The organism is Gordonia sp. LMA167 (assembly GCF_058130025.1).
In genome coordinates, this window is the sequence record NZ_CM176708.1 from 688,481 (window position 1) to 745,255 (window position 56,775).

Consider the following 56,775-nt stretch of genomic DNA (forward strand, 5'->3'; position numbering starts at 1 on the left):
GCGTTGATGGCGGGCATGATCCCCGGACCGAGCAGGAAGGTCCACTCCTTGACGGCGACAAAGGCTCTGGCGGTCGTGGTGAGCGCCGTGGCGTCGCCTCCCGCGAGCTCCTGTCGCATGGTGTAGACGGTGAGGACGGCGAGGACGCCGGTGAAGATCATCGCCGCCTCGAGGGTGCGACTGGCGACGAACCCGATGGCCCGACCGGGGCCGTAGCGGCGGAGCACCGGATAGAGGGCCACGGCGGAGCCGATGCACGAGAGGGCGGTGAGGATCTCGATGAGCGCACCCCACCGCACGCCCTGGTCGCTGCCGGCGCCGAGCACGAAGTTCGGGTCGTTGACGACGCCGTCGTAAAGCGCGAGTGCGGGGATGGAGAACACGAAGGTGGCGATGTAGAACAGGCCGGCGGCGAACGTGGCTTTGCGCGCCGGCTCCATCGACGCCCACGGCGTCGCGGTCAGGGAGATGGTCATGGTTCATTCCTTTCGTAAACGGTGTCGGTCGGTGTGAGCGAGATCAGCGGGATGCCGAGGTCACGCAGCTTCTGCAACAAGCCGTGCAGAGCAGCCTGGTCGGCGACGTCACCCCGCAGGCAGGTGCTGCCGTCGGGTGCGCGGGTGATGCTCAGCTCGTCGAACCACGCTTCCCAGTGGCTGTCGAGGTGTCCGGCGACTCTGATCTCGTACTGCACGGATCGAACATAGAAACCGATGTGGTGAGTAGTCCTCACCACACCTGATGAATTCGGGTGGTGAATCTCGACGGTCGGCGGCTACAGGCCGAGTTCGTCGGCGCGGCGCACCGCGGCACGCCGGTTGGTCACACCGAGCTTGCTGAAGATGTTCTTGGTGTGGGTGCGGACGGTGTTGAGCGAGACCACCAGTTCGGCAGCGATCTCGGGTCCGGTGAGCTCACTACGCAACAGACGCAGCACGTCGCGTTCCCGACTCGTCAGCGGGTCCACCAGGGCGTGCCGCGTCGGCGTGGCCTGGGCATCGCCGGCGGCGAGGATGGCAACCGCCTGGTCGGGGGCTCGGCCGTGGCGTGCGGCGTTGTGCAGCAGCGTGTTCGCGGCCGGCCCGGCATCGAGGAAGACCCGCACGAACCGCTCCGGTGCCGCCCGGATGAGTGCCTTGTCGAATGCCTCCGATGCGCGCGGATCGTCGGTGGCCCGACGGGCCAACGCCAGCAGCACCAGCGCTTCGACGAGGCTGCCGATCCGGCCGCCCAGCTCGGCGGCGCCCCGGAGGCGTTCGATCAATCGGGTGGCCTCCACGGCTCGGTTCGAGGCGAGCAGGATGCGGACGAGGGTGAGGTGCTCGTACTCGCGGAGGTAGTCGGGATCGTCGTCGGCGGACAGGCCCGAGTCGACGTCCCACCGTCGGGCCGCGTCGAGATCACCGGCGGCCAGCTGCACCCGCGCGATGGTGGCGGACACCGACCGGACCTTGGGCGAGTAGTCGGTGTCGTAGTGACGCTCGGCGTCGCGCAGCAACGCGAGCGCGTCGTCGTACTGTCCGGCGGCAGCGCGGAGTCGGGCATCGACGACGCGCCACCGATACGCATGCTGACCGAGCGCCAGGCCGTCACCGAGCGCGAGGCTCGCTTGTAGGCGCCCGGTCGCCTCGTCGAGTTCATTGCGTTCTAGGTGAATTTCGGCGAGACCGATGTGCATGTCGGCGGCGCCGCGCAAAGGTCCTTGTGCGGCAACAAGATCCAGGGCGGTGTTCAGAGTGCGTTCGGCGGCACGGAGGTGGCCTTGCGCGACCTGGATGTCGGCGAGACCGAGCGAGCAGCCGAGGATGTCGGCAAAGTGTTCGGCGTCGTGAAACGCCGCGATCGCGGCCGTGTACTGGTGGGCGGCCGTGTCGAGATCACCGCGCGCCCATGCGGCGAGGCCGATGAGGGCGGCGGCGGCACCCTGGCCGAGGTGGTCGTCGGGAGCGCTGAGGTCGGCGGCGCGGTGGCCGTGGGTGATCGTGGCGGACAGGTCACCGCGCAGTAACGCGAGGGCGGCCCGGTACATGGCGGCCTGCGCGGGCAATCGACGGAACTCGTCGGCGTCGTGCACGATCATCCCGTCGCTGCGTTCCGGGTCCAGCCAGGCCTCGATGCGGTCGAGGGCGGACTCGACGCCCACGACGTCACCGGTCACCATGTGCGCACCCACCCAGCCGAGTTCGAGAACGGGCCGGTCGCCGAGGAGCTCCGGGGGCAGCGCGTCGAGCCAGTCCCGCAGGGTGACGTCCTGGCGGGCCCGGCGCAGTGACGGGACGGCGAGTTCGATGAGTTCGGCTGCCTTCGGGAAGTCTTGCGCGGCCAGGGCATGGCGGACGGCTTCGGGCCGGTCTCCCTGTGTCTCGAACCAGTCGGCCGCCCGTCGGTGCAGCACGGCTGCCCGCCCGGGATGCTCGACGTCGAGGCGAGCACGCAGGACGGCGGCGAACAGATGGTGATAGCGATACCAGCTGCGACGATCGTCGAGCGCGACGACGAAGAGATTCGACCGCTCCAGCACATCGAGTGTCGCCCCGGCGTCCGTGCGGCCCGTGACCGCAGCGCACAGCGAGGCCGTCATGCGACCCAGGATCGAGGTCTCGAGCAGGAAGGTGCGCACGTCGTCGGGTTGCCGGGTCAGCACCTCGTCGACGAGATAGTCGACGACGAATCGGTCGTCCCCGGCGAATCCCGCGATGAATCCGGACGGGTCGTCGCGGCCACGCAACGACAGCGAGGCGAGCTGCAGGGCGGCGATCCATCCCTCGGTGCGATCCGCCAATGCCTCGACGTCGAGCGGAGTCAACGCGAGACCGGCGGCGTCGTTGAGGTACGTCGCGGCCTCGCCGACGGTGAAGCGAAGGTCGGCGGCACGGATCTCGAGCAGGTCCCCGCGCGCACGCATCCCGCCCAGCGGCCACGGCGGGTCCGCCCGGCTCGACACCACCAGATGGACCTGTGCCGGCAGACGGTCCACCAGCAGGCGCATCGATTCCTGGATCTCGACGGACTCGATGACGTGGTAGTCGTCCAACACCAGGACGACGTCATCCGACAGCGCGGCGAGGTCGTTGACCATCGACCCGACGACGCTGTCCAACGCGGTCGGCGACGACCGCAGCGTCGACAGAGCCCCAGCACCGACCTCTGGGGCGATCGTGCGCAGCGCGGCGATGACGTAGGACCAGAACACCGTCGGGTCGCTGTCGCGATGTTCCAGTGACACCCATGCGGCTCGGGAAGTGTCCGTAGCGCTGAGCCATTCGGTCAGCAGGGTCGTCTTGCCGAATCCGGCCGGCGCGGACACGAGTACGAGGGGCGGAAGGTCGGCGTGCCCGAGGCGTTCGACGAGACGGGCGCGTTCGACGAGGTCCCGGCGTCGCCGCGGGGCATGCAGCTTGGTCTCGACGAGGAGGATGTCGTTGGTGTCCATGGGTCCGGTTCACCCGGTCACGGGTGACCGGCGCGTGCGCACCGGCAGACACGGGCGGCGCCCGGCCGGTGGACTCTGCGCAACGATCTCGACGACGGCACTCGCTCAGTGCAGCACCGAGGTGTCGACTCGGCAAGTGTTGCGCACTCGATCTGCCCTATCCCGCTGACCTGCCGTCGGCGTATCAGCCGCCCATTCTTGTCGGACCCTCCTCCTAGTCTGTGATCAGCACGTCAGAGATCGCAGTGATCATCACCATTGCCGCCGATCCCATGAACGTCGACGTCACGGTCCGCGTGGCGGCTGTCACCAAACTCTTGTTCTGCGGTGATAATCACGCGCACAACCATGTTCGGATCAGCGCCATCTCGACGCTGAGGACGAGCTGCTGAGCGGCAAGCGATCACCCGATCGCCCATCAGCACATCGAAAACTACGAAAGGTCAACGATGACAGAGCACAACAACGACCTGCCCACCGCGCAGTGGGAACCGCCGACGACGCCCGAGGGCAAGAAGGGGTGGAGTCGTCGCAGAAAGATCGTCGTCGGCGGTATCGCTGCCTTCGTCATCCTGGGCGGCATCGGCGCCGCCATGGGTGGCGGATCGGACACCGAAACGAAGGAGGTCAGCGCCTCCCCGACCAGCGCCTCCGCCACCAACCCGGCCGACGTGCCGGCCGTGCAGCAGGATGCCGTCGCCCAGGTTCCCGCCGCCGCGACCCCGGCCGTCGAAACGTCTGCCGCCGAGGCACCGGCGCCGGTGACCCAGCAGGCTCCGCCCGCCCCGAGTCTGACCAGCAGCCAGAAGAATGCCGTCCGCGCCGGTAAGGCGTACCTGGACATGACCGGCATGTCCAAGCAGGGACTGATCGGCCAGCTCAGCTCGGATGCCGGGGACGGATTTTCCATGGCGGACGCCACCGTCGCGGTCAACTACATCGAGCAGCAGGGCGATGTGGACTGGAATGAGGAAGCCGTGCAGGCGGGCAAGGCGTATCTGGATATGACCGGCATGTCACGCTCAGGCCTGATCGATCAGCTGACCTCGGATGCCGGTGACCAGTTCACCGTCGAGCAGGCGACCTACGCCGCCGACCAGCTCGGCCTGTAGTCGAGCAGGCCAGTTCGGCTCCGCGTCTGGATCGCCGATCTGTGTCATACCCCTCTCCTACGCTGGTCACCAGCACGTTCACAGATCGGAGCCCCATGACCGTCATCGCAGGCCCCAAGGCCATCGACTTCTCGTTCCCCGATGTGGATGATGACGCCGTTTTGCGCATCACCTTCCATCGGACCTTGCGGGTGCCCGACGACGCCACCACCTACGGGCTGCCGCCGAGCCTCGGTGCTCTCGACATCCGCTCCACCCGCGAGATCGACGCGGCAGGCACCTCGGGATCAGATGCGGTACTCCCCTTGTGGCAATCCGAGGCAACGTGGATCGACTTCACCGCACCCGAGGGGTATCCGTTTCTGGTCAAGGTCGGTGTCGGCGGGATCAACGCGGTCACCGGTGACAAGTACTCGCCGCAGCCGGACTTTCAGACAGAGGACTACTTCGAGGTGCCCACCCAGCCGTGGCTGGACGGGTTCCGGGTCAACGCGACCACCGTGCGCCAGTTCGTCGCGATGCCGCTAGGCGACGGCTACTCGGCCGCCGAACAACTCACCGGCGCCGACGACGGTCTCGTCCGGTTCTCGGTCGTCCCGCTGAAGGCCGACGTGTGGGCGGAGCGGCCGAAGTTGCACAATGTCATGGAGATCTGCGCTGCGGTGCCGACCGGCATGGGTCTCGGTGCGGGCGGAGCCATTGAGCAGTCGATCGCCACGCCGATCGAACCCCGGGAGAACTGGACTCTGGAAGCACGTTCCGAAGTTCGGCTGCAGCTCGTCAATTCGACTGTGTGGCAATCACTCACCGGTGAACTGCCGCACCGTGAACCGCTGACCATCGAGGAGTACAGCCGCCACGGATACCCGTGGTTCCAGTGGTACGACGACCCACTCGCACGCCAGGGCGACAGCGCGTTCAACGGTGTGAAGACCGTGCGCCAGATCGGCGAGGAGAAGGGCGCGAATCCGTTGCCCGACAACACAAGCTTCACCCCGCCCACACCGCACATCGTCGGCGGCGTCTGAGCACGCGGTCACGAGAGGAGAGGCCGATGCCGAGTCATGGATGGGAGTTCTGGCGTCTCGTGAACGTCCAGAACGGTGCGCTGGAGTGGCTGGCGGCGACCAAACCGTCCGCCCGAGCGACGATCGATCAACGCAAGGTGTGGACGCTGATCCCGAACCGGTCCATCTTCATCGCCAACTGGTTCGTCACCGAAGATCATCATCGCGATGCCGACTTCATCTGGACGCACGAGAACATCGACGTCGTCGAAGCACGCCAGGTCGCGCTGGAGGTTCCGGACATCGATGCCGACCAGTTGGCTCGCATCACCAGTCCCACAGCCGAATTGACGCTCGAGCAGATCGACCGATATCCGGTGGTGAAGCTGCTGGGCAAGCGGGTTGCGGAGGGGTTGAGTTCGCGGCGGGTGAAGGAGTAGTGGTCTCGTCCATGGCTTTATGGTACGAAGCAGCGTTCGTTCGGTCCGCGGCGTAGCATCTGCTGTGAGTCTTTGACCTATCTAATTGCTGCGCTACAAGCGATCAGGACCTTGGGCCCGGTTTGACGGGACCTTGGACTCAATTCTCCGCGAATTTGTAATGCCATCTTCCGGCTCATCGATAAGAGTTGTGAACGCTGTCATTCGATATCAAATGCTGGGACCTACCAGTGGCCGTCGAGGGCTCCGTTCGTGGCCGCGGTGTATCACGCGCTCGGTTCCCGACGAACTGAATCACACACAAGTACAACGTATTTCAGTCGCGTCGAGTCGACGAACACGTACCTGCACTTGTCGATCAGATCTTGCTGCACGCCAGGATGCCCCAGCCGTGTTCGGCAAAGCAGTGGGGACACGACACGTTCGGCGATCTGGTGCCGCGGCAGCCGCATCGAATGGGTCGGTGGGGCATCGATCGGGCTAGGTCGACCCAATCGTCCTTCAAGCGGACTACCGACCGGCCAACAGCAGAGAGATAGAGAGATGACAACCAACACCATGCCGGTCAAGCAGAAGAACCTCCTCTGGGGTCTGGGTGGCACGTTCATGATCCTGCTCGTCCTGGTGTTCATCGGGATCGGTATCGCCGTAGCTCACAGCAGTGACAGCAGCAGCGGTGACACCAGCGTTTCCACCAGCAGCAGCACGTTCACCTATCCGATTTCCGTGCGACAGCAGGGCGGCTACGCCATCGACTCGGTGCTCGGCAATGTCAGCCCGTACGCGATGACGCCGCAACAGTTCGCGCACGTCGTGCAGTCGACTCTCATGGGCATCCTCGCACGGAACGGTTATGCCAACACGGACTACAGCGCCGACCAGTTCGCCAAGGAGATCATCCGGGGTGCGCAGGTCACGCCGGAATGGGCCGACTATTACTACGAAGGTGCGCAGTGACCATCGCACAAGCCCTCATCATTCTGTTCACCAGCCGTAAGGCAATCCAACACCAGATCACGCCCTCGCCGTGCACGCCGACGAGTTCGTGCGATGACGAAGTTCCGAACCGGTCAAGCCGGCGACGTCCATTCTCTCGATGGGTGCCATCCCCGGGGTCGGCCGGGTCTGGCGTCGGAAGAAGGGCGACCACGCCCAGCCTGAGGGCACCGGCACTGCACCGAGGATGAGCCGTTCAACGCCGCACGGCGGATTCCACCCACCTCACATCGAGCAAAGTGGAGCCGCAGCCGATAATCCCAATGGGTGAGCGCGTCGCCTGGGCGCGTACATTTGTGCTCTTCAGCTGTGCTGCAAATCATCACCTGGAGGGCAACGCGACCAACCATGATTCGTCTCGGTCGCGGCGGATGCGCATTGTGTAAGCGCCACAGGCGGTTCGATCAGGCCGAGCCGCCTGATCGGGCAGGCCGGTATCGTCGGCTTCAACCCTCGCAGCGCACGTAATCCCTGGGCAGTGCGACGCCAGCTCGGTGTCAACTTCATCGTGTTCGGCTGTCTCTGAATTCGGGCAATCGCGTGAACGGTCGCCACAGTTCGTCGGATGCTCGGAAACTGACCCGACAAGACCACCATTTTGCGGCGCGCCGCGGCCAATTCGATAACCATGGTCACGGGCGAGCGGTGATCGGTATGACCAACTGAACGGTCTCGCCGACGTGCACATCGGGAGGCCGGACAGTCAGCATCGCCTCGATCTCGGCTGGGCTCGTATGCCGCCCCTGCGCATGCCACCGCTGCAGTTGCTGGATGGTGGATGCCAGCGTGTTGAAGTCAATGTTGTACGGGCGATGCATAAGTCGACGCGGCCGCCTCGACGACCCTGTCGTCGTGAACTCGATGGCAGGAACACCGTTTCTCAGCACGACGACATTCACAGTCGTGAGACCGAACTCGAACCCGTCACCGTTCCCGAACTCGACACCACCCTGCCAGAGGGTCAACGGCCCGCGGTCTCGGTAACTGACGACAAGAAGGACCGGGACGAGCGCCACACCCATCACCGCCGGAACGAACATTCGCCCGGCGCCTCCGTACCCGGCGAAAGGCGCGGCGATCATCCCGCCACACATCATCGCCATCATGACTGTGATCTGGAGCACCCCATTCCGGTGCAAAGGTTGCCGGTAGACGTCGACGTGGTCGTCCCGTCGTACGAGCTTCGTTCGCAACGGAATCCATGTGGCGATCGGCAGCCAGGCCATCGAGAGCGCTGAGAACGCCATGATCGGCATCGACATCGCCATGGACAACGCACACATGGCGACGGCAAAACCGAGCAGAACAATCGTCGCTTCACGGGACGGGCGATAAACGAAATCGCTGTGCTTCGTCCAGCGGAATGTGTACCTGCTCGTGGCAGGGCCTACCTCCACGATTGCTCCTGCGGCAAGGCATGCGCGGCACCGGAGACTGACAGGGCGAGAGCGGAACTCAAGTGGACTCTCGCCCTGACACCGAATGAGTCCACGCGGTACACGCCATGACACTTGCCCACATCCACCCCCGAACGGCGCTTACTCGCAGACATGGTGCCATAGCGGCTGCGCCCAGCGCCGAACTGGTCGTTCACTCGACGTACACGGGACACGCGGGCTCACCGTCCCCGCCGCATTTCCCGGCCCACGTTGAGCTCCGCGGCCGCCCCGATCGCAGCAAGCAGTAACGGTAGGAACCGTTGCACCTCGTGCCGTTGCGGTGGCGTTGGAGCAACGTCCGGACAGCCGTTGGCCACCTCGCCCTCGGGCCAGTACTCGAGCCACTCGTCGCAGGTGTGCGCATATCGGCGCAGCATCGGCGCGTTGGCCTTGGTGCGTCGCGCGATCGCATCGGGCGTGAGCGCGCACGGGTTGGCGGCGAATTCCTTGATCAGCTCGACCAGACCGTGGGGCATCTGCCCATATGGCGGCCCGAACTGGCCGGTTGTCTCCGGATGGAGTTGTTCGATGATGTCGACCGCACCCGCGCTGCAGAACTCGTGCCACGCCTTCATCGCCGCCAGCAGGTTCGTGGGAAAGAAGGTGGCGAACTCCAGCGCCCGCACGGCGAAGACGTGGTCTTTGGTGACCACGATCGAGATGTCCGGCCAGCGCGATGAGTGCTCGGCGATCACCGCGCCGATCAGTTCCATGTCGGGGGTGCGGTGTCCGACGATGGTGCAGAATTCGAGGCGCATCGCGTGCGGGGAGACCAGCAGCTTGGTCTCGAGTCGGTTGTCGTCGTCGAAGCGGATCTTCCGGTCGATGATCTCGATGTTCTGACCAGAGGTGGTCGCCAGGGTCTCGCGGACCATCTCCAGCAGGTGCTCGGCGTCGTCGGGCATGATCCCGGGAGTGGGACTGCCGCTGAGGGTGATCACCATTTCCTTCGGCTTTGCGGTTGTTCTGCGCGCCTTGGCTTCCGGGCCGAAGGGATCGTGCAGATGAAGGAACGACGGGTGCATGATCTCCCACACGTCTCGCAGCGCGTCGGCCGAGACGGCCGCGAGGTCGCCGACGCTGCGCTTGCCGGCCTCGCGAATGTACCTGCCCGAGCGTAACTGTCGCCAACCCAGCCGAGTCAGCGCGGTGCGCTGTGCTCGTGCGACCGCCATCTGTTCTCGTGGCCAGAAGTTGGTGAGGGCCAGGTCCCCGACGGTGCACCGAATCCGTCCCGAGCCGGTCACCGTGAAGATCAGCAACGCACGACCGGTGCGACCCGATTCGCTCACCTCCACGAACTCGCCGCGTGCCAGCGTCGCCAACTTCATTACGAGACGCTCATTGAACTCGCGCCATGCGGCGCGCACACTTTCATCGAATCCGGCGTCACCGGTCATTGCACCCTCCCCTGTGCTGGCGGTCATCGGCGATGACCCTGTGACAGGCACGGTAGGGATGGTGACCGACACGCTTCGCCGGCTGGACAGGGTTATCCACAGGGGTGCCGATCTCGTCAACGGTCAGGCCCAGAGTACAACGACTACTGGTTCTGCACCGTCACCCGATGATCGCGGTCATTGTTCCCGCCCAAGGGTTTTCGCCAGCGGGGCAAGCGCATCCAGGTAGATCGAGGCCAGCATGTCCGACTCGTCGGCGGTATTGCGCATGCGGTCGGCCTGGGAGCTGTCCCACTGCGCGTCGACCTCGTTCTCGAATTCGTCGATCGCGCTGACCCGGTCGAGCCATTCCCGCTTGTCCTGACGATGTTGGATGCTGGCCACGATCTGCTGGTACTCGGCCAGCGCGCCGAGCCGTTCGACGAGCCCATCGAGTCGCCGGGACAACAAGAGTGCCTTTCAGAGAAAGGCACTGATCACCGACCACACGAACAGCGCAATACCCGAAACGGCAATACCCGCCGCGATGGCGCGCCGCGCGGGCCCCGCCTTTACCAGCACGCATGCGCCGATAACGGCGACAACAACACCTATGGCGATACCGCCATCGCCGAATGCCAGCGCTGACGATAGCGGTGCGAGCATCACAACCCCAGCGATGATGAGCAGATAGGCCAACACCACTCCCAGAATGAACTGCAAGGACCTCTTGAGCCTTGCCGAGGTTTTTGCCAACCGTGATCGTGGCGTCGCCATCAGATGTATCCCGTACTCGAGGGGGGCGACGCGGGAAGGCGATTGGTGAGATTGTCCGCGAAGGACCGCCACACCGTTCCCGACGCCCCGGCGACACCTGGAACCGCCGTTACTCCCCGAACGGGTCCCCAAGCGTCGACTCGGAGATCCCATAGGTCACCGGACACCGGGAGGAACTGAAACGTGATAAAGCGGCCGTCACCCTTCGACATGACCAAGCCGCGACTCGATTGCGAACCCGTTGTCGTCCACGTCCGTGATGGTGACGGGTTGCGGAACATCAACACCTGGAACAGCATCGAGACTGCACTGTTTGCCGGCAAAGACGGCGGGACCACAGCCTGTGAACGGGAAGTACGTATCGAAATGTGACGTGACCTCTCTCGTGATCGCTGCAGGAGTCCAGTTCTGCGACGCACGAAAAGTGTAAGTCTTCTGATAACTTCCGTATCCGCCGGGCGACACCGGGAGGTCGGCCGGCACAGCATCGGCATCAAGAAGCTCCCGCAGCCTGTCCACGACCTTCGCTACGCGCTGCGCTGCAAGCTGATCCGCCTCTGACAGAGCGCCGACCCGAGAAGCGATGAACTCGGCAATGCCCACCTCGCCCGGGTGGGTGTCGACGTAGGCGCCGACAGCGGCGTGGCGCTCGGCAACCAGCGCCATCGCGGAAGTCGTTCCGTCCCGCGCCGACGACGCCCGACGGATGTGGGGAGTCGAGAACAACATCTACCAACTGGGTCACCGCGGGTACACGGCTGTCGCCGGCGGTGTCGGCGACAGCCGTGTACACCTTCATGCGTGACCTCGTGGCGGGCGACTATGCGGTGCCCTGGGAGGCCGAGGTCGAACATGTCGACGGTACCGGGGCGGGGTGGGGCGCGCCGGAGAGTGTGCGGGCGAGGTGCGGGGCGGCTCTCTGGTTGCGCGATGAGCGAACACCATCTTTCGGCGGGCGACTCCTCCTCTACGAGGACCGAACGCGCGCCTCGAATGGCTGTCATAGTCAGACAAGGTCAGAGCGAGAGCATTTAGCGCCGAGGTGGATTCACGCTGATCATGCTCTGGTTCTCGGCGTGGTGCGCACGGTGGGCATCGCGACCTACAAGGTCAGTTCGGCGCAATGACAGGCATGCCGTGCGCACGTGCTGCATCAGCCATCCGGTCGTCGTAGGTGACGACTCCTTCGAGATCATCACCGAGCTCGAGCGCGACCGTCAGGTGTAGAGCGTCGAGGGTGCGGAGGATGGACGGATCGAGGTGACCTGCGGCGTCGAAGATCCGGGTCGACACGGGAATCAGGGTGATCGAGTCAAGGGTCGCCCGTGCCTGTTGGACGCGGTCAGCTGCGGTGCGCCGAACAGCTCTGAGTAGCTCCGTACGAGCAAGATCGGCCGAAACCAGCTCGACCCTGTTGTCGGTGATCCAGCCAAACAATGCCGGTGACTCAAGCTCGCGGACGACCATCTTGACGAGCGCTGAAGTATCGATGTACCAGGCCAAGGCTCAATACCGTTCGGCGTCTCGCATGGCTGCGAGTTCGCGTGACAACGGAGGGCCGACCTCGGGGATTGGGAGCTGCGATATGTCCCGTCGAGGTGGACGGGCGGCGCCCGCAGCGATCAGACGTTGTAACGGCGACGTCGGGATCGGAGTCAACTGGGCTACGGGCCGTCCTCGATCGGTGATAACCACCGTCTCGCCAGCAGCAGCTTCAGCAACCACTGCCGACGCGTTTTGCTTGAGGGCACGGATGCCTACTTCCGACATGTGCTACACCGTAGTACATAGTGCTCTCTCGGCGCGAGACACTTCTAGTGCCCTTTCGCGAGATCGCGCCGGCCCTCACGAGGCATCTCCGGCCGAAGCCAGGCGTGCTCAAGCTTACGAATCTGATTCTTCGCAGATGTCGCAGTGATTGCGATGCCGAAGCTGGCGTGGAACAGCTTGGGTTCCATAGGCAGGGCGACCGCGATCGTCGCGGCCACGATTCCTGCGCGCCACCCCGGAGAACTAAACGAACCGGCGGCAGCGATCAGCATGAACGCGATGGTCAGATGCGCGGCAAACAGACTGACGGGTACTCGAGTTGCTCTTGGGACGCCATGTTGGTGTTGAAGGGCGAGATAGAGCGCGACAGCGGCTCCAGCAGTCAAATGAATAGCCAGAATGTCGATTCGCGCAAAGGCAATTGTCGTGGCAGGGCTGGCAGCCAGGTTGGCCGCGAGCAAGAATCTGCAGATTTGCAATCTCCGAGCAGACGGAGTCACCAGGTAATCCGAGTCGAGGGTGACCGCCCGCCTGAACTGTGCGTTTCGGCTGGTATCCCCGTCCAGTCGGTACAAAGTGTAAACCGACACGAGGACAGACACCGACACCAGCGGGAGCGAAGGCCACGGACTCGGCGAGAATTGGAGGCAAGCATATGTAAAGGCGGCGACCGTGATCCACGTCGGTGTAGTCACCAAGCAGAAGGAGACCACCGCGACAAGCCACGATGCCTGCGACCTGGATCTACCAAGGCACGCGGGTACGCCGCGCGCTTGGTGAATGGGGTACAGCTCTGTAGCGACCTGACCGATCATGCCGAGCTGCTCGCCTCTGTGGAGTACATCGTCGACATGTATCAGGTCTGTCGGACACGAGCGCGCGGTCGTGATGCGCATTCCGAAAGAATGGCAACCTCTAGCTAGTCGGATGACCAGACACGTCGGGTCGGCGGGCTGCTTCACAATCGAACTTTGCACAGACGACCTCCTGCGCAGGCGCAGCGATTTCTCTCGGAGGTGACAGACATTCACACGTCAGTGCCGGTCATTGTCCCCGCCCAAGGGTTTTCGCCAGCGGGGCAAGCGCATCCAGGTAGATCGAGGCCAGCATGTCCGACTCGTCGGCGGTATTGCGCATGCGGTCGGCCTCGGAGCTGTCCCACTGCGCGTCGACCTCGTTCTCGAATTCGTCGATGGCGCTGACCCGGTCGAGCCATTCCCGCTTGTCCTGACGATGTTGGATGCTGGCCACGATCTGCTGGTACTCGGCCAGCGCGCCGACCCGTTCGACGAGCCCATCGAGTCGCCGGGACAACAGCAGCGCCTTGGCGGTGTAGGTGTCGACCACCTCGTCGTCGGTGCTCAGATCCGCGGGAGCGTCACCCAGGATGTCGATCTGGTGGCGGACGTTGGCGGCCGACGTCGTGAGCGCGGTGACCTCGGCCCCGAGATCCACGCGCACGCCATGCCGATCGAAGAAGTCCAGCTGCCAGGCCGGGTAGTCGCTCACCCGGTCGGCAACCAGGCCCGCCGTGATGGCGATCTGCCCTACCGAGTCGTTGCGGAGCCGGTCGGGGTCTTCGGTGCCACCGTCGGAGTTCTGATGCCAGCAGTCGAGCGCGAGCTGCCGGTAGCGATGCGACTCGGCGGGTTCGGCGCGCTCCTGGATCGCGCGACACCGCGACCACCGGCGGGCCCGCGCCGCCCGCAGGTCGTCGGCCAGCTGCCCGAGTGGGTCGTCCGGCGAGGCATCGTCGTCCGGATCGGTGTCCGCAGGCGGCAGGGCTGGTTGCTGCGGAGTGGACGATCCGACCCGCCGGACCAGGTCACCGACACCCGTGGCCAGCGACTTCACACCGTTGACGATCATCGAGCCGATCACGACCAGCGCAACCGCGATCGCCGCCGCAACGACGACAATCACGAGGAGCTTGATCACTTCTCCAGTACAGCACGATCGACGAGCTCACCGATGCGTGGAAGGTGAGGCGACACCTGGTGATGCGGCGAGCCCGAGAGCGCGCCTCGGCCCGCGACACGTGATGGGACCACCGAGCCATACCCTCACTTACGCCCGACAATGACCTGCAGTCGAACGCCGGAAAGAGACCTCCGCCCCCTGATCGATGCCGGAATCCTTCACGAGTTCACCGGATTCCTCCGTTCGCGCCGCCGGCTCGGTCCGCGCCGACCGCTTGACCACCCACGTCGCGCCCAGCGCCATCGCCAATCCGAGAGCCGTTGTGACGGTGAAGGGTTCGCCGTACATGACCCCTCCCCACACCGCCGTGACCGGCGGCATCAGGAACAACAGCGAGTTCACCGAGGTGACACCCACCCGGGCGAGCATCACCCAGTACAGGCCGTAGCCGCCGACGGTCGACACGAACATCAGCCACGCGACCGCCATCCAGAAGCTCCCCGCCATCGGCGGTATCGCCTCGCCGGTCGCCACACACGCCACCGCGAAGAACACCGCCGACGTCCCGCAATGGATGGCCAGCGCCAGCATCTGTGGCGGTGTGGCGGGTGCGCGTCGGTCCAGGAAAGTCGCCGCCACCAGCGCGGCCATGCCGCCCAGCGGTACGAGGTAGGCCCACCACGGCGCGTGCGCGCCCGAGGCGGTCGCATCCGTGCCGGTCACCACCAGCACGCCCGCCGCGCCGACGAGCAGCCCCCACCACTGCCGCCCGAGGGTGACCGCACCCAGGATCGGCCCGGCGAGCGCGGCGACCACCAGTGGTTGTATCCCATCGACCAACGCGGTCGTCCCGGTGCTGACGCCCAGCGCGATCGCCCAGTACACGGTGCCTGTGTAGCCCGCCTGCGACAGCACGCCTATCGCCATCTGGATACCCCACTGGCGCAACGACATCGACGGTATCGCCGCGCGCCGTCGCTTCACCCCGAAGACCACTCCGAGCACCACGGCGATCAGCATGAACCGCCACATCAGCACAGTCTGTGGTGGGGCGTCGGCGGCGCCGAGCTTGGCGCCGATGAATCCCGACGACCAGCACACGACGAACAACGCGGACAGCACGGGTGTCACCCAGCCCGCAGGTATACCGATCGGTGAAGTTCGCATGTAAGCGACTTTACCGATCGGTGTAGTATTTGCAAGGTGAGTACCGAAGTCGAGTGGACCCCCAAGGCCCGGGTGATCCTGACCGCGGCATCCGACTTGTTCTACGAGCACGGCATCCACGCGGTGGGAGTCGAGTCGATCGCCGCGGAGGCCGGGGTCACCAAACGCACCCTGTATGACCGGTTCGGGTCGAAGGAACAGCTGGTGGTCGAGTACCTGCGGGCCCGCGACGCACAATGGCGTGAGTACCTGCAGGACCGCCTGGACGCGGCCGGCCCGTCGCCGGAGCGCCGGTTGGCCGCGGTGTTCGACGCCGGGCGGGACTGGATGGCCGAGCGCGGACACAAGGGCTGCAGCATGATCAACGCACACGCCGAGATCAGCGACCCCACCCATCCGGCCTATCCGGTCATCGTCGGACAGAAGCAGTGGATGTTAGGGCTGTTCGCCGGTATCGCGGCCGATGCCGGCCACCCGGACCCCCACGCACTGGCCGAGCGTCTGCTGCTGGTACACGAGGGAGCGTTGGTGACGTCGGGGATGGGGGTCACCGCGGACGCGTTCGACCTCGCGCGGGACATGGCGGTGGAGTTGCTCGGGCGGGCGTGAGTCGCCCTGTCCGCACTGACTCGACCAGCCCCGGCCAGGTGAGACGCCCATTGGTCACAATGGTGAACATGACCCAACTCGCCGACGACGCACTCCCTCTGATCCGGACGCGGGCCGACCTGCACACCTGGCGGGCATCCAACGCGCATGGCGCCCGGATGCAGGACGCAGTCGCCATCTTGCAGGAGGCGGCAGGGCACGGTGATCCCGCCGAGGTCTTCGACGTCACGCAGAAAGCGATCGCGTCGGCGCAGAAGGTGATCATGCGTGCCGACGACTCCAGCGGAATCATGGGCGACGCCATTCGCAGCCTATTGGCGCTACACGCCGATCTCTCCGGTCCGGCGCTCGTCTCGCCGGCCAAACTGGTCGACTGGATGATCAAGTTCCAGTTCCACAATGACTGCGACTTCTTCACCATCGACCCGGTGGGCTACGCGCAGGCGCTGGCCGACGTCGGGATGCAGCGCTATCGTCAGCGACTCGACGACATCCGGGCGAGTTTGCCACCGGAGCCGGAGGGTTGGCACGACCCCGACCGCCATACCCGATTCCTGTTGGCGTACAACGACGGTCGTCTCGCGATCTTCTACCGGGATATCGACGCGGTCATCCGCACGCACGCCCGCGACCAGCAGCGGGCCGTCTGGTTGGAGGACACCGCGCAGGCACTCGCCGAGATCGACGAATACGACCTGGCGATCGAGTGGGCACAACGCGCCACCGAGCACGACACGGGACATCAGGCGTTGGCGGCGTCGTCAACATGGTGTGACCTGGTGGCCGCGCATCGGCCGGACGATCTGCTCAACGTCAGCCTCGAGGTGTTCCGGCGGTGGCCGACGTCGGCCACCGCCGCGCGTCTCTATGCCGCCGCCGGCGACGAGTGGGCCGCCGTGTCCGACGAAGTGACCACGGCGCTCGACGACGACCCACGTCAGGCGGTCCTGTTCACCCTCACCACACTGCGCGATCCGCACCGCGCGTGGGAGCAGGCGCAAGCCCTGTCTCTGACCGACGGGGCGCTGTGGCTCGATCTCATCAAGGCATACGAGAAGATCGACCCGCTCGCCGTGCTGGGCCCCATCACCGAGCTGGCTTACGCCGAGCTCGAGCACACGGGGGTCAGCCACTACAAGGCCGCCGCCCGGCTCCTCAAACGAATGCGGAAGCTGGCCAAAGGTACCGACCGGGCCGACAACGTCGACACCTTCATCGCAGAATTGCGGGACGACCATCGTAACCGGCCGCGAATGCAAGCCGAGTTCGACAAGGCAGGCCTGCCCTGACACTGGCGGTGGTCGATCAGCCTGTCGATGGCTCCGAACAACTCTCGAATGTCTCTGCGCTGATCGCCGCCCCGGATCGGCGACATCGCACATCAGCAGAACATGTCGGACCCCGCTCGTATCTTCGTTGTCATCGGCAGCTGCCGGTCCGCCCACCGACCAAGGAGGACCATGACCACCGAGGCCTACGACGACTACGAGTTCGACGGAGTCGGCGGATACGAGGACCAGATCGCCGAATCCTGGCGCGAGTTCACCGAAGATCTCGCCGCGCGTCTCGGCGATCTGCGATTCGGGTCGTTCGAGTTCATCGATCTGGCCCATCCCGTCGGCAACCGCGACCAGCTCCTCGTCGCCTTCCGGGCCAACCGCGCCGGTCGCATCCGCGCCACGGTGCCCAAGAGTGCCCTGGTCGGCTCACACCAACCCGAGTGGGAACAAACGCAGCGAACGTTCGAGGCGCTCGACTGGCGACACTTGTCCCGCAAGGACGAATTCATCCGGGAGTTCGGCCGCAAACAGCTGTACCGGGCCGCGGTCCAGACCATCACCCTGCTGCGGGGGCAATGGGGTGTCACCCATCCGTCGTTCCTGACGCTCACCGACCCGATCAACAGCGTGCACCCGTTCTCGCTGACCGGGTAGGCGCAGAGCTCGGCAGCCGCGCCGCCGTCTACCCGGCCAGCACCGTCACCCCGACACACCCGATCCCCGCCGCGATCAGCATCAGCATCCCCGACGACGCCTCCTCGCCACACCGGGGATCGACCCGGTATCGCCGCGCCCGTTGCGCCATGCCACCGCACAACGCGTCCACGACAACAACACTCAGTACGACCGCCACCGCATGCGCAGCGGTGTGATGGCCCAACAATGCCCGACTGCACAGCAACAGAACCCCAGTTGCGGTCAATGTTGTTCGGCGCCAAGCCAAGAGCGTGCGCTCCGGCTGCAGGCCGGGATCGCGGTGGGTCGTCGTCACAGGATCACGACCACCACGCACACCAGCGCGATGGCGCACACTCCCCCGACGGTGACACGGACGATGGTGGCCGGCGGCAGCGGGTCACTGCGCCGCATCGCCGCCTGCAGCCGGCGCCACCGGTAGAACGCGCCCAACGACAGCACGGTGGCCACCACCACGCACGTCACCGCGAGGACCGAGTGATCGACATTGCCTGTGCCGCCGCCGATCAACTCCTCGGCGGCGACACCGGCGGCCAGCAACGCGAGGGCGGTGCGTATCCAGGCGAGGAAGGTGCGCTCGTTGGCCAGGGTGAACCGGTAGTCTGGCTCGGTATCCGGCACCGGGCCCTGGGTCGTGTCGTCGAACGTGATGCCTTCGCCTGCCCCCGACATCGCCCGCGACCTCACGGGGTGACGATGTTGAACGACCGGCTGAACGTGTCCAGCAGGGCGAACAGGTCGTACGCGAGCGCCTCGTCCCCCGACAGTTCCACCATCCCGGCCGAGACCGCGTCGGCGAGCTGCACGGCGCCGAGTGCCAAACCGGTCAGGGCCGGCTTGGTCAGTCGCATCGTAGCGTCGGCGTCGGAGTCGGGCTGAGCGGGCGTGCAGTTGAGCACCCCATGGGTCAGCTCGGCGTGCCATGTGTCGCCGATGTCGGAAACATCAAGCAGCAGAGTGAACTTGCGGCCACTGGCCTTCGGGCCGTTGACCCGGATGGCGAGGTAGTCGAGCAGCATGTCGACGGTCATCGCACCGACGACCTCGTTGGCACCCAACGCCGACTCGTCGGTATGCACGCCCTGGCGCAGATCCTGCGCGCCGGTCAGGTAGAAGTTGCGCCACGGCGCCGACTCACTCTGGTAGCCGAGCTGTTCGAGCGCATCGGCCTGCAGTTCGCGTGCGGCGGTGTTGTCCGGGTCGGCGAACACCACATGATTGACCACCTGCGCCACCCAACGGTAGTCGCCGTCGTCAAATGCGCTGCGCGCCTTGCGGAGCACTTCGTCGGCGCCGCCCATGAACTCGACATACCGCTTGCCCGTCTCGACCGGCGCATGCGGATGCAGAGTGGCCGGGTTGGCGTCGAACCAGCCCAGGTACTTCTGGTACACGCCCTTGACGTTGTGGTTGAGCGACCCGTAGTAGCCGCGGGCCGCCCAGGAGGTGGCGAGTCCTTCGGGCAGTTCGATCATCTCGGCGATCTCGACCATCGTGTGCCCGTGTGCGGCCAGCCGCAGTGTCTCGTCGTGCATGTAGCGGTAGAGGTCGCGCTGCTCGGCGAGCAGGTCGCAGATCGCGTCGGAGCCCCACACCGGCCACTGGTGGCAGATGAACATCACGTCGGAGATGGCACCGTAGCGCTGCAGTGCCTCGTCGAGGTAGCGGCTCCAGCCCAACGAGTCACGCACCTGCGCGCCGCGCAGCGTGTACAGGTTGTGCATGTGGTGAGACACGTTCTCGGCCAAGCAGAGTGCGCGCATGTCGGGCAGGTAGAAGTGCATCTCTGCGGGCGCTTCGGAGTCCGGGGTGTACTGGAATTCGAACCGAACGCCGTCGAGCACCAGTTCCTGACCGCTGCCGGAGATCACGTCGGTGGGTTGGAGCAGGCTCATCTGTCCCTGTGACAGCGCGATGCCCAGACCGGTGGACACCACACCACTGTCGCTGACCGGCAGGTTCTGTCCGTACATGTACTGCGCCCGGCGGATCATGGCGTTGCCGGCGTACACGTTCTCGCTGACGGCGTGCTCGAGGAAGCCGAGCGGCGCGACGATCCGCACGGCGCCGCTGGTCACGTCGTCGTTGGAGATGATGCCCTTGACGCCACCGAAGTGGTCGGCGTGGCTGTGGGTGTAGATGATCGCGTGGATCGGTTTGTGGCCGAGGTTCTCGTACGCCAGCTCCATTGCGGCGCGCGCGCATTCGACGGAGGTGAGCGGGTCGACGACGATGTAGCCGGTGTCACCTTCGATGATGGTCATGTTGGAGATGTCGAAGCCGCGGAGCTGGTAGATGCGCTCGGCGACCTTGAACAGGCCGTGTGCGGTGTGCAGCTGGGACATCCGCCACAGGCTGGGGTTGACGGTCGCGGGGGCCTCATCCTGCAGGAAGGCGAAGCGTTCCAGATCCCACACGATGCGGCCGGTGTCGTCGGTGATCACCATCGGGTCCAGGGTGGCGATGAAGCCGCGGTGGGCGTCGTCGAAGGCCCGTCGATCTTCGAAGGGCAGGGCGTCGAGGACGGCCTCGTTGACGGCGGCAGTGTGGGAGGTGGCGGGTTTGCTGGTGTGAGACACAAGTTCTCCGTTCAAGGGTCAGATGTGGGGAAGGGTGCGGTGTGAGCGGTGGGTCAGGCCGGGCGGGCGGCGGCCGCGAGTCGGGCGGCGTCTCGGTCCGGGCTGATCAGGGTCACGGCGAACAGTCCGCCGACGATCACGATGGCGCCGGTGAGCGCGAAGACTGCCGTGTATCCGGACGTGGGGTCGCTCCCGGCGCGGTCGATGAGGACACCGGCGACGTACGGCGCGATGACGCCCGCCAGTGAGTAGACGGCGACGAACGCTCCGAGGACGGCGCCGCGCTGCCCGACGGGTGCGATCTGCCCACAGGCCACGGCGCCCGCGGCGAACGCCACGCCGCACAGGCCGAGCCCGATGGACAGGAAGATGATGATCGCGCCGTTGCCGTGGACAGCCATCGCCAGCAGGATGCAGATACCCGAGACCACGGCGATGGCGCCGGGCAGCACACCGCGAGCCCATCGGCTCGAGACGCCCTTGCGCATCAGGCGTTGGGTGCCGAAACCTTGTGCGAGCAAACCGATCACTCCGACGATCCACGGAAGCGCGGTGAGAGTTCCGGTGGTCGCCTTGCTGTATCCGAGGTCGTCGGTCAGGTAGGCAGGCACCCAGGCGATCAGCAGTGCCACCGCCCAATACCCGGCGAATGCGCTCAGCGCGCAGCCGATCCAGGTCCGCGAGCCCAGGATCTTCCGCAGCGGCACGTGCACACGATCGACGGGGCGGACGGCGTCGTCGGCGGTGGCAGTGGTCGTGTGCACATCGATCGGGCCGTCACGGCCGACCATCAGCCACACCGCACTCCACACCACGCCGACGACCGCGACGGCGATGAACGCCGAGCGCCAGCCGTGGGCGGCGATCAGCCAGGACAGCGTCGGTGCGCCGACGATCACGCCCAGCGACGTCGCAACCGTCAGCCATGCCGTCGGCATGCTGCGATCGGCGTCCTTGAACCACTTGTGCACGGCGTGCTGCGCCACGCCGAACGCCGGACCTTCCGCGGCACCGAGCACCACGCGGGAGGCCAGGATGACCAGGAATCCCGCCGGGCCGATGACCGGCAGCATCGCGGCCGACCAGATCAGCGCCAGGACCAGCAGCACCCTGCGGGTGCTGAAGCGGTCGGCGAGATGGCCGATGACCAGCGCGGACAGGCTGAACAGCAGGAAGAAGGCACTCGAGATGGTGCCGTACTGCTGGGCGGTGAGCCCGAACTCCGCGCGAATACTCGTGGCGGCCAGACCCAGCACCGCCTTGTCGGCGAAGTTGATCATCATGAGGATCATCAACATCGCGGTGATCACCCAGGCACGGGCGCCGCCGATGGTCATCGCTCGGCGATCGGTGCGGCCGCGCCGGTCCGGCTGCGCAGGCTCGGGAGTGAGCGTCGCCGTCGTACTGGGTGGACGGGTGGTCGATTGGTCCATCGTGTTTCCTTGCGTGTTCTCGTGGTCGCGCCTGGGGATCGGCGCCCGGGAGGTGGGGCAGCGGGTACGCACCGACGCCGGCGCTTCGGGGCTGTTCGGTGGCGCAAGCTGTACGGCGACATCATCGTGGTTCACATCACAATTTCTGCTACGTCTCCACGGTAAGGTGGGCTATCGCCCATCGCAATGGCGCGCCGGCACAGGAAGCTCCGCATTTGGATGTGCGATCGCACAAGAGTGGGAGGACGGAGATGACCGCGCTGACGCCAACCCCACCACCGGAGGGGATCGACGATCTGATCAATCGGTTGCAGGGTCGTGCGGCTGAGATCGTCAAGCATTCGGATTGGGCGACGTCCGAGGCGCTCCGCGCCCTGCCGCCGGAGATCCGGTTCACCGAGGTGCCGTGGGTGGCGCGGACGAACATGGTGGCGATCTTCCGGGCGCTACGCGCGAATGCCACACCCAGCGACGACGACCTGCGGCCGGCGCGAGCGATCGCCGTGCAGCGCGCCGACGAGGGTGTGCCGCTGTCAGTGGTGATCCGGAATTGGCAACGCGGATTCGAAGGCTTCTGGGCCGAGGCGACAGTGGTCGCCCGACCCGATGAGACCGACCAGATGGCCTACCTGGGCACCGCGCTGATCGCGCTGTTCGGTACCTACTCCGCGACCCTCGTCGATGCCTATGAACAGGAAAAGGTCATCCTCGACAGCGAGAAGAGCAGTGCCGGGCACCTCGTGGCGCGCATGATCCTCGACGGGCAGGAAGCCCGCCCCTATGCCGACCGCTTTCGGATCGCACTGGCCGAGGCGTACCACGTGCTGGCGTTGGAGATCTCGTCGACACCGGACGAACTCATCGAGGATGCGACCGGGCGGCTGGTGGCCGGACGTCGGAAGATGCGCAAGATCCTCTCGCTGCCCGAGTTCCATCGCACCAACCAGACGCTGACCACGCTGGGCCCGGCGGGCGGGCACCTGCTCATGCCGGTGGACTCGGATGGTCGGTCGTCGGCACAGGAAGTCGCCGAAGAGTTGGTCGAACGCATCCGGTCATCGGTGGACGTCCCGATCCGGGCCGGGCTGGTGCAGGACGTGCCCATCACGGACGTGCCGTCGGCGGGGAGGTTGGCGTCGGGGGTGCTGCGACTGTCGGCGGGACACCACGCCGAACGCGTCATCTATCGGCTCGCCGACGTCGCACTCCCCTACCAGCTGACGCGGCCGAGCCCGGCCGGCACTCATATCCGCCGCGTGCTGGAGCCCATCGAACCGTTCCCCGAACTCGTCGAATTCCTCGAGCACTACCTGCGCTGCGACATGGACCGCGCCCGCACCGCTCGGACGCTCGGCGTCCATCCGAACACAGTCAACAACCGGCTCCACAAGGTGGCGTCGTTGAGCGGGATCGACCCGAGTGGGTTCGAGGGCGTCATGGCGTTCGGGGCGGCATTGGCGGTCGCACGGGCGGAGTCAGGTGGGGTGCGGGGGGCGGACGCCACGTCCTGAGGAGACTCGCGGCTCACTCCGTCGGGAGGTGGGCGAAGAAGGCGTCGATGTCACACCAGGTAGCGTTCGGCCCGTCGCACCGTCACGGCCGCGTCGCAGACCTCGGGGTGTCGAGCAGGGCCTCGACAATGCGGGTTGCGGCGCCCGCGCCGTCTTCGGCAGTGATCATCGACGACATGCGTCCCGCGGCCTTCCGGTACCCCGAACTGTCCACGGCCACCGCGGTCAGGGCCCCGACGAGTTCGTCGACGTTCGCCGTGGCACGTGCGATCGGTGTTGGGGCACAGCCGAGTTGATGCAAGCGCTGCGCCCAGAACGGCTGGTCCATGATGCCCGGGAGCGCCACGCTGGGAATGCCGGCACGCAGGGTGGCGGCGGTGGTTCCGGCACCGCAATGATGCACGGCCGCGGCGACACGGGGGAACAGCCAGTGATGGGGAATCTCACCCACACTGCAGAGGTCGCGACCACCGTCGGTGTCGAGGTGGGCCCAGCCGTGCTGGATGACCGCCCGCTGACCGCTCGCACGAAGAGCCTCTGCGAGAAGGTGGCTCAGCTGTGCTCCGCTGCTGATCGCCGTGCTGCCCAGGCCGACGTAGATCGGCGGGGGACCGTCATCGAGAAAGTCCCGAAGATCCTGTGAGGGTTCGTATTCGACATCTTTGGTCGGCCACCAGTAACCGGTGACGTGGACGTGATCGGGCCAGTCAGCGGGCCGCGGAACCACATGCCTGCTGTATCCGTAGAGCTGCGGCCACACCTGTTGCTTGCGGCGCTGGTAGTTGCGCCGCGACTGATGCGGCAATCCCAGGCCGGCGCGCAGGTCGTCGACGAGCGGGGTGAACAGCTTCTCCCCCACGGCGGCGAGCTGCCAGGCGGCGCGGTTGCCGATCCGGCCGTAGGACCGTGTGCCCAGTGGTGGGGGCGCGAAATCACCGGTCGGACTGGATGGTTGCAGCATCAGCGCGGCGCTCGGCACGTCGAGGGCTTCGGCGACGTGCCAGCCGAGCAGGCCCCCGACGGGCCCTTCGCACAAGAGGAGATCGGCGTCCTCACCCGCTTGGGCCATGGCTTCGCCGACGCCGGCCAGGTCGTCGCGCATACCGGCCAGGGCGTCCTTGGAGGGCTTGAGTCGTCGACCGTCCACCATCGCCTGTCCATAGGTCGAGGCGCGGGTGTCCGCTTCGGTGTCACGGGGAAGCAACCGGAACTCGAATCCGGCGTCGGCGATCATCCGCCGATACGGATGTTGCGCGGCGATCGCCACCGCGGCCCCGAGGTCGTCGCGCAGACGCGCGGCCAGGCCGGTCAGCGGCGCGACATCGCCTGTCGTGCCGAACGCCAGGATCGTGATACGTGGACTCATCTGTGGGCTCCGATCGCGGTGAGGAAGAGGTCTCGGAGGGCGTCGGTGTGCGCGATGACGTCGTAGGTGTGGTCGCGGGACAGTTCGCTGACCGCGCCGTCGAGGCTGGCGCGCAGAATGTTCTTCAACACGGCGGGGTCGGCGGACGTGGTGAAATCGCCACCGCGGATGCCCTCGGCCAGGATCGTGACCGGATCGAGGAGCGCGAACTCCGGCGGCACCCCGTCCTGATCGACGGAGGATTGGATGGCTTGGTCGAACCGTCGACCGGCGCCGTCGCGGTACCCGATCGAGATCTCGTAGAGGGCGATCGCCTCGCGTCGATGTCCATCCAGGAATTCTCCGTTGGCGTCGATGTACGCCGTCAGTCGTGCCGTCGGGGATTCCGCGGCGACGACGCGCGGCACGATCACCGTCGCCGACGCCGTGAACACCGCTTCGACGATCGCGGCGACCAGCTCATCCTTTCCGCGAAAGTGATACAGCACAGCACTCTTCGCGATCTCGGCTCGTTCGGCGATCTTCGCGAGCGAGGCCGACGGATAGCCGACCTCGGCGATCAGCTCGACGGCGCACGACACGAGCTGTTGTCGGCGCGCTTCGTCGGCGAAGGTTCGCCCGCTCGGACTCTTTGACCGCATGGTCTAAATGTAGACCGAGTGGTCAGAGATGGCAATGGTCATCCCCAACGGGACGTTGAGCCAGCGTTTCAGCGACGGCCCGCGCGACTGGCCTGTCGACTGGACTCGAACAGCCACACACTGTGGTCGAAGGCGATCAGGTCCCAGCCCTGCCGTTCCGCGAGCGCCGCCATCAGCTCTGCGGCGTACGCCGTGTCCACAGAGCTTCGGTCGAGCGCGCGCGCAACGTATCGGGCGACCAGTCGGCTGACCCGCCCACCGGCAACGCCGGCGAGCATCAGGCCATAATCCCAGGCGATGCCGGTGCGTTGTCCAGGTGTCGCGCACCACGTCGTCTTCAGATCGGCGAGTCGCCCGTCGGCAGCGGCGACGCGCAGATCGTCGGTGGTGTTCACACCCTGGGCGACGAACCGTTCGGCCAGCTGCCACACCGCTTCCGCCTTGATCGGGGTGCCCGCCGTCGCCCGGCACTGATTTCCGATGCGGTAGGCCCAATTGTGATATCCACCAAGGACTTCGAATGTCGAGAGCAGGTCATCCAAGCTGTCGGTGTAAGCATCGCCACCACATTCGGCGCGGTAGGCGATGTAGCGGGCCACCACGTTCGCAGTCGACGTGTCGTACGCGCCGGCCGAGTAGACGGCATCGATCAGGCACAATGCCAATGACTTTCGATATCCGTCCGGAATGAACCAGAGGCCCGGGTCCTCAAGATCGGCCTCGACGCCGATCGCCAGCGCGATGAGATCCGCATCGCTTGGACGCGCCGACCCCGTCCGTGAGACCTCCAACGGACCGACCGTCCCTGGGATATCTGTCACTACGGTCACAGCGCCATCGCTGTTGCGGGCCGACATCGGATCACTCCTCGTTATGTACTATTTGGTTAGTTTAGGGGAGTGGGCCGGAAACCGATACGTGAGAATCGTCGCACTGCATAGGCTTTCCTCATCGCAGGGACGGTCGCAATCGCGTGCTCCTGCGACGGCTCTGTGCCGGACAACGGTTTTCGTCGCACAAGCGAATCGCCGGTACGAACCGCCGCTCTTTGAGACGTTCGGCCATCCGTGCTTGACTGGGTTGTTGTCGATCGCCGCCTGGAGACACTGTTGATGAGTTCGCCACTTGCCCCGCCCGTACGGTGCGCAATGAGATGGAAGGTCGGCAGCGCGCTGGCGGCGACACTGGTGGCGGTCGGCGTCAGCGGATGCGGGCCGGCCAACGACGGAGCGAGTCCGTCGGCCGCCGGCGGCTCGGTGTCATCGAGCGCCCCGCAGCCGGCACCGACGAACTCATCCGCCGCCCCCGCCCCATCGACGCCGCTCGCGCAGGCCGCCACTGCCGCATTGACCACACTGGAGACGCTCCCGGTCAAGGGCCGCGCACCCAAGACCGGTTACGAACGTGCCCAGTTCGGGCAGCCATGGTCGGACGATGTCACCGTCGCCGGCGGACACAACGGCTGCGACACCCGCAACGATCTGCTGAAATCCCTGGACGACCTGGTGATCAAGCCGGGTACCCACGGCTGCGTGGTGCTGTCGGGCACGTTGCATGACCCGTACACCGGTCGCGCCATCGCGTTCACCCGCGGCGAGGGCACGTCGAACGCCGTCCAGATCGATCACGTCGTCGCGCTGATGGACGCCTGGCAGAAGGGCGCACAGCAGTTGACTGCCGATGAACGCCGCGACCTGGCAAACGACCCGCGCAACCTGCAGCCCACCGACGGCCCGACCAACAGCCAGAAAGGTGCCGGCGATGCCGCCACCTGGCTGCCACCGAACAAGTCCTACCGCTGTACGTACGTTTCCCGGCAGATCGACGTCAAGGCCACCTACCGGCTCTGGGTGACCACCGCGGAGAAGTCGGCGATGCAGCGGGTGTTGACATCTTGTGGCGCAATGATTCCCGCGGCGGCAGCCACCTCTGGGCACACCGAGGGCACCGCGCCGCCCGCCCCACCGGTACAGACGCCGACCACCCCGCGTGACGTGGCCCCGGCGCCGGACGCGGGGGTGTACTACCGGAACTGTGCCGCGGTGCGGGCTGCCGGCGCCGCGCCGCTCCATCGGGGTCAACCCGGCTATGCCGCCCGGTTGGACGGCGACGGTGATGGGGTGGCGTGCGAGTGATGCGCAATGTCGGTCCGCGGGAGTCGGGACCTTCTGCCCAGTGACAGCCGGGACCTTTCCATCTAACCGGTGACGACCTTCGTCCTGACTTCCACAGTCCTGATAACGACGTCCAGTGCACTCGCGATATGGCCAGTGGATACGGTTTCCGTTCCCGATGAACGGATTTGGCGGATCACAGACGGAGCCCGGGTGACTCTGCGGATGAGGAGGATGCGCGTCCCATCCGACGACCCGCGCTCCTCCCCGACCCGCGCAACCCGCGATCGCGATTCACTTCCTGCATCTGGATCGCCGATCACGCTTTCTCACAACAGAACTGACTTCATCGGTGTCGTCTGAGCAGACCGGCTCCACCGACAGACATCATCAAACCTCGACCGGTCTCACCGTGCGCGCTCCGGAGAACTCACGCCATGACGTGACACCCGACGGGCGTGTCCGCATCTGAAGTGCGGACGACGATCGCCGGCAGACGGTGATGTCCCCAGTCTTTGATCGGCCCTTTCGCTGCGCCCATCCCCCGACCTCAGGGAGGTGAGCGTTGCGGATCGTCCGATCCGAAGAAGAGAAGGAGAAGAGTATGGCCAGAAAGATCGTGGCAGGCGTCGTCGGACTCGGCGCAGTCCTCGGGCTCGCCCTCGGCGTCGGGACGGCGTCGGCGGCGTACTGCGACCAGTCGTCGCAGGGGTGCGAGTCGTCCAAGCCGGCACCCGGTTCGGGCGCGGGTGCGTTCGGCGCGTTCGGCACCCAGGGTGACGTCAAGCACGACTTCCGGGGCGGTGCGAACGGCGCCCAGACCGGATACAACAACTCCCACCTGGTGGGCAACCCGCCGGTCGACCAGCGGTCGCTGAACTGATCGATCCGTCCACCCGCCACGGCCACCTCCCAGGGAGGTGGCCGTGGTGGGTCGTGCCGGGTCGGCGTCCCCGACGACATCGTCTGATGCGTCGACAGCCGCGAGCCCGAACCCGGACTCCCGATCGGCACGGATTCATAAGCGGCTACCGTGAATTCATGACCGCACCGCGTCTCCGTATCGGCCAGGTGATCACCAGCGACGAAGGCCGGCGCTACCGGATCGAACGGCGGATCGGTGACGGTGGGTACGGGCAGGTCTACCTGGCGCATCAGCTGGCGCAACGCAGCGACCGCAAGCGGCGCACCGTGTGTGTGAAGGTGTGCGGTTCTGCCAGCGACTGGCATGGCGAGGCCCATTTCGGCGGGTTGCTCGCCGGATACCCCGAGGTGATCGAGCTGCTCGACACGTTCGCGTTCAGCACCGGCTCGCGGACACCAACCCGCTACGTGCTGGTGTCGGAGTATCTCCACGAGGGCACCGTGGCCGATCGCATCCAGAACGGCCAGTGGGCCGGGTGGTCGCCCACCGATGTCCGGCGCGAGATCCTCCGCATCCTGAAAGTCCTCGCCCTCATGCATGCGGCCGGCGTGACCCACCGGGACATCAAACCGGACAATGTCTTTCTCCGGGACGGACACCTGGTGCTCGGCGACTTCGGCATCTCGAAGCATTCGCTGACCCCGCAGCGCTCACCCATCGACGCCTACACACCCGCGTACTCACCCACCGACATCGAGGACCGACGCCACTGGGCCACCTGGCTCGACGTGTTCCAGGTCGGGCTACTGGCCAGCGCGCTCTTGACCGGCGAGGACTGGACCAACGTCGACATCGCGCGGATTCGGACCGTCGACGCCCCCGAAGACCTCAAATGCTGGATCTGGCACGCGACCGCCCATCGCGGGATGCGTTACGTCGACGCCACCGAGGCACGCGACGCGTTGGCCGAACTCAAGTGGGTGGACATGCGCACGAACAGTCGCAGCCCGTCGTCGTTGCGTGGCCACCACGTGGTGGTGACGGGAAAGTTCGACACCGGCACCCAGCACGAGATGAGCCAACTGATCCAGGATGCCGGGGCAACAGTTCAGCGTGCCGTCACCGACGACACCACCGTGCTGGTGCGTGCCCCACGGATCGCCAACACCGTCGGCGGGTCCGAAGGCCGCAAGCTATACGCAGTGCGGGAACGCAAACGCCGAGGTCAACGCATCCAGATCATCACCGAGAACAGGCTGCGGACGTTGGTGGGCGCCGACGACCCATCCACCGGCAGGGTGCTCGTCTCGGCAAGCCCGAGCAGCCGCTGATCGGACCGCGCCGCCATCGGCGGTGCGAGTCATCGTGTGACCCAAGGCCACAACATCGGCGTTCACCCCGCATCACCTCACCGCGTCTGGCACATTACGGTGTGGAAGATCGTTCACCGATGTGAAGGGAATGTCCCCTATGCTTGCGCGTCTCCGCACTCTTGTCGCCGCAACCGCTGTTTGTGGCGCACTGCTCGCACCGGCCGGCGTCGCCGCCGCCGCACCATCGACCGGTGAGCAGCTCACACCGGCGCGGGCACTCGATTGGATCAACGCGCACCCTGTCCCCGCGGCATCGGTCATCGACAACATCGAGACCGCGAACGCGATCCTCAAGCAGCTCGGCATCACCCCGTTCACCCCGACGGTCGGCGCGTGCACCGACCTCACCTTCCCGCTCGCCATCGGTGGCGCGGTGCCCGGTCCCTACACACCCGGATTCGGCGACCTGTCCGCCGGCAACATCGACCTCAACGCCGTCCGCAAGGGCGAGATCCTGTACGGATTCGTCCCGACGGGGATCACCGACGAATCCTCGAACAAGTCCGGTATGCGCGTCGCCTGGCTGAACACCAGCACCCTAAAAGGTGACATCGGTGCCCCGATGAGCGGACTCACCGACACGATCCTCGACGCAGTGAAGAAGCGTGCCGCCGACGCGGGCATACCCGCAGTCGTCGTCAATGCGCTCCTCGACCGAACCCTCAAGCCGGCCCTCAATCAGATCCCGCAGGGCGGCGTTCGCGGTGGACTCGTCGAAACCGGCTCGGGCACAGTCCTCTCCGCGATCTACGGGACCGTGCAGCGGCAGAACGCGACCTGCTTCTTCTTCCCGAGCCTCGGGATCGCGACGGCTGGGTAGTCGACGCGGCCCCATCGCGTTCAGGCTTCTTTCAGCCTCGAGGCCGCACACTCGCGGGGATCATCGGCCATCGACCTTGGGAGCCCCGATGAAAACGAGTCATCGTGCCGGCGTGCTACCGATCGTGGTGCTGGCGGCCTCGGCCGCGCTGATCGTCGGGGCCGGTCCGTCGACGGCGGCGGTCGTGACTTCGCCCCGGCCGGCAGCCGACCAGGCGTACCCGCAGGTCGCCGCGCCGCCGCCGGGTGCCATCGCGTTGGCGTTCGCGAACAACCAGCTGACCTACTGCTCGCTGATCTGTCCGCACATGCTGGACTTCGTCATCGACGTACCGGTCGCACTGGTGCGCTCGCCCGGCGTGTACTCCGCGGCGCTGGCGCGCACCGGATCCGTCGACAGGGCACGGGGGATGGCGTTGGCGTCGGTGACCGGCCCGGCCAATTCGGCGATATCGGGGATCATCGGCAACGACCTCGGCCTGGTGTTGCCGCGCGCCCAGAACGCACTCGAGGTCGCGGTGGTCCAGATGATGCACGTCGCCGACACCGCGCGGTCGGGCGCACCGCCCGCTGCGGTCGGGCAAGCCTTCGACACCGGCCGAGCCGAGATCGTGGACGCGCTCCACGCGCCGATCGTGCCGAACCCGCCGCAGATCGCCACCCCGACGACGCCGGCGCAAGCCTCGGTCCTCGACGCGATCGATGTCGGATCGGCCGTGTTGTTCCAGGCACCCGAATTGATGATGGCCGGCGCGACCGACGCGGCGGATGTCGCGGCGAAGACGTGGGCGGCAAGCGGGGATGCGAACGCGGCGCGCACGGCAGGGACCGAGCGGTTCAACGAGGTGGCTGCGCAGGCCGGTGACGTGATCGCTCGGGCGACCGGAAAGCGGTGGGTGCCGAGGGGCTGAGGGGTTCGGTGGGCCTTCGTGACGCTCGCACGCTCGCTCCTCAGGCACCAGGGTCGTGACGCTCGCACGCTCGCTCCTCAGGCACCAGGGTCGTGACGCTCGCACGCTCGCTCCTCAGGCACCAGGGTGGTGACGCTCGCACGCTCGCTCCTCAGGCACCGGGGTCGTGACGCTCGCACGCTCGCTCCTCAGGCACCGGGGTCGTGACGCTCATTCCTCGGGAGGCTTTGCGGGCACCGGGTCCACCACCCGATCCCTGAGGAGGCCCGGAGCGCTAGCGAAGGGCCGTCACGAAGGGTCGCGTTGGGCGCGGGCGTCCTCTGCTGTCAAGGTTGTGTCCCGTGGGGTCAAGACCTGCGTGATCCGGAGGCGGGACAATTGATGGGACACTCGGCTCACCTTCGGCCGAGCAGCAGATTATCGCGGCAACCACGCGCCGGTTGAGGGGTCGGCGTTCACCGGGCTTTCGCCGAAATCTGCCCAGCCGACCGGCGACGAGTGCAAGGCTGGTGCACATGCCGGTGTCGGGCCGTCGCCGTGGGGCATAGCCTTCCAATGGGCACAACCAGAGATCGAGGAGACATAGATGTTGAGCACGATGCAGGACGTCCCGCTGTCGATCGCGCAGTTGCTGCGCCACGGCAGCACGTTTCATGGCAAGGCCGAGGTTGTGACGTGGACCGGCGCGGGTGCGCGCCGTAGTAGTTACGCCGAGGTCGGACGCCGCTGCGCTCAGCTGGCTCACGCGCTGCGCGGCCTCGGGGTCACCGGCGACCAGCGGGTGGCGACGTTCATGTGGAACAACGCCGAGCATCTCGAGGCCTACCTGGCGGTGCCGTCGATGGGTGCGGTGCTGCACACCCTGAACATCCGACTGTTCCCCGAACAGCTCGTGTTTGTGGCCAACCACGGCGAAGACCACGTCATCATCGTCGATCCCACCCTGCTGCCCCTGCTCAACCCACAGCTGCCGCAGCTGAGCACCGTCAAGCACATCATCGTGACCGGCGACTCCGCCGACGGTGTCGAGGCGCCGGAGGGTGTGCAGGTGCACGCCTACGAGACGCTGATCGCTGATCATCCCACCGAGTTCGACTGGCCTGAGGTCGACGAGAATTCCGCTGCCGCAATGTGTTACACGTCCGGCACCACCGGTGACCCCAAGGGTGTCGTCTACTCGCACCGTTCGATCTATCTGCACTCGATGCAGGTGTGCATGACCGACGGACCCGCCCTCAAGCAGGGTGATCGGGCATTGGCGGTGGTGCCGCAGTTCCACGCCATGTCATGGGGTCTTCCCTACGCGGCGTTCATGATCGGCGCCTCGCTGATCATGCCGGACCGCTTCCTGCAGCCCGAACCGCTCGCCGCACTGATCGCCGCCGAGCAGCCCACCTTCGCCGCCGCCGTGCCCACCATCTGGCAGGGCCTGCACCAGTACCTGGAAGCACACCCGCAGGACATCTCCTGCATGCACGACGTGCTGATCGGCGGGTCGGCCGTGCCGCCGTCACTGATGCACACCTTCCAAGAGGATCACGACGTGACGGTGCTGCATGCGTGGGGCATGACCGAGACGTCGCCGCTGGGATCGGTGGCCCGCCCGCCTGCCGGCACCGAGGGCGAAGAGCGCTGGCGCTACCGCTACACCCAAGGCCTGTTCCCGGCGTCGGTGCGGGCCCGGCTCGTCGACGAACTCGGCGAGGTGCTGCCCAACGACGGCGACACCGTCGGCGAACTCGAGGTCCGCGGCCCGTGGATCACCGGCGCCTACTACGGCGTCGACGCCCCAGAGAAGTTCCAGGACGGGTGGCTGCGCACCGGTGACGTGGGCACCATCACCCCCGACGGCTACCTCACGCTGACCGACCGCACCAAGGACATCATCAAGTCCGGCGGCGAGTGGATCTCCTCGGTCGACCTGGAGAACGCGGTCATGGGCCACCCCGACGTCATCGAGGCCGCCGTCATCGGCATCCCGGACGCCAAGTGGGATGAGCGGCCGCTGGTCGCCGTCGTACTGCGCGAAGGTTCCGACGCCACCGCCGACACCCTGCGAGACTTCTTGTCCGACAAGGTCGCCAAGTGGCAGCTGCCGGAGAACTGGACCGTGATCAACGAGGTCCCGAAGACCAGCGTCGGCAAGTTCGACAAGAAGCGGCTGCGTTCGCAGTACCAGGAAGGTGACCTGGAGGTCACGCGACTCTGAGGTTGCGCTGTCTGCGCCTGTGAGCGACGTTCGTCCGCCTGGTCTCACTCGGCTCTCCTCCGGTGGTGGAAACGAGACGAGACCAGGGGGACGAACGTACCTGTGACCAGGGCGAGAATGGACTATTCGAACTAGTCCGACAGGCGTATGGTCGTGCCATGAAAACGGTCAGCAGCACCGAGGCCAAGGCGCGGCTCAATGCGCTGCTGGCCGAAGTCGAGCGAACCGGCGAACCTGTCACCATCACCAACCACGGGCGTGCAGTGGCCGTGCTCTCCCCCGCCGGCGCGGGTGTTCGCCGATTCGGCCAGTTTCCCGGACTCGTGATCCCAGACGATTTCGATGCCCCTCTGCCCGATGAAGAATTGGACGGGTGGGAGGCCGCTTTGTGACGGCAATCCTTCTCGATACGAATGCGTTTCTATGGCTTGTGCACGATCCTGACCGCCTCGGCCGTCGCGCGCTCGACCTCCTCGAGAATCCGGCCAACGAGCTGTACGTTTCCGCAGCGTCGGCGTGGGAGATCGCGATCAAGACGCGCATGGGCCGACTCGACGCTGCGCCACTGTTGTCGGCGTGGAACGCTACCGTGACGGCCATGGCAGCAACTGATCTGGCGATCGACTCCAACGACGCAGCGACCGCCGGACAGCTCAATTGGGATCACCGAGATCCTTTCGACCGCATGATCGTTGCCCAGGCCACGCGCCGAGGCCTGACCATTGCGACGAGCGACAAGGTCGTCCGAGACGGGACCCTCACGCCGGTCATCGACACCCGGCGATGAGGTTCGGATCGGGTCACGACCGGCGGCGATGCTCGAGGCGTACAGGTGTCAGGCCGGACGTGTCGCGTGTGGAAACAGTTGTGCCACCGCTGTTTCGGTGATCCACTCGATCCACCGCTCGCACGTCCACCCGTACTCGTGGACGAGGAGTATGTAGGAATCCTCGCTCACCACCGCATACAGAACACCAAGCGCGTCATGCGGACTCAGCGTCGGCGAGAATCCGGGCCGCGTGACCAGAGCGTCGCGCACCATCCCGAAACTGCGTGTCCGGAGTTGCTTGTTCTCGTCGAGCAGTCCCGCCACGTCCGGATCGGCGCCGGCCATGCGCATCACATTGAACACGGGCGCTGCACGACTGATTATCTCGCCGGAGTGCGCACAGAACCGCCGGAGCGCGGTGGGTCCGTCCGGATCGCTGATGACCTCGGTCACCCACTCCTGTTCCAAGATGCCGTCGGCCGAGTCGGCACCCGCGAGCGCCGTGTTGAAAACCGCCTTCAGGATCGCCGGTTTGCTGCCGAACGACAGATACAGCGTCTGCACCGCCACCCCGGCCTCCTTGGCGATCGCCGCCATGGTGCTGCTCAAATAGCCGCTTTCCACGAACAGCGACGTCGCTGCCGCGATGATCCGCTCACGCGTGGCACGGGACTTTTCGGCTTTCGCCGAACGGCGTGTAGCACGCTGGTCGGTCGCCATCAAAATTTCTCCCTTGACAATGGTGTAACGACATTCTAGCGTTTTCAATACCACACTAGAACGACATTACACTATGTGGTTCTAGTACCCACCCTCGAGGAGTCACCGTGACCGATGCACCCCCTCTTTTCGGCTACCATCACCTGGGCATCACCGTGCGCGACGTCGACGCGAGCGAAGCCTGGTACACGCGAACACTCGGACTGGCTCGGGCGTTCGTTGAGAAACACGACAACGACACCGGATACGCGGTGGTGATGACACGGCCGGGCAGCACATTCTTCCTCGGGCTGGACCACCATCACGACGCCGACCGACAGCTGTTCGATGCGCGTCGGACCGGTCTGGATCACCTTGCGCTGGCGCTGTCGTCGCCCGAAGAGGTACGCCTGTGGACGGCGCATCTCGACCGCCTCGGCGTAGCGCACAACCCGGTCCAGGAGCTCGACGACCCGATGCCGGCCGTGATGGTCCAGTTGCACGACCCCGACGGGATCCCCATCGAACTCATCTGGACCGGCGCATGAGATGGGCACCATCCCGCAGCGGCGCGGTCCGCGACCGTCCACCACCAGCGACATCCCGCACAGCCAGATTGATCAGCAACCCCGATCACGCGATCTGATGGATGCGGTCCTCGACGAAGCGCTCACCTGGGCCGGCGTCACCGACGGCGAGTCCAAGATCTCCGTCGAAGGTGCTCGCGCACTGACCCTTTCGCTCGACGAAGCCGTCGGCCCGCCCGAAGCGTTCTTCGTCGGGACAGAGTTCGCCCATGGACATGCCGACGGCGACTACAGTTTTCATGTCACCCTGCCGATCACCCAGGCAAAGGCCGCAACGTCGGCAGGCTGGGCAGAACCACACATTCTGGTGGCGACCGGTCAGGTCCCACACACGTTCGTGATGCTCTACGCCCCCCGTGACAACGACGAGGCGTCAATTCTCACCGGCTTCGTCCGCTGCTCCTACGAGTTCGCGACGAGTGCACTCTCCGGCTGACGAAATCCTCGGCCACCCAAACACCACCCCCATCCTGCACCCCGCTGGAGCAGAATCATGACCAAGCCCGTCACCACACACAAGACGATGAACACCGTCGTGCACGCGGCCTTTCGCCGTGACCTCGCCCGGTTCGACGCCGCGCTGGCCGGTTTCGACCCGCCCGCACCCGACCGCGCCCGGCGGCTCAAAGTCGCATGGGAGTACCTGGCCGAAGAAGTGCACAATCACCACTCGTACGAAGAGGACATCTTCTGGCCCACGTTGCAGAAGCTCGACCCCGACCTGCCCATGGTCAGCGACCTCGACGGCGAACACGAAGTGATCCGCGCGACACTGGACGAAGCCAGTGCCCGGATGGACGAGTTCGCCTCGGCCGCAACAGGCGAAGCGGCATCGGCCGCGCGTGCGTCGGTCACCAAACTGACCGGTGTGTTGCTGCGGCACCTGGCACACGAGGAGCTCGACCTCGAGCCGATCTCGGCCGGCTACAGCGACACCCCGGAGATGCGCGCCGCGGTCAAGACGGTGATCAAGAAGCACCGCGGGCATCTCGGCGAACTGGTCGCCTGGCTGCAGGACGGCGCCGACGAGAATGAGCGCCGCGGCTTGCGGAAACAGATCCCGGCACCGGTGGTGTTCATCCTGAATGCGACCGGTGGGCGAAAGTACCGGCGGACGGTCGGGTCGGTGTGGGCCCGAGGGTTTGCCGAGGAAACGCGGTAAGAAACCGTTCCGGCCCGCGGCGACGAAAACCTGCGAGATCGGGCTGCACGAGACGCGCCACCAGGTTTCGCGGTGCGGCGGAACGTGGGTTCCAGGTGATCTCGGAACTCGGCCTGGCCAGAAGATCCCCGGAGTCAGCGAGGCACGAGACCGGCGCGGAGCAGATCGGTGAGCCGCTTCATCGCCGGGGCCTGCCCGTCGAGCACGATCGAGGTCCGCAGGGTCACCGGATGGGCGGAGCGATACCCGGGGGACGAACTGTGCTGCGCGCCTCGGCGTTTCGCCGAGCGAACGCAGCTCACCGGTGTTCGCGCAGCGTTGCCATGCGTTTGCGGTAGTCGTCCTCGTCGATCTCGCCGCGCGCGAACCGTTCGCCCAGGACTTCCTCGGCACGCGAATGGCCCGAGCGCGGTGGCTCGACGGGCGACGGACCGCCCGCCGATCGACGAGAACTGGTCAGGTATCGGACACCGAGGACGATCGCGGTGATCACGGCCGCCCAGAACACGACCATCAGTCCGGTCATCAGGATCCAGTCACCCCAGCCCCAGCTGGTGCCCCACATGTGGTCGTCGTCGTACCTCATCGCCGGACTCCTTCCCGCGGCAGCGCATGCCTCCAGCGTGCGCGGGTCTAATGAGCACTGTCGAGGGACGTTGGTCCACAATTGCGGGGCAAGTTCCGCCCTCGGCTTCGGGTGCCTCGGTCCGGCTACACCCTCGTGGTTCGTGCCGGTGCAGGCGGCGTCGTGTCCTTGCCGTCATGTGCCCGTCGCGGCCACCATCGCCGCGGCCACCGCGCATGCTGTCCGGGGACGGTCGTCGCCGCGCGTCCTTGTGTGGGCGTCCCTCGAGCCGGTGTGTGCCGGCCTCGAACTGTTTGTGGCTCAGCGTCCGAGCAGGTCGGCGAGCGCTGCGTCGAGCTCCGGGAACCGGAACTCGAATCCGACGTCGGCGAGCACCTCCGACTTTGCGCGACGGCCGGTGAGGCCGAGCGCGGGGTCGGTGCGCAGCGCTACGGCGCCCAGGCGCAGCAGCGGGGCGGGGGTCGGCAGCGCGGGTGGCCGGTGCAGGGCTCGACGCAACGCCGCCATGAGTTCGACATTGCGGACCGGATGCGGACTCGCACCGACCACCACGCCATCGGGGATCGTGACCTCCGGGTCAAGACCGAGTGCGGCCCGTGCGATCGCGAGCCAGTCATCGACGTGAATCCAGCTGAACCACTGTTGTCCTGAACCGACGCGGCCGCCGAGGCCGGCGCGGGTCAGATCGGTGAGCCGCTTCATCGCCGGGGCCTGCCCGTCGAGCACGATCGAGGTCCGCAGGGTCACCAGATGGCCGGTGTTCGCACCCGCCACCGCCTCCTCCCACGGGCGGGCGACACCCGTCATCTGCGGCAGCCCATCGGGCACGGGCGTGGTTTCGGTGCACCACTGTTCGCCGGCGTCGCTCCAGATCGCGGTGGTGCTCGCCTGTAGCCAACGGTCGACAGGGGTGTGACGCAGCTTCGACGCGGCGACCAGGGCGCGGGTGGCGTCGACGCGGCTGTCGCGCAGCAGCGCCACATTTCGTTCGGACGGACGACAATCCACCAGCTTGCCCGCGAGGTTCACCACCGCGGTGGGCCGATCTGCGGTCAGCGTGCGCGCCCAGTCCCCCATGGTGCGGCCATCCCACGTCAGTTGTTCGAATGACGACGCGGGATCGGCTGTGCGGGTGAGGATCACCGGCCGGTGACCACGGCAGGCGAGGTCGGCGGCGAGGTGTTGGCCGAGCGCGCCGCTGCCGCCTGCCAGCACGACGGTGAGCGCGTCGTCGGCGGGAGCGAGTCCGGCATGTCGTGCGAGCCGGGTGAGGTCGGTTCGATCGGTCAGCTGCGGGACACCCGACCGGGTCAGTCGGCTCATCGGGCCCGATCGTGCTGTGGTCGTCACCGTTTCGGTGACGACGCAACCGCCGTCGGCCGGTTCGATCCGGAAGTCGATGAGGGTGGCGCCCACCGGTTCTGGTTGCGTCAGTTGCAGGTGGTGTCCCCTGTCGAAGACCGTGACGGTGAACGGTGGGGCCAGACGTCGGTGGAAGGCACCGACCACTCGACGTGACTGGACGTACGATCCGCGCCCACCCACCTCGACAGGACCGTCCATGACGACGGAGCGATATCCGCTGTGCCACTGCGGGAGCCGCGACGGATCACCGAGGACCCGCCACAACGCGTCGGCATCGAGGGCGATGAACTGCGAGTACGACTTTGTACTGGCCATGACCTACGGTAAGCCCCGTGCGGCCTCGTCGGCGGTGTCGCGATCGTCACGTTGACAACAGAGCTCTCGAGGGCGTTCCTCCCCCGGGTATCGCCATATCCGCGAAAGCGTCTGGAGGCCTTGGTGATACCCGGGGGAGGAAAGTCTGCGGTTCAGTTCATGGCCGACGACGCCGACGTCGTTCGACGACGCTTCGGCAACCATCGCATCGACCATCGGGGTGCATGCTGTCCGGCCACGGTCGTTACGGTGCGGTCCTTGTGTGGGCGCCCCTCGAGCCGGTGTGCCAGCCAACCCACGGCGATCGGCCCGGACAGCGGCAGCAGCGTGTAGTGCTCGCTGAGTTGGTCCCGCACGTAGGTCACCGACACGCCGTGGTAGCGGTAGCGCTGCACCTGGGCGTCGATGTCGGCGACATCGATCACCTCGTCGTGCACCGCTTGCACCACGAGTAGCGGGATCTCCGGAGCGTGAGTGCCGAGTTCGAGGTCGTGCATCATCGTGACGATCTCGGGCTGGGCCATGATGTCGGCGATCGGGACGTCGAGGTAGTCGTCGATGTCGTGGTCCTTGAACTGCCGGATCGCATCGATCGTGGGCAGTTCGGCGATCGCGGCGAGCTCTCGTCGACCCGTCTCGGTGGCATGTTCCTCGATGGCGCGGTCCAGCGCCGGGTAGACGCGGCGCAAACCTGCGATCGCCATGACCGGCAGTCCGGCGTGCATCCGACCGTTGAGCCGCATGAGAGCCGACGCCATGTCGCCGACCGGGGATCCGAGCACCGCCCCGATGATGTTCAGTTCCGGAGCGTACTGCGGGGCCATCTCCGCCGCCCAGGAGGTCGCCATGCCGCCACCCGAGTAACCCCACAGCCCGACGGGAGTGTCGGCGGGAAGTCGCCGGCCGGCGAACTCGAGAGTCGCGCGGACCCCGTCGAGCGCACGGTAGCCGGGTTCGCGGGGAGCGCCCCACGCGCCGAGCATGCCCTCGTGATCGGGGATCGATACCGCCCAGCCCTTGGCCAGCGCACGACGCACCACCAGGAACTCGAACGGAGCAATGGCCCGAGCCGAGTCGGCACCCTTGCGCAGCGCATACGACGGAAAACATTGGGAGGTGACGGCGTCGATCGCACATTGGAACGACAGCAGCAGGAAGTCGCCACTGTCAGCGCGCTTGCGCGGCAGTACCACGGTGGTAGCTGCCACACTGGCGTCCCCGTTGAGATCAGTGGAGCGATACAGCAGCTGCCACGCCTGGCTGCGGTGATGGGACGCCCAATAGTCCTTGAGCTCAACCTGTCGGGACCGGATCACCTGGCCGGGACGCATCGCGTCAAGTGCGTCCGGAGCGCCGTAGAACGGGTCCAGGGCAGGTAGCAGTATCGGCGTGGCGTCCACCACCGTTGTCTGTGGCGATACTGCAACCATCTGATCCCCCGTTCCGGTGCCGTCGAGCTTCGGGCACACGCCAGTCCGGGACTACAAATTGGCTGCCCCGGTGCCGCCTGACTCTGGCAACGCGCCCATGTGGTCCGCATCACTCCAAAGCCGTCTCTTACATGGGGTTTCAACGTTCTGCGGCACCGCAACATTCCGCGAAGTGGGCTGTCGGCACAGGGTGCGGTGAGCCCGCCCCCGACAAAGGTGCCGCCCCGGACATCGTCCGGGGCGGCCCTTCGTGACGCTCGCAAGCTCGCTCCTCAGGGACCGGGGGACGCGCACGCTCGCTCCTCAGGGACCGGGGTGACGCGCAACCTCGCCCCTCAAGAACCGGGGTGACGCGCAACCTCACTCCTCAAGAACCGGGGTGACGCGCAACCTCGCCCCTCAAGAACCGGGGTGACGCGCAACCTCACTCCTCAAGAACCGGGGTGACGCGCAACCTCGCCCCTCAAGAACCGGGGTGACGCGCAACCTCGCCCCTCAAGAACCGGGGTGACACGCACGCTCACTCCTCAGGGACCGGAGTACCTACTTCAACTCGCCACTCATGAGCTGATTGGCGAAGTCGGGGTGCTGGTTGAGCCACTCGACGACGGCCGCGTCAGGGTTGGTGCCGCCGTACTTCTGGGTCATCAGGTCCTCGAGCTGGGACAGATCCGAATCCGGCAGGATCAGGTTGTTGAACATCTGCGCGGCCTTCGGCGACGCGTCACCGAAGCCCTTCGTGCCGAAGTTCCAGATCCCCTCGGTACCGCCCATGGCACCCTTCGGGTCCTCGAGGTCGCGGATGTCGAAGGCGGCGTAGGCCCAGTGCGGCTTCCACAGTGTCACCGCGATGTTCGAGTTGCTGGCCTCCGCGCTCTTCAGCGAGGCGAGCATGGCGGCGGTCGACGACGTGCGGAAGGTGAGGTTCTGCAGCTCGTAGTCGGGGATCATGGTGTTCTTGACCACGCCCGTCTCACCAGCGCCGGGTTCGATGCCGACGAGGGTGTTGTTGTAGTCGCCGCCCATCGACTTGAGATCGCCGATCGACTTGGCCGGCGACGAATCGTTCACCGCGATGGTCAGTTTCGCACTGTCATACCAGCAGCCGAGCGCCTCCATCTGGGGCCCGTACTTGTCGATATAGGTCTTGTGGGTGGTCGGCAACCAGACGTCGGTGAGCACGTCGACGTCGCCGTTGGCGGTCGCCGTGAACGCCGCTGCCGCATCGAGCGTCTTGACCTGGGCGTTGTACCCGTTGTCGGCGAGCACGTTCTTCATCAGATAGGCGGTGGCCGTCGACTCGTCCCATCCGCTGAAGGCACCGATGATGATGTCGGTGTTGCCCTCCGACTTCCCGCTCGCGTCGGCCACGCCGTCGGTCAGTGAGCAGTCCGAGTACTGGCTGGCGAGGTCGTTGCCGCCACCACCGGAATCACCACTGCTGCTCTCATTCGAATTCGATGCGCCACAAGCGCTGAGCACCAGCGCGCTGACGCTGAGCGCCGCTACGATCGCCCCTAGTTTCCGCTTCATCTCGACTCCCTCAATCTCCTCGAATTCCGTTGTTCGGCGATGGCGCCGGTCACTGCTGCATGGAGCCCACCCTTCCCCGGTTACCGATCGCGGCGCTGAGCCGATCCATGTAGACGGCGATGATCACCACCGAAAGACCCGCCTCGGCGCCGAGCGCCAGGTCGAGGGTCTGGAGCGACTGGTTGACCTGACCACCGAGGCCGCCGGCACCGGCGAACCCGGCGATGACGACCATCGACAGCGCGAGCATGATCACCTGGTTGACGCCGGCCATGATCGTCGGCATCGCGAGTGGGATCTGGATCTGGCGCAGGATGCGCCACGGGCTCGACCCGAATGCCTGTCCGGCCTCCACCACCTCGGGGTCGACCTGCCGGATCGCCAACTCGGTCAACCGGATACCGGGCGGCATCGCGAAGATGATGGTCGACACGACGCCGGGGGTGGGCCCGATGCTGAACACGATGATCACCGGAACCAGGTAGACCAGGCCGGGCATCGTCTGCATGAGGTCGAGCACCGGCCGCACGATCGCCGACACCACGCGGTTCTTCGCGGCGAGAATGCCGATGGGAATCGCGAAGGCCAACGCGATGATCACCGCCACCAGCACCAACGCGATGGTGGCCATCGCGTTGTTCCACTGGTTGAACGCGCGGATGAAGTAGAACCCGATGACGGCGAACAATGCCAGCTTCCAGCCGTGCCGCAGTCCGCCCGCGAGCAGTGCCAGCCCGGCGAAGATCAGGATCATCACGTAGTACGGCGGGCTCGACAGTGCGTTGTTGAGAACGTCGTAGAAGTTGGTGATGAACGTCTTGATCGCGTCGAACAGCCACGAGACGTGCACGGTGAGCCAGTCGAAGGCGCTCTCCACCCAGTCGCCGAGGTTGATACGGGGATTGACGGGATCGAAGTTGCTCATCGCGCGTCCTCCCCGTTCTGGCCGGCATCATCCGGGGGCGGGGCGACCTCGGTGGGTTCGGTGTGGTCGGGCTCGTCCGGCGGCGCCATCGATGTCAGCAATGCCACCCGCGGCACGACGCCGCGCAGGTGTCCATCGTCGTCGGTGACGGCCAGCGGTACCGGCGACTGGGCCGACGGCGCGAACAGCTCCGCGATCGGGGTGGACTCGGTGACCGAGATGAGGTCGTCGCGCCGGGCCAGCGCCGACAGATCGCCCGCGTCCGATGCTGCCGCGGCGACCGCATCGTCGTCGGTGACATAGCCGACGAGCTTGCGATCACCGTCGACCACCAGTACCCCGGACGTCTGCTGCTGCCGCATGACGTCGACCGCACCGCGCGGGCCGGCGTCCAGCTCGACGACGGCGGCGGCAGGTTCCATCACCGAGCCGGCGGTCAGCACGCGGGAACGATCCACCTCGGCGGTGAACTTCGCGACGTAATCATTGGCCGGCTCGGTGAGGATCTGTTCGGCGGTGCCGATCTGCACGATCCGTCCCGAGCGCATCACGGCGATCCGATCGCCGACGTACATGGCCTCGTTCAGGTCGTGGGTGATGAACACGATCGTCTTGCCCAGGCTGGACTGCAGCTCGATCAGCTGGTCCTGCATCTCCCGGCGGATCAGCGGGTCCAGCGCGGAGAACGCCTCGTCCATCAGCAGGATGTCGGTTTCGGCCGCCAACGCGCGTGCCAGACCCACACGCTGCTGCATGCCGCCGGAGAGCTGGCTGGGATAGCGGTCTCCCCACCCCTTCAGTCCCACCATGTGCAACCAGTGATCGGCGCGTTCCAGGCGGGTCTTCTTGTCGACCCCCTGCTCCTTGAGCGCGTAGGCCGCGTTGTCGCGCACCGAGCGGTGCGGCAGCAGCGCGAAATGCTGGAAGACCATCGAGATCTTGGTGCGGCGGATCTCACGCAGCTGCTTCTCCGACACCGCCGCGACGTCGAGGTCACCGACGAAGACATGGCCCGCCGACGGCGTCCACAACCCGTTGAGGGTGCGGATCAGCGTCGACTTACCCGACCCCGACAGCCCCATGACGACGAAGATCTCACCCGGTGCGACCTCGAAGCTGGCGTCGATGACGGCCGCGGTTCCCAGCGACCCGAGGTCGGCAGGGTCCTCGCCCTGTTCGATGCGGCGGACCATCTCGTCCTCGCGTCGCCCGAACACCTTGTAGACATGTTCGGCACGGACGGCCGGCGCGCCCGGCGCGGCGTCGGCTATCGAGGTTTCACTCTGGGCTGGAGTCGTCAACGTCTCCCTTTCCAACCCCGGACATGCCGGGGTGGCCGTCCGCACACACATCAGGGGCGGGAACGGCGTCGGTTGTTCCGGTGACCGGCACTTGTCAGTCGGTTCTCATCTCACGATAATCATGTGCTTAGTTCCGCACACGATTGCGTCCGGTTTGTGACCCGGCCGAGTCTCATTTGCCACACCGACACCTTTGCACCCCATTTCGGGCATTCAGTGCAAATCGCGCTCGCAGCTTGCTCGTCGACCAGACCACCGTGTATGGCGCTTACGCAGGAACATGATTCGACTACAGCCGGACGGAATCTGTGCTATCGCAACCACTCTGCTGGCGCGATGGCGTTATCTCGAACTCCTGATGATTCGTTCGACGCCGAGGATCACCGCGGCCATCAACCCTGACATGGCCAGAAGGAAGCTCGGGCCACCCGCCTCCATGCCGGTCACCGCCCAGATCGCGGCGATGATCGAGATGCAGACGACGGTCCGGGCGATACGGCGGACCAGCCCCGACCGCAGGGGCGGTTGTGCCGCGACCAACACGATCGAGGCGTACCCGGCGAGGTTGAGCGCACCGACGATCCCCGCGAACAGCGGGCTGTGGGGTACGCCCGCGACGATCGGCAGGGTCGACAGGACGAGCGTGATGACCACCCCGACCACCGCGAGCACGATCATCAGGACACGCTCGCGGCTGTCGCGGTCGCCGAGTCCGGTGTGTGGCTCCTCATCATCGGCCATACCCATCAGTGTCCCGGACGATCGTGATCCCATCCGGTCATCGGCAGCTCGCCCGGCTGAGACAGGTGCTGTGGTTTCCATTCATCCATGACTGGTTTCCCGCAGTGGCGACAATCGTCCCCCAGCGTGACGTCCGAGGGATATTTCCCTCAGACGTCACCCACGGGGACAATCGTGACCACCAGTCGGCGCGCAGCCAGTTCAGGCAATGGCTTCGGCCCGTACCGCCGCGGCAAACCGCCGCCGTATCCGCCGCCGCGACCTACGCGAAGTGATCTAATCTCTGCATGCCCGAAGCGGCCCCGCCCACCGGTTTCGCCCGGTTCCTCCCCGGACTCGGCACCCTGCGCTCGTACGACCGGAGTTGGCTGCGCGGCGACATCGTCGCCGGCATCGTACTCACCGCATTGCTGATCCCGGCGGGCATGGGCTACGCCGAGGTGGCGGGTCTGCCCCCGGTCACGGGTCTGTATGCGACGATCGTCCCGCTGGTCGTGTACGCGCTCGTCGGGCCGTCGCGCATCCTGGTCCTCGGGCCGGACTCCTCGTTGGCGCCGATCATCGCGGCCGCCATCATCCCGCTGGCCGCCTTCGACGACGAACGCATCGCGCTGGCGGGGTTGCTGTCCATCGAGGTCGGTGCGGTCCTCATTCTCGGTGCGTTGTTGCGGCTCGGGTTCGTCACCGATCTGCTGTCCAAACCTATCCGGATCGGCTACCTCAACGGCATTGCGCTGGTGGTGCTGCTCGACCAGATCCCCAAACTCCTCGGGTTCAGCATCGAGAGCGACTCGGTGATCGGCGAGGCCGTCGACATCGTGAAGGGCATCGCCAATGGTGAGATCGAATGGCTGCCCACCGCCATTGGATTGGTCTGCTTGGCGGTCATCCTGGGGCTCAAGCTGTGGCGCAAGACGATTCCGGGTGTGCTGATCGCGGTGGTCGGCGCGATCGTCGTGGTCGCGGTCTTCGGCTGGAGCGACGACATGCCGGTGGCCGGCGCGATGCCGCGCGGATTCCCGACACCGGCGCTCGGCGGCATCACCTTTGACGACGCCGTCAACCTCGCGGGACCGGCGGTCGGCATCGCACTCATCGCCTTTGCCGACACCAGCGTGCTGTCGCGCACGTTCGCCGCCCGGGCCGGCACCTCGGTGAACGGGAACAAGGAGATGGCGGCGATCGGTACCGCCAACATCGCCACCGGATTCCTGAGCGGATTCGCCATCTCGGCGTCCTCGTCCCGCACCCCGGTCGCCGAACAGTCCGGGGCGCGCACACAACTCGCCCCGCTGATCGGCGCGGTACTGATCGTGGTATTCATCTTCGCCGCGCCGGGCGTGACCGCATACCTGCCGTCGGCCGCGCTGGCGGCAGTGGTGATCTCGGCGGTGCTGTCGCTCATCGACGTGCACAGTGTCGCGGCATTGTTCCGGGCCAACCCGATCGAGGCATGGTTGTCGATCGCGGCGTTCCTGGGCGTCGCCGCCATCGGCGTGCTGCAGGGCATCCTGGTGGCCATCGGGTTGTCGTTCATCGCGTTCATCAATCAGGCCTGGCGGCCGTACCGCACCGAACTCGGGCGTATCCCCGGCCTGCGCGGCTATCACGACGTCACCCGGTATCCCCAGGCGAAGCGGATCGAGGGGGTCCTGATCCTGCGCTTCGACGCACCGTTGTTCTTCGCCAATGGCGGCATGTTCGACGACTACGTGCGCGGCGAGGTCCGCAAGGCCCACCACGAGGGCCGGGAGGTACACACGGTGATCTTGGCGGCCGAGCCGATCACCGAGATCGATGCGACCGCCGTCGACGAGATCGTCGAACTCGACGACTACCTGACCACCCATGACATCACGTTGATCTTCGCCGAGATGAAAGATCCTGTGCGTGACCAGCTCGCGCGTTATCACCTGCAGGTCGACGGCAAGCCTCGGTTCGACGACTCACGATTCGCACCGACCACGGGCGCGAAGGTGGACGAGATCACCGGGCAGTGGCGCACCGACATCGGACCGAATCCCGACGACCCGCCGAGCTGAGCTCGCAGGACACGCGGCAGTCCGGTGCGCGCGGCTGGTCGGCGCTGCTGTGCCATTCTGACGCGGTGGACCTCATCCGTCACCTCAGCTTCTTCGTCGCCGTCGCCGAAGAAGGCCACTTCGGTGATGCCGCGGCACGTCTGGAGATGACCCAGCCGCCGGTGTCGCAGGGACTGCGACGTCTCGAACGTGAACTCGGCGTGGAGCTGATCCGCCGGACCTCCCGCGGGGCGGACCTCACCACCGCGGGCCGCGAACTCCTGCCTCGCGCACGGCTCCTCGTCGACGATGCGACACGCTTCACCGGCGAGGCCCGTCGGCTGGCCGAGCGTTCCGAGGTGCTGCGTTGGGGCGTCGTCCCGCAGCTGGGTGGCGCCGCCGCCGCGCGCTGTGCACGGGAGATCGGCGCGGTGGCCCCCAGTCAGGACATGATCGCGGCGCCCGCGACGTCGCTGGTCGATCAGGTGCTCGCCGGCGGCCTCGATGTGGCCGTCGTCGACCATCCTTGTGTCACCGGCACATTGGCGACCGGGCCGGTCGTGCGCGTCGCCCGACAGGTGATGCTGCCGGCCGACGACCCGACCGTATCGTCGACGCGCCCTCGGCTTCGACAACTCGGGGGGTTGACGTTCTGCCATCCGCCGCGCTCCTGGAACCCACCCGCGCACGACCAACTGGTCGACGGCTTCCGCGAACTCGGGCTCGATCCGCCTCTGCGAGCAGTGAGTTCGGAGCCCGAACTCACCGCGACGGTGGCCGGCGGCTTCGGGTTCGGACTCACCACCCAGCCCGACACGCTCAGCGCGGTCAGCCAGATTCGCTGCATCACCGTGGCTGCCGAGGCAACTGTGCTGCGACTCACTGTCATTCACCGTCCCGCCGAGCACGCCGAGGTCGCCGACACGCTCACCGCCGCGTTGACCGAACACGCCGCCGGTGCCCGCACGTGACCGCCCGCACACACCTGGATCGGACGGTACGGGAGATCTTCGCGGACGCCGGTTGCGCGGGATGGCTGCACGCGGTCACCCTCGGCCGTCCCGACCTCCAGTACTCCTACGGCGCCGACACCCCGGTGGTGCTCGCCTCGGTGTACAAACTGCCGCTTCTGATCTCGTTGTGCCGCATGGCCGACCGTGGTGACATCGACCTCGGTGACACCGTGTGCGTCGATCCCCGCAGGTGGGCGGCCGGCGCCACCGGCCTGGGCCTGCTGCGTGATCCGGTCCAGATGAGCTGGCGCGATCTGGCGACGTCGATGATGACGGTCTCCGACAATGTGGCCGCCGACGTCATCCTGCATCGCGTCGGCCTGGACGCGGTGCTCGCCGACCTGGCCGAGCTCGGTGCCGCGGACACCCGGATCGTCGGCGGTATGCGCGAGGTCCACGAACGACTGCAGAGCGAGACCGGTACCAGCACGGTCGCCGAGGCGTTCGCGGTGCTCACCGATCCCGACGTCGAGGCGTCGGTGTCCGCCTATGACGCCGCGTACGCCAGCGCGTCGACCCCGCGCGACTGCACTGACCTGCTCGCCTCGGTCTGGGACGATCGTGCCGCTTCGGCACTGTCGTGCGAGTTCATCCGGTCGGCCATGCGCGCACAGGTGCTCACCGCGCGCCTGGCCGCGGGGTTTCCGTACCGGCACGTGGTGGTGGCCGGCAAGACCGGCACCTTGGCGGCGATCCGCAACGAGATCGGAGTCGTCGAGTTCCCCAATGAGCATCCCGTCGCCGTCGCGGTGTTCACCAAGAGCGCACGGGCCGACCCATCGCTGCCGGCGGTCGACCGCGCCATCGGCGACGTCGCACACACGGTGGTCACCGAGTTACGAATGCCGCTGGATGCTCCGAGCATCCCGAATGGCCTGCGGCGATAGCGATTCGCTATCGCCAGGAGGCATGTCGGGACTTTGCGTCGCCCGCCCGGTCACGCTTGGCTGCAACCCATGACGCGTGCGGTGAGGGTTCTGGTGGTCTGCCTGGTCGTCGCAACCGTGGCCACCGGTTGCATTCTCCGTTCGGATTCGCCCGACGATGTGCTGGATCGGTTCGCCAATGCCGTCGCTCACCGGGACATCGACGCCGCCGCGGCGCAAACCTCCGATCCAGTTGCGGCGGAGACGGCGCTGCGGTCGATGTTCGACGGGATGGGCACGCGGGCGGCCGTGCGGACGTCACCGCGCATCGTCGACGACAAACAGGTCACCGGCACCATCGACTACCACTGGATCATCCGCGGCACCCGCACCGCCGACTACCAGACGACGGTCGGTCTCGAGCGAGCCGGCGACGGGTGGGCCGTACGCTGGGCGCCGAGCGTACTGCACTCCCGTCTGCGTGACGGCCAGACGTTGTCGTACAGCGACGACATGGATTATCGGACGTCGGTACTCGACCGCAACGGGCGCCCTTTGATGACGTGGCAACCGGTGTCGTCGGTGACCCTGCAGCGTGCCCACCTCGATTCCGCCGACCGACTCGCGCAGGTACTGCGGGAGGTGGAGCCGAGCATGACCGGCGCCGACATCCGCCGTCAGTTCGCGACTTCCCCAGGGGACACGCAGACCGTCATCCGGCTACGCGGTGCGGATCTGGACACCGTTCACTCGGCTCTGGCCGGGGTCGACGGCGTGGACCTCTCCGCGCGAGGAGCGTTGCTGAGCGCGACCAAGACATTGCACTCCCCCGCCATGAGCGGACTGGAAGATGCATGGCGAGAATCGATCTCACGGACGGCAGGATGGTCGGTGAGCATCGTCGACGATGCCGGCACACCCACACATGTGATCAAACAGGTGGCACCACAGGATACTGTGCCGATCCGCACCGGCATCGACCGCGACATCCAGGAGCAGGCGCAGGTGGCGGTGCGATCGCAGCGTCGGCCTGCGGTGCTGGTCGCGATCGCGCCATCGACCGGCGAGATCGTCGCGGTCGCCCAGAATGAGGCCGCCGACCGATCCGGGGCCATCGCCCTGTCGGGGCTGTATCCGCCCGGGTCGACCTTCAAGACCATCACCACCGCATCCGGCCTGGAGGCCGACGCGGTGCGACCGCAGACGCCGCTGCCCTGCCCCGGTCGCACCACCATCGAGGGTCGTACGATCCCGAACGAGAACGACTTCGACCTGGGCACCGTGCCCCTGGCCACCGCATTCGCCCAGTCCTGCAACACCACCATGGGTGCACTCGCCAACCGCCTTCCCGACGACGCGTTGCCCAGAGCCGCACGCCAATTCGGGATCGGCGTCGACTACGTGATTCCGGGGATCACCACCGTCACCGGCTCGGTCACCACAGCCGCCGGCGCCGCGCAACGGGTGGAGAACGGTATCGGTCAGGGCACTGTGACGGTCAGCCCGTTCGGGCTCGCGGTGGCCGAGGCCAGCCTGGCACGCGGGAGAACCGTGACGCCGACGCTGATCGCCGGACGGCAGACCACGGCGAACAGCCAACCGCAGACGATTCCGGCCGCGGTGGTCCGCGACCTGCGCGCGATGATGCGGCAGACCGTGACGTCGGGGACGGCGACTGCGCTGCGCGATGTCCCGGGCCTCGGAGGCAAGACCGGAACCGCTGAGTACGGCGACAACTCCCACCCGCACGGCTGGTTCGCCGGTATCGTCGGCGACCTCGCGTTCGCGGCGCTGGTGGTGGGTGGCGGATCGTCGAAGCCGGCCGTCGCGATGACCGGGGAGTTCCTTCGGCCGCTGATGCGATGATGTCGCGCATCAGTCGCGTATTCACGCGGCGGTGGATCTGCTCACGGCGCGCGGTGGTGATGGCTCCCTGACCAATGCCGACGACAATCAATGGGCCAGGTACAGAACGATTTCCGTCGCGCCGGTGTCTGCCGTTCGCGACTCCACCGCGAACGGCACCTGATGATCGACGCCGACACCGAACGTGGTTACACCCTCGAACGAGCCGGCGAAAGCGATCTGCCGCAGAGTCCGATAGGTATCGTCGGCGAGGAACCCGAACCCCCGGAACAGGTTCGGATCGGCAACCGGAGCGAAGACAGAGAGCTGCAGGAACGCCCCGCCCTGCAGCGGGACCGGCCGGCCGGAGGCGTCCTGGGTGACCTGGGGGACGTATCGGGCCGAGAAACCGACGTCGGAGGTGGTGTCGGTTCGCACGACCACCTGGTCGAAGCAGTCACCGGCGCTCGGCGTCACGTTGTCGATGCCCCCGTCGGTGGTTGGGCTTCGTGGGGGTGCGGTGTCCTCGGCGGTGTTCCAGTCGGCGGGGTTCATCCCCTGGTCGGTGCAGTCGGCGGTCGGAAGTGATGAGGATGCGCTGGGAAGCGGAGCGATATCGGTGGCGACGCTCGATGCCGCGCTGGTTGCCGCAGTGCCTGATTGACCTGGGCCGGCGGGCTCGGAATCGCCACCCGACGTGCACCCACCCGCGAGCAGCACCGTGACCAGTAACCCTGCCGCTGTGGTGAGAATCCGTCGCGTGTCCATCTCGCTCTCCGTCTGCCATGTCCTTCGAGCGTAGGCCGTCGACCGCCCGCGACCTATCGGAACCACCCGGACTTGGCTCGATCGGAGCAGGTGCTGATCGGTATCGTCGGGACGTGGTCACCAGCTATTCCGAAGCAGCACCCGGTTCGCTGCACCCTGACCACGACTTCCTGGACAACCCAGCGCTCGCCGCGCTGACCGGACCTCACGCCGTGTTCGCGGAGCGATACGGCAACGCTGTGCGCTACCAGACGGATGTGTGCCCGATGGCGGCCCTCCCCGATGACCCGACGGAAGCGGACTGGGCCGCCGCGGCCACACTCGTCGGTTCCGGCCGTTCGATGTTCTTGCCCGTCGTGACCGTCGCCCCGCCGGTCGGCTGGGGCGTGACGATGAGCATGCCGGGTGTTCAGATGGTGGCCGACGTCGTCGACGACGCCCCGGATGACGAGGCGGTGGAGCTCACCGCCGCCGACGTGCCCGAGATGATGGATCTGGTCCGGCGCACCGAGCCCGGACCCTTCCGGCCACGGACCATCGAACTCGGCAGTTATGTCGGCATCCGCCGCGACGGACGTCTGGTGGCGATGGGCGGTGAACGACTGCATCTGCCCGGCTGGACCGAGATCAGTGCAGTGTGCACCGATCCCGAGTTTCGCGGTCAGGGATTGGCTACTCGCCTGATCCACGCTGTCGCACATGGTATTCGGCTGCGCGATGAGTCACCGTTCCTGCACGCGGCCGCTACCAACACCGGTGCCATCCGGCTGTATGAGCAGCTGGGATTCATCGTGCGGCGTGAGGTGATGTTCCAGGTGTTCACAGCGCCGGGATAGGTGCGGATGACTCGACCGCCCGCCGAAGGGATCGTCGTTGCGACTGCCGGCCCATCGCCGTTCGGCATGTCGGGGTGCGCGTTCGCGCGTCAGGTGAAGATCTCCGACGACGCACGTTGATGCAGCGACTGCAGGGTCGCGGCCTGCCGTTGGTCACGCTCGTCGTACGCGCGGAGCTGCTCGCGTGTCTGACGGTCGACGACGTCGTCGTCAAGCGCGAGCCCCAGTTCCCACATCGCCTTCTTGGCCAGCAGCAACGACCGCATCGCCTCGAGCGCCAGGACCCGGCGGAAATGCCCGCGGGTGGGCTTGAGCGGCGCGATCACGCGACGCGCGGCCGCCGTCACCGCGAACGTCGGGGGCACCCACCTCTCGGATAGTCCGCTCACCGAGGCCGCCCACTGTCGGGCGAATGTGGCCTCGTCGGCGAGTTCCTCCGGCAATCCGCCGAGCTCACCCTCCGTCCACGGATCACCGGCCAGTAGTTCGGCCAACCGGATGCCGGCAGCCGAGCCGATCAGGTGCATGCGTAGGTAAGTGGCGAGGAGTTGGCGTCGATAGGGGCTGATCTGCGTGACGTTCATCGGGGTGGGGTACCCAGGCGTGTGTGTATTGACACGCATCGGTCTCGTGCCGCAGCCGACCCCGGACAGAGCTGCGAGCAGAGTACCCGGCTTGCGGGCCGCTGGCCGCCCGCTGATTTCGGGCTGGCGGTGTGGATGGTCGAGGGCGCTGGGCAGTGAGTGGAGTAGAGCGTGACCGGCACCTTGCCCTATGGAGAAGGCCAACCCGGATACGAACGCAACGCGTCTGCGGCCGGTGCCATTCGGCCACATTCCTTCACTGGATTGGCCTTGTCCGGGTCTCCGTCCTTCCAGGTACGTTGAATCTTTGTGATCCGCCATCCTCCAAACACATTCGTGGATGGCATGCTCGCCGGCCCGCGTTGATCCCCCGGAGGATTTGCCCCGCTACGAACAAAGGAGATCAGCACTACCCCGGGACCTGACGCCGTGAATCGCTTGCTTGTCGACACGGCCGTCGGCAGCTCAATTCGTTCCATGAAGCAGACACGCGCACGCTCGCCGGAGCCATCCGTCTCCACCCGCGCAATCTTGGTCCGATAGTCGTATCCGTACGTTAGGTACATGCCACCCCCGTCGTCATACCGGCTCATCGCCGACTGGTCTTGGAGCGCATTCAGGTAGCCGGGAAACGCCGACCCTGGGTCGCCGGAAACCGAGTCGATGAAGTCCGACTCGTACGCCGCTCGTATGAAAGTCGCGACAGGTGTTTCCAAGTCAATTGCGCCGTCGGTACTCCACACCACGTTCAGGCGGAGGCCGAGACCGCTTTGCTGTTCAGTCTCGGGGCTTACAGTGGGAGAGGTTGATTCACTCCGACTGTCAGGGCCGTCTCCGCAGCCTGCAGTCACCATAGAGACGATCAACGAAACTGCGACGACACCGAGGAACCGCGCATTCCTACCTAGGTTTCGTACTCGCATCGCCTGGTTCCGGCTGCGTTGCGTGGTCAATACGCGACCCCCGTGTATGCCGTGACATTGTACTTTGACATTGTCGTCCCTGTTCCCGAGTTCCGTTGAGTCAAAGGAACTCTGGACATCCCCCCGCGGCCCGACTCGGTCAACCACCACGCGCGTCATCACAATTCTGAATCTGTGAAATCCCACAGATAGCGAAGACCACTAATCACCCTGTTGTAGAGGCCAACCCGGATGCGAGGAGTCGAGCGCACGCTGAGGGACCAGCCCAGTGCACTCTGACCGAGCGTCAGGTGCCGTCGGATCTCCTTGCCGCCATGTCCGTTGGATCTCGGTGATGTGCCACCCGCCGAATACGTTCGTCCGCGGCATCTCCGCGGGACCGCGTTGTTTGTCCGGTGGCGACGCACCGTCTGGTGTGTAAGAAATCAGCCGCACTCCGGGCCCCTGCAGATCGCCAACGTTATCGGTGGCGTCATCGGCTGAATGACGCGGTGCCAGTGGTACCTCTGTGTACGCAAAACACACCCTTGCGACGAATTGACCGCCGATTGATCGGTCGATCCGGGAGATCTTTGCCCAGTAGTCGTAATCGTAGTCCTGAAATAGGCCGCCGCCGGACGCGTAGAGGCTGCGAGAGTCTGGGTCCTGCAGCGCCTCCGCGAAACCGGGGAATGCGTCCCCAGCGTCACCAGATAGAGCCGCGATGAGGTCAGATTCGAATGAGGCCCTGATGAATGTCGCCTCGGAGGTGGTCAGTGCACTGCTATCGTCGGCTGACCACGCAATCTGAAGGTGAATATCGTCTGGCAGACGCTGACCTATCGCGACAGACGAGGACGTGCTGTTGGCTGCATCGACCGTCGATTGTGCGGAACAACTCGAGACAGCAACCGTCAGTGACAGCGCCGCACATGCTGCTGGGAGGGCCTTCGGAGTCCTACCGCGGTGGCCCACTCGCAGCTCGCGGGCTCGGTTGCTCAGTGCGATCAATTAGTGACCCTCCTCCTTCTTCGGAGTAGTTCTGCAGAAACTTCTCACTCGATTGACTCAGCTCGGTCGAGTTGTAGAAACTTTGGAATCTCGCAGGGTGCTCTCGGATCTTCTCCCAGTCGAGGGTTCCTTGATCGTCGAAGAAGTTCATTGGCGGGTCGAGGCCGTCTCCGTGCCAGGCCCTATCGACGACATCGGGGTTGTCGGCCACGTAAGCGTTCAAGGCGTGATACGAGAGCGCGACTCCCGCAGTCAAGTCGGAATGCGTGTGGCTGTAGCTCTCGATCTGGGATTCCCAGGGCTGCGTCTCGCGTGGGTCACCCGGAGGGAGGCCTAGTTCGCTGTCCTTGATCGCAGGCCCCGCCATCGTGGCAGCATCCGATAGCCCCGGGATACTCAACCCTTGCAGGAGTCCCAAGGCATTGTCGATGTCAGCCCCCTTGCGCGCATATTCGACGCTTTTTCCCCAATCCTCGTTCTCCTTCAGAATCCCTTCAACATCGCTTATCCCGTCGTCAGCACCACGGTGAAGTTGTCCGGCCGGTATGCCGAGACCTGAGCGGCTCGGGTCATCGCCGAATTGATGCACCAAGTAGTTCTCCCAGGCGGATGACCCGCGGGTGAGCATCTCCCCGGGCCGTGCGATCTGCAGCGACGGAGCTGAAGAACTTCGAGAAGTCCTCTACCCGAGCCAGTTGGTGAACGTGGTGATTGACGAGCATGGCGTCCGGGACATCGAAAAAGTTGCCGATGTACGGTGTAGCGCTCCGCGCAATTGTCTGCGCCATTTCGGGATTGAGTTGACCGAACGTGGTCTTTTTGTCGTCCCCCACCTCAATGTGCGCCAACTCATCGTGATGCGCAATCATCGTGTCCGCCAGCGCGGACATCGATCTACCCGCCAAGACACCCTCATGGCCGGCGCTGCCGGCAGAATCACCGAGCCAACTCACCATCGACTTCGCGCCGAGCTCGTCGGGTTCCCAATTCGTCTCCAGCAGGTCGAGCACGTGACTGTCGGCGTTATAGTGACTGCCGGGGGTGACAGTGACATCCATGTTGTTGCCGGTGAGGAAATCCGTCACCGCTTGGTGATCGCCAGAGCCGTTGTGGAACATCGCATCAACGGTCTGACGGAGTTCACCCTCGTCGATCCGGTGGTCGTAGCTCCCGTAGTAGTTGCCCGATCCGCGGGGTCCGAGCCCGCTACCGATCTCCGAGGCCTGCTTGAGCAGGCCACGATCGATGTCGGCCCCGAGACGCAGTCCCTGATCGCTGCGGCTCAGGATGCCGTTGAGCGAACGGAAGTCATCCAGACGGGGCACATCAAGGTACGACTGGATCGTGGGCCCGACAACCGCAGTGTCGATGCGAGTCGGCTTGTCCTGCAACAGAGTCCGGACGCCGACCGGCATCTGTCCCATGCCGCCCCTCTCGCCCGCGAGCGTCTGTAGGTTGGGCATCGACATCAGCCGAAGTGCGTCGCCGAGCTCGCCCGGGTCGCGCTGATCGAGGTCTTCCATCTCTTGCAGACTCACACCGTCGAGACCTCGCATCAACGATTTGAGGTAGTCGAACTGGCCTTGCGACATGTAGGCGGGCCGGCCCTCGCGCAGGGCTTCCAGTTGCTCAGGCGTCAAGGTTGTGGCGGCATGTAGTCGTGCGAGCTG

At 66.0% G+C, this 56,775-nt stretch carries 56 protein-coding genes and 1 pseudogene (2 of these 57 only partly in view); 24 read left to right on the forward strand and 33 right to left on the reverse strand.

Annotated elements, in window-relative coordinates:
* The 4 genes from ACVT6V_RS03120 to ACVT6V_RS03135 all read right to left on the reverse strand — a co-directional run.
* Window positions 1-476, reverse strand: partial view of a DUF4386 domain-containing protein gene (locus ACVT6V_RS03120; RefSeq protein ID WP_489898349.1) — the 5' portion only. Its footprint begins 295 nt before the window's first position; the window shows 476 of its 771 coding nt (coding positions 1-476); its start codon is at window positions 474-476; the stop codon falls past the left edge of the window.
* Entirely contained in the window at window positions 473-694 is a 222-nt protein-coding gene (locus ACVT6V_RS03125) for a DUF8691 family protein (RefSeq protein ID WP_489898350.1), read from the reverse strand. The genes ACVT6V_RS03120 and ACVT6V_RS03125 overlap by 4 nt, the downstream gene beginning before the upstream one ends.
* Before the next feature lie 81 nt (window positions 695-775).
* A complete protein-coding gene (locus ACVT6V_RS03130) occupies window positions 776-3,433 on the reverse strand; it encodes a winged helix-turn-helix domain-containing protein (protein WP_489898351.1) in 2,658 nt (885 codons plus the stop codon).
* 233 nt (window positions 3,434-3,666) lie between these two features.
* On the reverse strand, window positions 3,667-3,852 hold the full coding sequence (locus ACVT6V_RS03135) for a hypothetical protein (protein ID WP_489898352.1): 186 nt from the start codon (window positions 3,850-3,852) through the stop codon (window positions 3,667-3,669).
* A 30-nt stretch (window positions 3,853-3,882) separates the two neighbouring features.
* Here ACVT6V_RS03135 and ACVT6V_RS03140 point away from each other — a divergent pair, with 30 nt between their 5' ends.
* The 4 genes from ACVT6V_RS03140 to ACVT6V_RS03155 all read left to right on the forward strand — a co-directional run bounded on the left by ACVT6V_RS03140 (window position 3,883) and on the right by ACVT6V_RS03155 (window position 6,949).
* Window positions 3,883-4,545, forward strand: a complete 663-nt coding sequence (locus ACVT6V_RS03140) for an Ltp family lipoprotein (RefSeq protein ID WP_489898353.1) — start codon at window positions 3,883-3,885, stop codon at window positions 4,543-4,545.
* A 95-nt stretch (window positions 4,546-4,640) separates the two neighbouring features.
* A complete protein-coding gene (locus ACVT6V_RS03145) occupies window positions 4,641-5,573 on the forward strand; it encodes a hypothetical protein (protein WP_489898354.1) in 933 nt (310 codons plus the stop codon).
* Between the two features lie 26 nt (window positions 5,574-5,599).
* Complete coding sequence (locus ACVT6V_RS03150; protein WP_489898355.1) at window positions 5,600-5,992, forward strand: hypothetical protein; 393 nt, start codon at window positions 5,600-5,602, stop codon at window positions 5,990-5,992.
* A gap of 543 nt (window positions 5,993-6,535) precedes the next feature.
* Window positions 6,536-6,949 carry a hypothetical protein gene (locus ACVT6V_RS03155; RefSeq protein ID WP_489898356.1) on the forward strand — a complete coding sequence of 138 codons (414 nt, stop codon included), beginning with the start codon at window positions 6,536-6,538 and terminating at the stop codon, window positions 6,947-6,949.
* 671 nt (window positions 6,950-7,620) lie between these two features.
* Here the strand turns inward: ACVT6V_RS03155 and ACVT6V_RS03160 are convergent.
* The 10 genes and pseudogenes from ACVT6V_RS03160 to ACVT6V_RS03205 all read right to left on the reverse strand — a co-directional run bounded on the left by ACVT6V_RS03160 (window position 7,621) and on the right by ACVT6V_RS03205 (window position 15,440).
* On the reverse strand, window positions 7,621-8,385 hold the full coding sequence (locus ACVT6V_RS03160; RefSeq protein WP_489898357.1) for a hypothetical protein: 765 nt from the start codon (window positions 8,383-8,385) through the stop codon (window positions 7,621-7,623).
* 221 nt (window positions 8,386-8,606) lie between these two features.
* A complete protein-coding gene (locus ACVT6V_RS03165; RefSeq protein ID WP_489898358.1) occupies window positions 8,607-9,854 on the reverse strand; it encodes a TY-Chap domain-containing protein in 1,248 nt (415 codons plus the stop codon).
* A gap of 150 nt (window positions 9,855-10,004) precedes the next feature.
* Window positions 10,005-10,286: pseudogene (locus ACVT6V_RS03170) on the reverse strand (hypothetical protein); the annotation flags it as partial.
* A complete protein-coding gene (locus ACVT6V_RS03175; protein WP_489898359.1) occupies window positions 10,287-10,529 on the reverse strand; it encodes a hypothetical protein in 243 nt (80 codons plus the stop codon).
* 252 nt (window positions 10,530-10,781) lie between these two features.
* The gene (locus ACVT6V_RS03180; protein ID WP_489898360.1) at window positions 10,782-11,249 is read right to left on the reverse strand and encodes a hypothetical protein; all 468 of its coding nucleotides are present in this window, start codon (window positions 11,247-11,249) and stop codon (window positions 10,782-10,784) included.
* 444 nt (window positions 11,250-11,693) lie between these two features.
* A complete protein-coding gene (locus ACVT6V_RS03185; RefSeq protein WP_489898361.1) occupies window positions 11,694-12,086 on the reverse strand; it encodes a type II toxin-antitoxin system VapC family toxin in 393 nt (130 codons plus the stop codon).
* 3 nt (window positions 12,087-12,089) lie between these two features.
* Window positions 12,090-12,353 (reverse strand): type II toxin-antitoxin system Phd/YefM family antitoxin, encoded by a 264-nt coding sequence (locus ACVT6V_RS03190; protein WP_489898362.1) that lies wholly within the window; start codon window positions 12,351-12,353, stop codon window positions 12,090-12,092.
* Window positions 12,354-12,397: 44 nt separating this feature from the next.
* Window positions 12,398-12,814, reverse strand: a complete 417-nt coding sequence (locus ACVT6V_RS03195; RefSeq protein ID WP_489898363.1) for a hypothetical protein — start codon at window positions 12,812-12,814, stop codon at window positions 12,398-12,400.
* Window positions 12,815-13,397: 583 nt separating this feature from the next.
* Window positions 13,398-14,291: a hypothetical protein gene (locus ACVT6V_RS03200; RefSeq protein WP_489898364.1), complete on the reverse strand. Its 894-nt coding sequence runs from the start codon at window positions 14,289-14,291 to the stop codon at window positions 13,398-13,400.
* A 129-nt stretch (window positions 14,292-14,420) separates the two neighbouring features.
* The gene (locus ACVT6V_RS03205) at window positions 14,421-15,440 is read right to left on the reverse strand and encodes a DMT family transporter (RefSeq protein ID WP_489898365.1); all 1,020 of its coding nucleotides are present in this window, start codon (window positions 15,438-15,440) and stop codon (window positions 14,421-14,423) included.
* A 36-nt stretch (window positions 15,441-15,476) separates the two neighbouring features.
* Here ACVT6V_RS03205 and ACVT6V_RS03210 point away from each other — a divergent pair, with 36 nt between their 5' ends.
* From ACVT6V_RS03210 to ACVT6V_RS03220, 3 genes are all read left to right on the forward strand, one after another.
* The gene (locus tag ACVT6V_RS03210) at window positions 15,477-16,049 is read left to right on the forward strand and encodes a TetR/AcrR family transcriptional regulator (RefSeq protein ID WP_489898366.1); all 573 of its coding nucleotides are present in this window, start codon (window positions 15,477-15,479) and stop codon (window positions 16,047-16,049) included.
* 68 nt (window positions 16,050-16,117) lie between these two features.
* The gene (locus tag ACVT6V_RS03215; protein WP_489898367.1) at window positions 16,118-17,338 is read left to right on the forward strand and encodes a DUF6880 family protein; all 1,221 of its coding nucleotides are present in this window, start codon (window positions 16,118-16,120) and stop codon (window positions 17,336-17,338) included.
* Between the two features lie 171 nt (window positions 17,339-17,509).
* A complete protein-coding gene (locus ACVT6V_RS03220; RefSeq protein ID WP_489898368.1) occupies window positions 17,510-17,983 on the forward strand; it encodes a TY-Chap domain-containing protein in 474 nt (157 codons plus the stop codon).
* A 28-nt stretch (window positions 17,984-18,011) separates the two neighbouring features.
* Here ACVT6V_RS03220 and ACVT6V_RS03225 read toward each other — a convergent pair whose 3' ends face one another.
* Genes ACVT6V_RS03225 through ACVT6V_RS03240 form a run of 4 tightly spaced genes read right to left on the reverse strand, consistent with a single transcriptional unit; the run spans window position 18,012 to window position 22,037 of the window.
* Entirely contained in the window at window positions 18,012-18,320 is a 309-nt protein-coding gene (locus ACVT6V_RS03225) for a DUF202 domain-containing protein (RefSeq protein WP_489898369.1), read from the reverse strand.
* Window positions 18,317-18,697 (reverse strand): YidH family protein, encoded by a 381-nt coding sequence (locus ACVT6V_RS03230; RefSeq protein ID WP_489898370.1) that lies wholly within the window; start codon window positions 18,695-18,697, stop codon window positions 18,317-18,319. Before ACVT6V_RS03230 ends, ACVT6V_RS03225 begins: the two co-directional genes overlap by 4 nt.
* A gap of 11 nt (window positions 18,698-18,708) precedes the next feature.
* On the reverse strand, window positions 18,709-20,604 hold the full coding sequence (locus ACVT6V_RS03235) for an alkyl/aryl-sulfatase (protein WP_489898371.1): 1,896 nt from the start codon (window positions 20,602-20,604) through the stop codon (window positions 18,709-18,711).
* Between the two features lie 53 nt (window positions 20,605-20,657).
* The gene (locus ACVT6V_RS03240) at window positions 20,658-22,037 is read right to left on the reverse strand and encodes an MFS transporter (protein ID WP_489898372.1); all 1,380 of its coding nucleotides are present in this window, start codon (window positions 22,035-22,037) and stop codon (window positions 20,658-20,660) included.
* 251 nt (window positions 22,038-22,288) lie between these two features.
* Here ACVT6V_RS03240 and ACVT6V_RS03245 point away from each other — a divergent pair, with 251 nt between their 5' ends.
* On the forward strand, window positions 22,289-23,548 hold the full coding sequence (locus ACVT6V_RS03245) for a PucR family transcriptional regulator (protein ID WP_489898373.1): 1,260 nt from the start codon (window positions 22,289-22,291) through the stop codon (window positions 23,546-23,548).
* Between the two features lie 82 nt (window positions 23,549-23,630).
* On the opposite strand, the gene ACVT6V_RS03250 is transcribed toward ACVT6V_RS03245, so the two are convergent.
* The 3 genes from ACVT6V_RS03250 to ACVT6V_RS03260 all read right to left on the reverse strand — a co-directional run bounded on the left by ACVT6V_RS03250 (window position 23,631) and on the right by ACVT6V_RS03260 (window position 26,385).
* On the reverse strand, window positions 23,631-24,914 hold the full coding sequence (locus ACVT6V_RS03250) for a glycosyltransferase (protein WP_489898374.1): 1,284 nt from the start codon (window positions 24,912-24,914) through the stop codon (window positions 23,631-23,633).
* Window positions 24,911-25,555 carry a TetR/AcrR family transcriptional regulator gene (locus ACVT6V_RS03255; RefSeq protein ID WP_489898375.1) on the reverse strand — a complete coding sequence of 215 codons (645 nt, stop codon included), beginning with the start codon at window positions 25,553-25,555 and terminating at the stop codon, window positions 24,911-24,913. Before ACVT6V_RS03255 ends, ACVT6V_RS03250 begins: the two co-directional genes overlap by 4 nt.
* Window positions 25,556-25,623: 68 nt before the next feature.
* The gene (locus ACVT6V_RS03260; protein ID WP_489898376.1) at window positions 25,624-26,385 is read right to left on the reverse strand and encodes a DUF8548 family protein; all 762 of its coding nucleotides are present in this window, start codon (window positions 26,383-26,385) and stop codon (window positions 25,624-25,626) included.
* Window positions 26,386-26,703: 318 nt separating this feature from the next.
* Between ACVT6V_RS03260 and ACVT6V_RS03265 the strand changes: the two genes are divergently transcribed.
* From ACVT6V_RS03265 to ACVT6V_RS03300, 8 genes are all read left to right on the forward strand, one after another.
* Complete coding sequence (locus ACVT6V_RS03265; protein ID WP_489898377.1) at window positions 26,704-27,690, forward strand: GmrSD restriction endonuclease domain-containing protein; 987 nt, start codon at window positions 26,704-26,706, stop codon at window positions 27,688-27,690.
* A 583-nt stretch (window positions 27,691-28,273) separates the two neighbouring features.
* On the forward strand, window positions 28,274-28,552 hold the full coding sequence (locus ACVT6V_RS03270) for a hypothetical protein (RefSeq protein ID WP_489898378.1): 279 nt from the start codon (window positions 28,274-28,276) through the stop codon (window positions 28,550-28,552).
* Window positions 28,553-28,710: 158 nt separating this feature from the next.
* Window positions 28,711-29,865, forward strand: a complete 1,155-nt coding sequence (locus ACVT6V_RS03275) for a protein kinase domain-containing protein (RefSeq protein WP_489898379.1) — start codon at window positions 28,711-28,713, stop codon at window positions 29,863-29,865.
* Between the two features lie 139 nt (window positions 29,866-30,004).
* Window positions 30,005-30,727, forward strand: coding sequence for a hypothetical protein (locus ACVT6V_RS03280; protein ID WP_489898380.1), 723 nt, complete (start codon window positions 30,005-30,007; stop codon window positions 30,725-30,727).
* 88 nt (window positions 30,728-30,815) lie between these two features.
* Window positions 30,816-31,637 (forward strand): hypothetical protein, encoded by an 822-nt coding sequence (locus ACVT6V_RS03285; protein WP_489898381.1) that lies wholly within the window; start codon window positions 30,816-30,818, stop codon window positions 31,635-31,637.
* Between the two features lie 586 nt (window positions 31,638-32,223).
* On the forward strand, window positions 32,224-33,846 hold the full coding sequence (locus tag ACVT6V_RS03290; RefSeq protein WP_489898382.1) for a long-chain fatty acid--CoA ligase: 1,623 nt from the start codon (window positions 32,224-32,226) through the stop codon (window positions 33,844-33,846).
* 158 nt (window positions 33,847-34,004) lie between these two features.
* Window positions 34,005-34,238 (forward strand): type II toxin-antitoxin system Phd/YefM family antitoxin, encoded by a 234-nt coding sequence (locus ACVT6V_RS03295; protein WP_489898383.1) that lies wholly within the window; start codon window positions 34,005-34,007, stop codon window positions 34,236-34,238.
* Window positions 34,235-34,633, forward strand: a complete 399-nt coding sequence (locus ACVT6V_RS03300; protein WP_489898385.1) for a type II toxin-antitoxin system VapC family toxin — start codon at window positions 34,235-34,237, stop codon at window positions 34,631-34,633. Before ACVT6V_RS03295 ends, ACVT6V_RS03300 begins: the two co-directional genes overlap by 4 nt.
* 48 nt (window positions 34,634-34,681) lie before the next feature.
* On the opposite strand, the gene ACVT6V_RS03305 is transcribed toward ACVT6V_RS03300, so the two are convergent.
* Window positions 34,682-35,335 (reverse strand): TetR/AcrR family transcriptional regulator, encoded by a 654-nt coding sequence (locus tag ACVT6V_RS03305; RefSeq protein ID WP_489898386.1) that lies wholly within the window; start codon window positions 35,333-35,335, stop codon window positions 34,682-34,684.
* Between the two features lie 107 nt (window positions 35,336-35,442).
* Here ACVT6V_RS03305 and ACVT6V_RS03310 point away from each other — a divergent pair, with 107 nt between their 5' ends.
* The 3 genes from ACVT6V_RS03310 to ACVT6V_RS03320 are packed head-to-tail and all read left to right on the forward strand — an operon-like array spanning window position 35,443 to window position 37,063.
* On the forward strand, window positions 35,443-35,862 hold the full coding sequence (locus tag ACVT6V_RS03310; RefSeq protein WP_489898387.1) for a VOC family protein: 420 nt from the start codon (window positions 35,443-35,445) through the stop codon (window positions 35,860-35,862).
* A gap of 1 nt (window position 35,863) precedes the next feature.
* Window positions 35,864-36,337 (forward strand): luciferase domain-containing protein, encoded by a 474-nt coding sequence (locus ACVT6V_RS03315; protein WP_489898388.1) that lies wholly within the window; start codon window positions 35,864-35,866, stop codon window positions 36,335-36,337.
* Window positions 36,338-36,394: 57 nt separating this feature from the next.
* Window positions 36,395-37,063, forward strand: coding sequence for a hemerythrin domain-containing protein (locus ACVT6V_RS03320; protein WP_489898389.1), 669 nt, complete (start codon window positions 36,395-36,397; stop codon window positions 37,061-37,063).
* A 298-nt stretch (window positions 37,064-37,361) separates the two neighbouring features.
* Here ACVT6V_RS03320 and ACVT6V_RS03325 read toward each other — a convergent pair whose 3' ends face one another.
* From ACVT6V_RS03325 to ACVT6V_RS03355, 7 genes are all read right to left on the reverse strand, one after another.
* Window positions 37,362-37,649, reverse strand: a complete 288-nt coding sequence (locus tag ACVT6V_RS03325) for an SHOCT domain-containing protein (protein WP_489898390.1) — start codon at window positions 37,647-37,649, stop codon at window positions 37,362-37,364.
* A gap of 300 nt (window positions 37,650-37,949) precedes the next feature.
* Complete coding sequence (locus ACVT6V_RS03330; protein WP_489898391.1) at window positions 37,950-39,329, reverse strand: DUF1731 domain-containing protein; 1,380 nt, start codon at window positions 39,327-39,329, stop codon at window positions 37,950-37,952.
* Window positions 39,330-39,481: 152 nt separating this feature from the next.
* Window positions 39,482-40,759: a lipase family protein gene (locus tag ACVT6V_RS03335; RefSeq protein ID WP_489898392.1), complete on the reverse strand. Its 1,278-nt coding sequence runs from the start codon at window positions 40,757-40,759 to the stop codon at window positions 39,482-39,484.
* Window positions 40,760-41,302: 543 nt separating this feature from the next.
* Window positions 41,303-42,292, reverse strand: coding sequence for a glycine betaine ABC transporter substrate-binding protein (locus tag ACVT6V_RS03340; protein WP_489898393.1), 990 nt, complete (start codon window positions 42,290-42,292; stop codon window positions 41,303-41,305).
* Between the two features lie 49 nt (window positions 42,293-42,341).
* Window positions 42,342-43,217, reverse strand: coding sequence for an ABC transporter permease (locus tag ACVT6V_RS03345; protein ID WP_489898394.1), 876 nt, complete (start codon window positions 43,215-43,217; stop codon window positions 42,342-42,344).
* Window positions 43,214-44,518 (reverse strand): quaternary amine ABC transporter ATP-binding protein, encoded by a 1,305-nt coding sequence (locus ACVT6V_RS03350; protein ID WP_489898395.1) that lies wholly within the window; start codon window positions 44,516-44,518, stop codon window positions 43,214-43,216. The genes ACVT6V_RS03345 and ACVT6V_RS03350 overlap by 4 nt, the downstream gene beginning before the upstream one ends.
* Window positions 44,519-44,860: 342 nt before the next feature.
* Complete coding sequence (locus ACVT6V_RS03355; RefSeq protein WP_489898396.1) at window positions 44,861-45,259, reverse strand: hypothetical protein; 399 nt, start codon at window positions 45,257-45,259, stop codon at window positions 44,861-44,863.
* 287 nt (window positions 45,260-45,546) lie between these two features.
* Here ACVT6V_RS03355 and ACVT6V_RS03360 point away from each other — a divergent pair, with 287 nt between their 5' ends.
* The 4 genes from ACVT6V_RS03360 (at window position 45,547) to ACVT6V_RS03375 (ending at window position 51,025) form a co-directional block, all read left to right on the forward strand.
* Entirely contained in the window at window positions 45,547-47,301 is a 1,755-nt protein-coding gene (locus tag ACVT6V_RS03360) for a SulP family inorganic anion transporter (RefSeq protein ID WP_489898397.1), read from the forward strand.
* 65 nt (window positions 47,302-47,366) lie between these two features.
* Complete coding sequence (locus ACVT6V_RS03365) at window positions 47,367-48,251, forward strand: LysR family transcriptional regulator (RefSeq protein WP_489898398.1); 885 nt, start codon at window positions 47,367-47,369, stop codon at window positions 48,249-48,251.
* Window positions 48,248-49,180, forward strand: a complete 933-nt coding sequence (locus tag ACVT6V_RS03370; protein ID WP_489898399.1) for a serine hydrolase — start codon at window positions 48,248-48,250, stop codon at window positions 49,178-49,180. The genes ACVT6V_RS03365 and ACVT6V_RS03370 overlap by 4 nt, the downstream gene beginning before the upstream one ends.
* Window positions 49,181-49,249: 69 nt before the next feature.
* Window positions 49,250-51,025 carry a penicillin-binding transpeptidase domain-containing protein gene (locus ACVT6V_RS03375; RefSeq protein WP_489898400.1) on the forward strand — a complete coding sequence of 592 codons (1,776 nt, stop codon included), beginning with the start codon at window positions 49,250-49,252 and terminating at the stop codon, window positions 51,023-51,025.
* 87 nt (window positions 51,026-51,112) lie between these two features.
* Here ACVT6V_RS03375 and ACVT6V_RS03380 read toward each other — a convergent pair whose 3' ends face one another.
* Entirely contained in the window at window positions 51,113-51,772 is a 660-nt protein-coding gene (locus tag ACVT6V_RS03380) for an AMIN-like domain-containing (lipo)protein (RefSeq protein ID WP_489898401.1), read from the reverse strand.
* A gap of 113 nt (window positions 51,773-51,885) precedes the next feature.
* On the opposite strand from ACVT6V_RS03380, the gene ACVT6V_RS03385 reads away from it, so the two are divergent.
* Window positions 51,886-52,608, forward strand: a complete 723-nt coding sequence (locus ACVT6V_RS03385; protein ID WP_489898402.1) for a GNAT family N-acetyltransferase — start codon at window positions 51,886-51,888, stop codon at window positions 52,606-52,608.
* A gap of 89 nt (window positions 52,609-52,697) precedes the next feature.
* Here the strand turns inward: ACVT6V_RS03385 and ACVT6V_RS03390 are convergent, their stop codons facing one another.
* The 3 genes from ACVT6V_RS03390 to ACVT6V_RS03400 all read right to left on the reverse strand — a co-directional run.
* Window positions 52,698-53,192 (reverse strand): hypothetical protein, encoded by a 495-nt coding sequence (locus ACVT6V_RS03390; RefSeq protein ID WP_489898403.1) that lies wholly within the window; start codon window positions 53,190-53,192, stop codon window positions 52,698-52,700.
* Window positions 53,193-55,052: 1,860 nt separating this feature from the next.
* Window positions 55,053-55,697 carry a hypothetical protein gene (locus ACVT6V_RS03395; protein ID WP_489898404.1) on the reverse strand — a complete coding sequence of 215 codons (645 nt, stop codon included), beginning with the start codon at window positions 55,695-55,697 and terminating at the stop codon, window positions 55,053-55,055.
* Window positions 55,675-56,775: the 3' portion of a TPR repeat domain-containing protein gene (locus ACVT6V_RS03400; protein ID WP_489898405.1), read on the reverse strand. 621 nt of this gene lie beyond the right edge of the window; the window shows 1,101 of its 1,722 coding nt (coding positions 622-1,722); its start codon lies beyond the right edge, outside the window; the stop codon is at window positions 55,675-55,677. The genes ACVT6V_RS03395 and ACVT6V_RS03400 overlap by 23 nt, the downstream gene beginning before the upstream one ends.

What these genes read in the sequence shown, in the direction of transcription:
- ACVT6V_RS03390 (WP_489898403.1), bottom strand. Translation starts at nt 53,192, where the DNA reads ATGAACGTCACGCAGATCAGCCCCTATCGACGCCAACTCCTCGCCACT.
- ACVT6V_RS03205 (WP_489898365.1), bottom strand. Translation starts at nt 15,440, where the DNA reads ATGCGAACTTCACCGATCGGTATACCTGCGGGCTGGGTGACACCCGTG.
- ACVT6V_RS03285 (WP_489898381.1), top strand. Translation starts at nt 30,816, where the DNA reads ATGAAAACGAGTCATCGTGCCGGCGTGCTACCGATCGTGGTGCTGGCG.
- ACVT6V_RS03325 (WP_489898390.1), bottom strand. Translation starts at nt 37,649, where the DNA reads ATGAGGTACGACGACGACCACATGTGGGGCACCAGCTGGGGCTGGGGT.
- ACVT6V_RS03155 (WP_489898356.1), top strand. Translation starts at nt 6,536, where the DNA reads ATGACAACCAACACCATGCCGGTCAAGCAGAAGAACCTCCTCTGGGGT.
- ACVT6V_RS03320 (WP_489898389.1), top strand. Translation starts at nt 36,395, where the DNA reads ATGACCAAGCCCGTCACCACACACAAGACGATGAACACCGTCGTGCAC.
- ACVT6V_RS03130 (WP_489898351.1), bottom strand. Translation starts at nt 3,433, where the DNA reads ATGGACACCAACGACATCCTCCTCGTCGAGACCAAGCTGCATGCCCCG.
- ACVT6V_RS03275 (WP_489898379.1), top strand. Translation starts at nt 28,711, where the DNA reads ATGACCGCACCGCGTCTCCGTATCGGCCAGGTGATCACCAGCGACGAA.
- ACVT6V_RS03355 (WP_489898396.1), bottom strand. Translation starts at nt 45,259, where the DNA reads ATGGCCGATGATGAGGAGCCACACACCGGACTCGGCGACCGCGACAGC.
- ACVT6V_RS03280 (WP_489898380.1), top strand. Translation starts at nt 30,005, where the DNA reads ATGCTTGCGCGTCTCCGCACTCTTGTCGCCGCAACCGCTGTTTGTGGC.
- ACVT6V_RS03220 (WP_489898368.1), top strand. Translation starts at nt 17,510, where the DNA reads ATGACCACCGAGGCCTACGACGACTACGAGTTCGACGGAGTCGGCGGA.
- ACVT6V_RS03150 (WP_489898355.1), top strand. Translation starts at nt 5,600, where the DNA reads ATGCCGAGTCATGGATGGGAGTTCTGGCGTCTCGTGAACGTCCAGAAC.
- ACVT6V_RS03335 (WP_489898392.1), bottom strand. Translation starts at nt 40,759, where the DNA reads ATGGTTGCAGTATCGCCACAGACAACGGTGGTGGACGCCACGCCGATA.
- ACVT6V_RS03190 (WP_489898362.1), bottom strand. Translation starts at nt 12,353, where the DNA reads ATGTCGGAAGTAGGCATCCGTGCCCTCAAGCAAAACGCGTCGGCAGTG.
- ACVT6V_RS03140 (WP_489898353.1), top strand. Translation starts at nt 3,883, where the DNA reads ATGACAGAGCACAACAACGACCTGCCCACCGCGCAGTGGGAACCGCCG.
- ACVT6V_RS03265 (WP_489898377.1), top strand. Translation starts at nt 26,704, where the DNA reads ATGAGATGGAAGGTCGGCAGCGCGCTGGCGGCGACACTGGTGGCGGTC.
- ACVT6V_RS03250 (WP_489898374.1), bottom strand. Translation starts at nt 24,914, where the DNA reads ATGAGTCCACGTATCACGATCCTGGCGTTCGGCACGACAGGCGATGTC.
- ACVT6V_RS03380 (WP_489898401.1), bottom strand. Translation starts at nt 51,772, where the DNA reads ATGGACACGCGACGGATTCTCACCACAGCGGCAGGGTTACTGGTCACG.
- ACVT6V_RS03270 (WP_489898378.1), top strand. Translation starts at nt 28,274, where the DNA reads ATGGCCAGAAAGATCGTGGCAGGCGTCGTCGGACTCGGCGCAGTCCTC.
- ACVT6V_RS03255 (WP_489898375.1), bottom strand. Translation starts at nt 25,555, where the DNA reads ATGCGGTCAAAGAGTCCGAGCGGGCGAACCTTCGCCGACGAAGCGCGC.
- ACVT6V_RS03360 (WP_489898397.1), top strand. Translation starts at nt 45,547, where the DNA reads ATGCCCGAAGCGGCCCCGCCCACCGGTTTCGCCCGGTTCCTCCCCGGA.
- ACVT6V_RS03340 (WP_489898393.1), bottom strand. Translation starts at nt 42,292, where the DNA reads ATGAAGCGGAAACTAGGGGCGATCGTAGCGGCGCTCAGCGTCAGCGCG.
- ACVT6V_RS03145 (WP_489898354.1), top strand. Translation starts at nt 4,641, where the DNA reads ATGACCGTCATCGCAGGCCCCAAGGCCATCGACTTCTCGTTCCCCGAT.
- ACVT6V_RS03165 (WP_489898358.1), bottom strand. Translation starts at nt 9,854, where the DNA reads ATGACCGCCAGCACAGGGGAGGGTGCAATGACCGGTGACGCCGGATTC.
- ACVT6V_RS03375 (WP_489898400.1), top strand. Translation starts at nt 49,250, where the DNA reads ATGACGCGTGCGGTGAGGGTTCTGGTGGTCTGCCTGGTCGTCGCAACC.
- ACVT6V_RS03215 (WP_489898367.1), top strand. Translation starts at nt 16,118, where the DNA reads ATGACCCAACTCGCCGACGACGCACTCCCTCTGATCCGGACGCGGGCC.
- ACVT6V_RS03290 (WP_489898382.1), top strand. Translation starts at nt 32,224, where the DNA reads ATGTTGAGCACGATGCAGGACGTCCCGCTGTCGATCGCGCAGTTGCTG.
- ACVT6V_RS03330 (WP_489898391.1), bottom strand. Translation starts at nt 39,329, where the DNA reads ATGGCCAGTACAAAGTCGTACTCGCAGTTCATCGCCCTCGATGCCGAC.
- ACVT6V_RS03135 (WP_489898352.1), bottom strand. Translation starts at nt 3,852, where the DNA reads ATGGGCGATCGGGTGATCGCTTGCCGCTCAGCAGCTCGTCCTCAGCGT.
- ACVT6V_RS03240 (WP_489898372.1), bottom strand. Translation starts at nt 22,037, where the DNA reads ATGGACCAATCGACCACCCGTCCACCCAGTACGACGGCGACGCTCACT.
- ACVT6V_RS03345 (WP_489898394.1), bottom strand. Translation starts at nt 43,217, where the DNA reads ATGAGCAACTTCGATCCCGTCAATCCCCGTATCAACCTCGGCGACTGG.
- ACVT6V_RS03245 (WP_489898373.1), top strand. Translation starts at nt 22,289, where the DNA reads ATGACCGCGCTGACGCCAACCCCACCACCGGAGGGGATCGACGATCTG.
- ACVT6V_RS03180 (WP_489898360.1), bottom strand. Translation starts at nt 11,249, where the DNA reads ATGGCGCTGGTTGCCGAGCGCCACGCCGCTGTCGGCGCCTACGTCGAC.
- ACVT6V_RS03295 (WP_489898383.1), top strand. Translation starts at nt 34,005, where the DNA reads ATGAAAACGGTCAGCAGCACCGAGGCCAAGGCGCGGCTCAATGCGCTG.
- ACVT6V_RS03305 (WP_489898386.1), bottom strand. Translation starts at nt 35,335, where the DNA reads ATGGCGACCGACCAGCGTGCTACACGCCGTTCGGCGAAAGCCGAAAAG.
- ACVT6V_RS03230 (WP_489898370.1), bottom strand. Translation starts at nt 18,697, where the DNA reads ATGTCGGGGGCAGGCGAAGGCATCACGTTCGACGACACGACCCAGGGC.
- ACVT6V_RS03315 (WP_489898388.1), top strand. Translation starts at nt 35,864, where the DNA reads ATGGGCACCATCCCGCAGCGGCGCGGTCCGCGACCGTCCACCACCAGC.